The following is a 56794-nucleotide window of genomic DNA, read 5'->3' as shown; positions in this document are numbered from 1 at the left end:
AGCAGCCAGATCATCGCGCCCCAGGCGCCGATGCGGAGCGGCCAGCCCAGGCCGAGCCGCAGGATGCCGAGCAGCAGCACGGCGAGGTCGACGTCGATCACGTCGCTCCAGCCCAGCAGCCAGACCGGCCCCTGGAGCAGCACGCCGATCGCGCCCGGCAGGAGGAACAGCCAGGTGAGCCGGGTGCAGAGGTGGACGACCTGGCGGTCGCCGTGCCAGGCGGTCGGGTCGCCGGTGACGCTGCCGAGCATGAACCCGACGAACGGCCAGCCGACCAGGCAGGAGGTCGCCATCACGATCGTGTAGCCGAGGCTGATCAGGATGCCGGGCAGGAAGAACGCGAGGGCCTGGTCGGACTCGGACCCGCCGGACCCGGCCGCGATCCGCACGAACACCCAGCCGATGCCGATCGCGAAGAGGGCGTTGAAGACGTACTGGAGGGTGGTGCGCTGCACCAGCCGCGCGGCCAGCGCCAGCCCGGCCGCGACCAGGCTGACGACGAGGGCCACCTGGAGGTCCTTGGTGGTCAGCCACAGCAGCGTGAAGAGCAGGCCCGGGATCCCGGCCTCCACCATGCCGCGGCGGCCGCCGAGCGCGGTCGCCATCTGGGCCCGGACCATCGCCTCGACGGTCTCGGCGGTGACCGCCGCCGGGGTGGCCGGCCGCTCCGCGCCGCTCACGGCATCAGCTCGTAGCGCGGGTTGTAGAGCACCCGTACGCCGTCGTGGCGGCCGATCCGGCCCTGGACCTGGATCGAGCGGCCGGGTGCGATGCCGGCGATCCGGCGCCGGCCCAGCCAGACGAGGGTGAGGACGCCCGAGCCGTCGTACAGCTCCGCCTCGAGGGCCGGTACGCCGCCGCGCGGCCGCAGCGTGACCGTGCGCAGGGTGCCACGCAGCCGCACCTGCTCGCGGTCGGGCGCGCCCCCGATGGTGTTCGTGCCGGGCCCGGCGTAGGTCTTCTGGAGGTCACGCGCGTCCTGGTCGCTGCTGCTGGCCCACCGGCTGAGGCTGCGGCGCAGGCGCCCCCTGTCGGTCATCCCCGGCTCACGAGGACGGCGGACGCTCGGCCGCGGACTGCGCCTCGGCGGCGGGCTGGATGCGGCGGGCGTTCTCCGGCAGCACCACCGGCAGCGGCTCGCCGACCGGCATCGCGCCCGTGCCGCGGCGTACGGCGACGCTGCGGATCGCGTCGACCCACTCCTGGGGCAGCTCGTCCGCGAGCGCCGGGCGGCCCATCACCGAGGCGCGCAGCAGCCAGCGCTCGCCGTTGACGCCGATGACCCGGGACGGCTGGGTGGCGGTGCTCCCGTCGGGGCGGCGCACGGTCAGCTGGCAGGTCAGCTCGGGGCCGAAGACGCCCTCGCGCTCGGAGGCGACGCCGCCGCGCTGCGCCATGTCGGCGGCGATCTGGGGGCGCACCTCGGACCACAGGTCGCCGTGGCGGGGCGCGGCGAACGCGCGCAGCTCGACGGCACCGTCGGGGTTCGCGAGCAGCACCGCCTGGACGGCGCCGCTCTTCTCGTCGACCTGCAGCCGCAGCTCGAGGCCGGGCACCGGCGCGATCAGCAGCGAACCGAGGTCGACCCGGTCCACGCCGTCCTCGGGCAGCGCGTCGGCGTCGTAGGGGCCGTCCGTGGCCGCCTGCGCCGGGGCGCCGGGCTCGGTGGGGACGGCGGCCGCGGCGGTGCCGGCCGGATCGGCCTGCTCGACCGGCTGGTCGGCGTGCGGGGCGTCGGACTTGCGACGGAACTTCACGGGCTGCTGCTCCTCGGTGCGGTCTCAGGGACGGCCGAAGCCGCCGGTAGAACCGTAGCCCCCGGCGCCTCGCACCGATGCGGGGAGTTCGGTGACCTCCACGAACCGCGCCCGCTCGAACCGCTGGACGACCAGCTGCGCGATCCGGTCGCCGCGCTTGAGCTCGATCGGCTCGGCCGGGTCGTGGTTGACCAGCAGCACCTTGATCTCGCCGCGGTAGCCGGCGTCGATGGTGCCCGGGGTGTTCACGATCGACAGGCCGTGCCGGGCCGCCAGGCCGGACCGCGGGTGCACCAGCGCGACGTACCCGTCGGGCAGCGCGAGCGCGATCCCGGTCGGGACCAGCGCCCGCTCCCCCGGCTCGAGCCGCACGTCGACGGTCGTGAGCAGGTCGGCGCCGGCGTCGCCGGGATGGGCGTACGCCGGGGGCGGGAGGTCGGGGTCGAGACGGACGACCTGGACGTCGAGGGAGGGCACCCGCGGAGCGTACCGACGTCGGGTGGGACACTGGTGTCGTGTCGCAGTCCACTCCCGCGTACGACGAGCGCCTCGGCGTGCCGCTGCGCTGGTGGGTCCAGGGGTTCATGTTCACCGCCAGCCTCTGGCTCGCCGTGCTGGCCGCGCTGCCCGAGGTCGCCGCGTGGGCGGTCACCGCGGTCACCGGCGCCCTGGTGACCGCCGCCTTCCTCGCCTACGGGTCGGTGCGGATCACCGTCGCCGACGGCGTGCTGCGGGCCGGCCGCGCCCGGATCGAGGTGCGCCACCTCGGGACCGCCACGGCGCTCGACGCCGACGACACCCGCCGGACCGCGGGCCAGGAGGCCGACGCCCGCGCCTACCTGCTGCTGCGCCCCTACCTGAAGCGATCGGTGCGGGTGGAGATCACTGACCCCGCTGACCCCGCGCCATACTGGCTGCTGAGCACCCGGCACCCCGAGCGCCTCGCCGGCACCCTGGCCGCGCTGAATGAGGCCCCCACCGCTGGGTAATGTCCTGGCATGGCAAAGGACAGCTCAAAGGTCTGGACCGTGTTCTCGCTGGTGGCCGCGGTCGGTGCGGCCGCCCTCGCGAAGAAGGCGGCCGATGCGACCTGGCAGGTCACGACCGGCAAGAAGCCCCCGGAGAACCCGGCCGACCCCGACGTGGAGATCGGCGAGGCCGTGGCCTGGGCGGTGGTCAGCGGTGTGCTGGTCGGGCTCGCCCGGATGCTGGCCCAGCGCCGCGCGGCGTCGTACTACGCGCGCTCGACGGGGCACCTGCCGCCCGAGTTGCGCAAGGACGGCGAGTAGCCCCCAGCACACCGGACAGCACGCGGACATGACGAAGGCCGCGACCCCACCGGGGTCGCGGCCTTCGTGCGTCCGTGCGTTGTTCCCGCAGGTCAGGCGCAGTCGCGGCAGATCATCTTCTTGCTGTCCGCCAGCTGCGAGCGGTGGTGCACCAGGAAGCAGCTCATGCAGGTGAACTCGTCCTCCTGCTTGGGCTTCACCTCGACCGCCAGCTCCTCGTGGGACAGGTCCGCACCAGGGAGCTCAAAGGACTCAGCTGCCTCGGTCTCGTCCTCGTCGACCTTGCCGGAGTTCTTGTCGTGACGTCGCGCCTTGAGCTCTTCGATGCTCTCCTCGGACTGGTCTTCCTCGTTCTTGCGCGGTGCGTCGTAGTCCGTCGCCATAACGTCACTCACTCCCTTCGTCCGTCTTGCCCGATCCCGGCCACCCGGCGGCCAGATTGTGCACCATGTGGCCACCCGGGCGCACACCGGTCGAGCGTGCGACGCGTCAACGCCGCACGCCAGGGTCCTATTCCCCGTGCCGGTCCGCGAATCCGGCCCTCAGAACGGCCCCCCGGAACTCCTCGAACGCCGACGCCGGGGCGCACAGGAGCAGGCTCAGGCCGCCCGCCCCGGGGAGGAGCTCGGTGCGGGCTCCGGCGGCCCGGGCGATCAGTCCCCCCGCCGCGTGGTCCCAGAGGTTGACGCCCTCCTCGACGTACGCGTCCAGCGAGCCCTCGGCGACGTGGCACAGGTCCAGGGCGCACGAGCCGAGCCGGCGTACGTCGCGCACCCGCGGCAGCAGGTCGAGCAGCGCGGTGACCTGGACCCGGCGCACCTCGCGGTCGTAGGAGAACCCGGTGCCGACCAGCATCTTGTCGAGCGGCACGTCCGGGTTGGCCGCGATCCGCTCGCCGTCGCGGGTCGCGACCAGGACCCCGTCGGCCCGGCGGACGGCGAGGTACGTCGTGCCGGTCGCCGCATTGAGGACGACCCCCGTCACCACCTCGCCGTCGACCTCGGCCGCCACGGACACGGCGTACTGCGGGAGCCCGTAGAGGAAGTTCACGGTGCCGTCGATGGGGTCGATGATCCAGCGGACCCCGGAGGTGCCGGCCTCGTCGTCGCCCTCCTCCCCCAGGAACGCGTCGTCGGGACGCCGCTCGCGGATCGTCCGCCGGATCAGCTCCTCGCTGGCGCGGTCCGCCTCGGTCACCACGTCGACGTCGCTGGACTTGGTCGCCGCGACCGTGACGCCGCGGGTACGCCGGTCGCGCACCAGCTCGGCGGCCGCGCGGGCGGCGTGCAGCGCGAGGCCGGCGAGCTCCTCGGCGTCGGGCCGGCCGTCCGCGGTGCTCATCCGCCGCACAGGGCGGGGCGGTCGGCGCGCGGGTTGGGGCAGCACCCGACCGGGCACGCGTCCCACATCGGGCCGATCCTCCCGAGGGACGCCCGGGCCACCGGCTCGCCGCGCTCGACGGCGGCGCGCTCGAGGAGCAGGTCGCGCACCGCGACGACGAACCGCGGGTCGGTGCCGGCGGTCGCGGAGCGCCGGGCCGGCAGCCCGAGCTCCGCGGCGGTCTCCATCGCCTCGGTGTCGAGGTCGTAGACCACCTCCATGTGGTCGGAGACGAACCCGACCGGCACCATCACGACGGCGGGGACCCCGGCCGCGTGCAGGTCGGCGAGGTGGTCGTTGACGTCCGGCTCGAGCCACGGGACGTGCGGGGCGCCGGAGCGCGAGCAGTAGACCAGTGCGTGGGGGTGCCGGCGCCCGGTCTCCTCGGCGACCCGGCCGGCGACCACCTCGGCGACGTCGAGGTGCTGCGCGACGTACGCGCCGCCCTCGGGCCCGGAGGTGTCGGCCATCGCGGTCGGGATGGAGTGGGTGACGAACGCGAGGTGCGCGCCGTCGCGGACCTCCTCGGGGAGGTCGGCCAGGGCCGCCAGCACGCCGTCGACGACGGGCTCCACGAAGCCGGGGTGGTTGAAGTAGTGCCGCAGCTTGTCCAGCCGGGGCGCCGCGTCCGGGCCGCCCGGCACGGCCGCGACGGCGTCGTAGAGGTTCTCGCGGTACTGCCGGCAGCTGGACCACGAGGAGTAGGCGCTGGTCACGAAGCACGCCGCGCGGGTAATCCCGTCCGCGGTCATCTGCGCGATCGTCTCGGTCAGGTAGGGGTCCCAGTTGCGGTTGCCCCAGTAGACCGGGAGGTCGATGCCGGCCTCCGCGAGGTCCGCCCGCAGCGCGGCGAGGAAGTCGCGGTTCTGGTCGTTGATCGGCGACCGGCCGCCGAAGAGGTGGTAGTGCTTGCCGACCTCCTCGAGCCGCTCGCGGGGGATCCCGCGGCCGCGCGTGACGTTCTCGAGGAACGGCACGACGTCCTCGGGGGCCTCGGGGCCACCGAAGGAGACCAGCAGCAGGGCGTCGTACGGCGAAGCGTCGGGGACCATGTCGCCACTGTAGGGAGGGGTGTGAATTGGGTGCCGGGCCCTCCCGGGCTCTACCTTTCCGGTGCCATGTCCGTGCTCACCTCCTACCGCCGGGTGCTCGCCCATCCCGGGGCGGCCCGGTTCAGCGTGACCGGGCTCTTCGCGCGGCTGCCGATCTCGATGGTGGGTCTCGGCATCGTCCTGCTGGTCGAGGCGTCCACGGGCTCCTACGGCACGGCCGGCGCGGTCTCCGCGGCGTACATGGTCTCCAACGCGGTGCTCGCGATCGTCCAGGGACGGCTCCTGGACCGCCTGGGCCAGGGCCCGGTGCTGGCCGCCTGCACCGCGGTGTTCGGCGTCGCGCTCGCGCTGCTGGTCACCTCCGTGCAGGCCGACTGGCCGATCCTCTCGACGTACGCCCTGGCGGCGGCCGCCGGCGGCACGCTCCCCCAGGTCGGCTCCGCCGTGCGCGCCCGCTGGTCCCACGTGCTGTCGGTGCCCGACGAGCTGCAGACGGCGTTCGCGCTCGAGGCGGTCGTCGACGAGGCCGTCTTCATCCTGGGGCCGATCCTGGTCACGCTGCTGGCGACCGCCGTGCACCCGGTCGCCGGGCTCGGCGTCGCCCTGGTCGCCGGCGTGCTCGGGGGTCTCGGGTTCGCCGCCCAGCGGTCCACGCAGCCGCCCGTGCACCGGCACGACGGGGAGTCCGGTCCGCGTCCGGGCCTGCCGTGGCGCACCATCGTCCCGCTCGCGGTGGTGTCGGCCGCGCTCGGCACGCTGTTCGGCGGCGCCGAGGTCGCCACCGTGGCGTTCGCCGAGGAGCAGGGCCACCAGGCCTGGGCGGGGGGCCTGCTCGCGCTCTGGGCGTGCGGCAGCCTGGTGGCCGGCGTCGTCGTCGGCGCCATCGCCTGGCGGCGCGGACCGACGGTCCGGGTGCGCTGGGGCGCCCTCGCGATGGCGTGCGCGATGGTGCCGCTGCCGTTCATCGGCACGCTGCCGGTGATGGGGCTGACGCTCCTGGTCGCCGGTCTCGCGATCGCCCCCACCCTGGTCGCCACCATGTCGCTCACCGAGCGGACCGCGCCCCGCGGCCGGCTCACCGAGGCGATGTCGATCATGCAGACCGGGCTGGTCGCGGGCGTCGCCCCGGGCGCCACCTTCGCCGGCATGGTGGTCGACGCCGAGGGCGCGTCGGCGGCGTACCTCGTCTCGCTCGGCGCCGGCGTGGTCGCCGCGCTGGCCGCGCAGCTGCTCCCCCGCCGCGACTAGGGTCGCCGGCGTGGAGTGGAGCAACTGGTCGGGCCTCGCGAGCGCCCGTCCCGCCCGGACCGTCGTCCCGAGCTCGACCGAGCAGGTCGTGGCCGAGGTGCAGCGCGCCCGGGAGGACGGCACGACCGTGAAGATGGTCGGCACCGGCCACAGCTTCACCGCCATCTCCGCGCCGGAGCACACGATGCTGCGCCCCCAGGGGCTGAGCGGAGTGGTCGGGGTCGACCGCGCCGCGATGACCGTCACCGCGCTGGCCGGCACCCGCCTGGCCGACCTCAACACGGCGCTGGAGCGGCTCGGCCTGTCGCTGCACAACATGGGCGACATCGCCGAGCAGACCCTCGCGGGCGCGGTCTCGACGGGCACGCACGGCAGCGGCGGCGTCGCGGCCGGGCTCGCGGCGCAGCTGGCCGGGCTCGAGCTCGTCACCGGCACCGGCGAGGTGCTGCGGGCGAGCGAGACCGAGAACCCCGACGTCTTCGCCGTCGCCCGGGTCGGCCTCGGCGCGCTGGGCGTGCTCACCACCCTGACCTTCCGGGTCGAGCCGCTGTTCGTGCTCGAGGCGCACGAGCAGCCGATGTCCTGGGACGCGGCGCTGGCCTCCTTCGACGAGATGGTCGCGACCAGCCACCACGTCGACATGTACTGGTTCCCGCACACCGACCGGATGTCGGTGAAGCGCAACGACCGGCTCGACGTCCCGCTCGCCGAGGCCGAGCCGCTCTCCCGCGCCCGGGCCTGGTTCGACGACGACTTCCTGCAGAACACCGCGTTCGGCGCGGTCACCGCCGTGCTGAACCGGGTGCCGTCGGCCATCCCCCGGGTCAACCGCCTGAACGCCCGGCTGCTCGGGTCCCGGACCTACAGCGACGTCCCGCACCGGGTCTTCACCGCCCGGCGCGACGTGGTCTTCCGCGAGATGGAGTACGCCGTCCCGCGCGCGGCCGGCCTGCCCGCGCTGCGCGAGGCGCGCGCCGCCCTGGACGCCAGCGGGCTGCGGGTCAGCTTCCCCGTCGAGATCCGCACCGCCCCCGCCGACGACGTCGCGCTGTCGACGGCGTCCGGGCGCGACTCGTGCTACCTGGCGTTCCACACCCACCGCGACGCCGACCACCGGGCGTACTTCGACCTGCTCGAGCCGATCCTCCGCGCGCACGAGGGTCGGCCGCACTGGGGCAAGCTGCACACCCGCAGCGCGGCCGACCTCGCCCCGGCGTACCCCCGCTTCGGGGAATTCCTCGCGGTCCGCGACCGGCTGGACCCCGACCGGGTGTTCGCCAACGACTACCTGCGCCGGGTCCTCGGGGACTGACCCTCATCGGTCTCGTAGCGAGCGCCTGGCCCCGCTCGTTGGTCGAGTAGCGAGCGCCAGCGAGCGTATCGAGACCTGGTCAGGGTCTCGACACGTCGGTCGCTAGCTCTTGGTGTTGTAGAGCCGCAGCGCGATCGGCGCGAACACGGCGGTGATCGCCGCGGAGAGCACCAGCACGACCAGGATGTCTCCGCTGTCGGGGACGTCGTCCATCAGCCCGCGCGCCGCCTCGCAGAGCAGCGTGACCGGGTTGATGTCGACGAAGACCTGCAGCCAGCCGGGCATGGTGTCCGGCGGGGCGAAGACCGAGCTGATGAAGGTCAGCGGGAAGAGCACCATCATCGAGGTGCCCATCACGGCGTTGGGACTGCGGACCTTGAGGCCCACGATCAGCCACAGCCAGCTCAGCGAGAAGCAGAAGACCAGCAGCAGGAGCACGGCCAGCAGCACGCCGACGATCCCGCCCGGCGCGCGGTAGCCGATCAGCACGCCGACGACGAGCACCATGAACGACGCGAGGCCGTAGCGCAGCGTGTCGCCGAGCAGCGCGCCGACGAGCAGCGACGCCCGCCACACCGGCAGCGACCGGAACCGGTCGAAGACGCCCTTGTCGATGTCGGTGTTGATGGTCAGCCCGGTGTACATCGTGATGAAGACGACCGTCTGGGTGAGGATGCCGGGCAGGGCGTACTGGAGGTAGTCCTGGGTCGAGCCCGAGATCGCCCCGCCGAAGACGAACGTGAACATCAGCGTGAACAGGATCGGGAACATCGTCACGTCGAAGAGCTGCTCGGGGACGTGCTTGATCTTCAGCAGCGCCCGCCACCCGAAGGTGACCGAGGAGCTCACCGCGCCGGCGCGCGGCGGACGCTCGGCGGACCCGAGGGCCGCGATCACGCTGGCGTCGAGCGCCGGCGCCGCAGCGCGGGGTGTCGTGTCGGTGCTCATGCCGGGACCTCCTGGGCCTGGTCGTCGTGCTGGCGGGGCGCGGACTCCTCGGCCGGCTTGCCGGTGAGCGCGAGGAAGACCTCGTCGAGGCTGGGCTGGCCCAGGCTGTACTCGCTGATCCGCAGGCCGTGCTCGCCCACCCGGTGCAGCGCGGCGGCCACGATCGTCGGGTTCTCGACCCGCAGGCTGAGCGCGGCGACGTCGGACTCCAGGACCGGCTCGGTGCCGAGCGACTCCGCGAGCAGCCGGGCGACCTCGGCACGGTCGGCCGGGCGGAGCACCCGGACGTGCACGGCGCCGGAGCCGACCGACGCCTTCAGCTCGCCGCTGGTGCCCTCGGCGATCACCCGGCCGTGGTCGATGACCGCGATCCGGTCGGCGAGCTGGTCGGCCTCCTCGAGGTACTGCGTGGTCAGGAGGATGGTGGTGCCGGCGCCGACGAGACCGCGCACGATCTCCCACACCTGGTTGCGGCTGCGCGGGTCCAGGCCAGTGGTGGGCTCGTCGAGGAACATCAGGTCGGGGCGCACCACGATCGAGCCGGCGATGTCGAGGCGCCGGCGCATGCCGCCGGAGTAGGCCTTGACCTGCTTGCGCGCCGAGGCGGCCAGGTCGAAGGCCTCGAGCAGCTCGGTCGCCCGGCTCCTCGCCGCGGACCGCGGGTAGCCGTACAGCCGCGCGAGGAGCGTGAGGTTCTCCAGGCCGGTGAGGTCCTCGTCGAGCGAGGCGAACTGACCGGTCATCGCGACCCGCGCCCGCACGTCGGCCGCCTCCCGCACCACGTCGTGGCCGAGCACCGTGGCCGTGCCGCCGTCGGGCACCAGCAGGGTCGCCAGCATCTTGATGACGGTGGTCTTGCCGGCCCCGTTGGGCCCCAGCACGCCGTACACCCCGCCGGCGCGGATCGCCAGGTCGACGCCGTCGACGGCGCGGTTGTCGCCGAAGACCTTCACCAGGCCGTGGGTCTCGATCGCCAGGTCGTGCCGGTCGTCGCTCATGCCCCCCATGCTGGCACCGCCCGCCGACAGTTCGCACCACAGTTCTTGCGCATCTGGTCCATGCGGGGGCAGACCACCACCGATCCCCGGAATCATCGGGCTCCGCGCCCGCCGCCCGGGGGACCTCAGACGCTGGCCGGACCCCGGGGCATCGGCGCCTGCCAGTCGCGCCACACCGCGAGCAGCCGCCAGACCAGGCAGACCGCGGCGCCGGCGACGGCGACCAGGGAGCCGGGCAGGTCGGCGCGGGTGCCGACCACCGCGACGGCCGCGCCGGCGAGCGCGGGCGTCGCGTACAGCTCGCCGCGGAAGACCACCGGCACCCGCCCCGCGAGCAGGTCGCGGGCGATGCCGCCCCCGATGCCGGTGACCATGCCCATCAACGCCGCGGGCAGCGGGCCGAGCCCGTAGTCGAGCGCCTTGAGCGCGCCGGCGACGCAGAAGAGGCTGAGGCCGAAGGCGTCGAAGATGTTGATGGTGGGCTCCATCCGGCCCAGGGCGGGGTGGAAGACGAACGCGACCAGCCCGGCGGCGACCGGCACCAGGAGGTAGCGCCAGTCCGCGAGCGCGGCCGGCGGCACGGCACCGATCAGCACGTCGCGCAGGAAGCCGCCGCCGAGGCCCGTCGTACCGCCCAGCACGACGAGGCCGAAGACGTCGTACCCCTTGCGGACCCCGACCAGCGCGCCGGAGATGGCGAAGACGAAGATGCCGAGGAGGTCCAGGACGACGAGGGTCGTGCTGGGCTCCCTGAACGGGTCGGTCGGCACGCTCCGAGGTTACCGACCCACGCTCACCCGCTGGCGTAGGCTCGGCCCACCGAAGACGGCGTCGACCGACGTCGGCAGGACCCAGGCAGGAGCAGACCCAGCAATGGCGCACCTCACCCTCGCGGGAGTCAGCGAGGACGGGAAGCGCCTGCTGCTGGTCGACGAGACCGGGGTCCGTCACACCGTCGACATCGATGCCCGGCTCCGGGCGGCCCTCCGGGGCGACACCGCACGACTCGGCCAGTTGGAGATACAGATGGACAGCACCCTTCGTCCCCGTGACATCCAGGCCCGGATCCGTGCCGGGGAGTCGCCCGAGTCGGTGGCCCAGGCGGCCACGACAACGGTCGAGAAGATCATGCCGTTCGCCGGCCCGGTCCTCGCCGAGCGCCAGCACGTCGCCGACCGCGCGCAGCGCTCGTCGGTACGCCGGCGGTCCGGTGGCGACGCCGCCGGCGCCCGCACCCTCGGTGACGCGGTCGCGGCCCGGCTCCGGCCGGCGCACGTCGACCCCTCCTCGGTCGAGTGGGACGCCTGGCGCCTCGAGCCCGGCCGCTGGGCCCTGATCGGGACCTTCGAGACCCCGACCCGCGCCGGCACCGGCCACTTCACCTTCGACCTCCCCGGCAACTACGTCGTCCTCGACGACGAGGACGCCCGCTGGCTGGTCGGCGACCTCGCCGACGCGCCGCCGGAGGCCCCGGCCGAGCCGCACGACGACCTCGAGCGCGCCCGTCGCAGGCGCCAGACCGGCGGGACGCCGGCCGACGAGCTGCCGCTCGGCGACGACGCCATCGAGCTGGTGACGGGCGAGGCGCCCGCCGCGCCGGTGGAGGCGTTCCTCGAGGAGCGGCCGGGCCTCGACGAGAGCGACCTGGCGGCGGAGGCCGCCGACGCCGCCGCGCTGGACACCGACCCCCGTGCGACCACGGAGCCCGCCACGGAGCCCGCCACGGAGCCCGCCACGGAGCCGGAGGCGGAGCCCGAGCCCGCTCCCGAGCCCGCGACGGCCGAGGCCGCCCGCGCCGACGCCGACGAACCGCCGTCGCGCCGCTCGGTCCGCAAGCGCGGCGGACGCGCGTCGGTGCCGAGCTGGGACGAGATCATGTTCGGCGGCGGCAAGCAGGAGTGATCAGGCCGGGGTAGGTCCGGTCTCGACCGGCCGGGACGGGTCGGCGACCCACTCGCTCCAGCTGCCGGGGTAGAGCGCCGCGCGGATGCCGGCGACCTCCAGCCCCAGGACGTCGTGGGTGGCGGTCACGCCGGACCCGCAGTAGACGGCGGTCTCCTGCTCGCCGGTGACCCCCTCCGCGGCGTACAGCGCCCGCAGCTGGTCGGGGCTGCGGAACCGGCCGTCCGCGCCCAGGTTGGTCGTCGTCGGCACGTTGACCGCCCCCGGGACGTGGCCGGCCACCGGGTCGACCGGCTCGGTCTCCCCGCGGAAGCGCTCCGGCGCCCGCGCGTCCACCAGGACCGGGACGTCGAGCACCTGCTCGGGGCCCACCACGGGCAGCACGCCCGGTCCCGGGCGGAAGTCGCCCTCCCCGGTCGAGTCGGTCGGCGCGGCGGGCTCGCCGGTCTCGACCGCTCCCCCGTCGGCCACCCACGCCGGCCACCCGCCGTCCAGCACGCGTACGTCGGGATGCCCGTGGTGGCGCAGCAGCCACCAGGCCCGTCCCGCGGCGCGGCCGCCCCAGGCGTCGTACACCACGACCGGGCGGTCGGCCCGGACGCCGGCCCCGCGCATCGCGGCGCCGAACGCCTCGGGGTCCGGCAGCGGGTGCCGCCCGCGCTCCCCCGGCTCGCCGGCCAGGTCGGTCTCGAGGTCGACGTACGCCGCGCCGGGCACGTGCCCCGCGGCGTACGACGCCCGGCCGGGCGGTCCGCCCATCTCGTAGCGCACGTCCAGGACGGTGACCGAGCCGAGCCGGTCGCGCAGCTCCGCGGTCGAGACGAGGGGTCGGTTCATGGGGCCCATCCTGCCCCCGGCCGCCGGACCCGGCGTGGGAGGATCCCCGGGTGGCGGAACTGCACTTCTTCACGGGCACCATGGACTCCGGCAAGAGCACCCTGGCGCTCCAGACCAACCACAACCACGCCGCCCGCGGCCGCGTGGGGCGGATCTTCGTGACCCAGGACCGCGCGGGGACCGCCGTGCTCTCCAGCCGCCTCGGGCTGACCCACGAGGCGCTGGAGGTCGACGGGACCTTCGACTTCTGGCAGTACGTCGTGCGCACGCTGACCCAGGGCGGGCGGATCGACTACCTGATCTGCGACGAGGCGCAGTTCTACACCCGCGACCAGGTCGACCAGCTCGCCAAGGTCGTCGACGAGCTGCAGATCGACGTCTTCGCCTTCGGCATCCTCACCGACTTCCGCACCGCCCTCTTCGAGGGCAGCCAGCGGCTGGTCGAGATCGCCGACCGGATGAACGTGCTCCAGGTCGAGGCGCTGTGCTGGTGCGGCAAGCGGGCCACCCACAACGCCCGCACCGAGGACGGCGTGATGGTCGTCGAGGGCGAGGTCATCGTCGTCGGCGACGTCGAGGCGGACGGCGGACCGCCCGCCGAGGTGGCCTACGAGGTCCTCTGCCGCCAGCACCACCGCCGGCGGCTCACCGCCGCGCGCGCCAAGGCCGTCTCCCTGGCCCCCGAGCCGCTGCCGTTCGGCTGACCGCGGCGTCGCTCCGCGCGGCAGACCCGGCAGGCTCGATGGGCTCGGACGAGGCGGGAGCCTCCGCAGGCTCGGCCGGCAGCACCACCGTCGCCGGAGCGACATGAGGCTCCATGCCCGCCGCGATACGCCGGCGGATCTCGGCGCAGGCGGCGCGCGGGTCGGGGAACGGCACCCCGGCCAGCTGGTTCGGGGAGAAGCGCCACCACTGCAGCTCCAGGAGCTCGGCGATCAGGTCGTCGTCGAAGCGAGGCCTCAGGACCCGCGCGGGGACCCCGCCCACGAGCGTGTACGGGGCCACGTCGCGGGTCACGACCGCTCCGGCCGCGACGACCGCGCCGTCGCCGATCGTCACGCCCCGCATGATCGTCACGCCGGCGCCGATCCACACGTCGTTGCCGATCCGGGCCGGGCCGCGCACGAAGGAGCCCTGGGACGCGTCGGCGGGAGCCACCGCCTGCGCCGACTCAGCCGAGGGGTGCCAGGCGAACTTCGCGTGGTCGTACTGGAAGGCCGACGTGCTCAGCCAGTCGACCGGGTGGTCGGCCTCCCCGATCCGCACGTCGCGCGCGATCGAGCAGTAGCGTCCGATCGAGGAACAGGAGTCGATCAGCCCTCCGACGAGATAGGTCCAGGCGCCGATCCGCAGCGGTCCGGCGCTGACCGTCTCCCCCATGAACCAGACCGGCGGCTCGACCTCCACCCGGGAGACGCGCTTGTGACGCAGCTGCCGTCGGCCGCGGATCTGCCGGGACTCGCCGCTCATGGGCGTGATGCTCGCACAGGAGCGCTGAGGCTCAGTCCACCAGCACCGGGATGAGCATCTCGTCGGGCGTCAGCGACCCGTGCAGGCCGACGAGCGTGGTCTCGTAGCCGAAGTCGACGCTGGAGAAGACGCCGTGGTCGCCGCGGCTCGCGACGAGCACGTCGCCGAGGCGCGGCAGCACCGAGGGCCGCACGGCGCCGAACCAGCCGCGGGCGATCGCGGCGTCGCGCGTCATCACCTCGGCGCGCTCGCCCAGCACCTGGGCCCAGGTGGCGGCGACGTCGTCGACGGCGCCGCGCTGGCAGTACAGGTGGCGGAACCGGGCCTCGCCGCCGAGCAGCATCACCCCGTCGCGCAGCTCGAGCTGCTCGTCGACATCGACGCGGTGCTCCGGCGGGGAGTCGACCATGCCGTGGTCGGCGACCACGACGAGCCGGGTCTCGGGCGGCAGCGCCTCGCGCAGCTGCTCGGCCTCGGCGTCGATGATCGCGAGCTGCTGGAGCCACTGGCTGGAGGAGACGCCGTAGCGGTGCCCGGTCCAGTCGAGGTCGCCCTCGTAGAGGTAGGTGAGGGATGGCCGCCCCGCCGAGGCGGCCAGCGCCGCCGCGATCCGCTCGCCGACCCGGTCGGCGTCGACGTACTCGCCGCCGCGGTGCGCCGCGACGGTGAGCCCGCTGCCGCGGAACTCCCGCTTGTTCACCACGGTCACCGAGACCCCGGCCTGCTGCAGGCGCGCGAACGCCGTGGGGTGCGGCTGCCACTCCAGCGGGTCGACGTCCTTGCTCCAGAAGAGCGCGTTGAGCAGCTTCTCGGTGCCGGGGATCCGCGAGGTGAAGCCGACCAGGCCGTGCGCCCCCGGGACCAGGCCGGTGCCGAGCGAGGTCAGGCTGGTCGCGGTCGTCGACGGCACGCCGGCGGTGCCGGGCACCGAACCCTCCAGCAGCCCGGAGAGGTACGGCGCGGCGTGCGCGTAGCGGCGCAGCAGGTTGGCCCCCAGGCCGTCGACGAGGAACACGACGTACGACGGGCCGGGCGGGAGCGTCAGGTCGGTGGGCGGCTCCGGGTCCAGGGGTACGCCGAGGGCCGCCGCGACCGCGGGGACCACGTCGCCGAGCGACCGCGCGCCGTACGCCGGCTGCAGGAAGTCGTCCACCGGCGGGACGTCAGCCCGCGTGGGTGCGGGAGGAGAGCGACTCGGCGAAGGCGAGCAGCCCGGTGACCGCGTCGGCGCCGTCGGCCGCCGCCGAGACGCGCAGCGAGAAGTCGTCGGAGGCGAGCACGCCGGTGTAGCCGTGGTCGGCGTCGCACTCGGGGTCGCTGCAGCCCGCGGGCTCGAGGTCGACGCGGCTCACGCCGCCCCAGCCGATCGTCATGACCGCCTCGGCGGGCGAGGACGGTCCGGACGTCGGGTTGGCGATCATCCGGGTGACGACCACGGACTTCACCGCGTCCAGCCGGACCGCCTCGGTCGAGGTCGAGGTGTAGGGCTCGGGCAGCAGGTCGTCGCCGGCGTGCTCGTCGGTGTGCGCGAGGATCAGCCGGGTCGGGGTCAGCACCACGACGCTGAGGTGGCGGCGCACCTCGTCGCGCTCGAAGGTCGGTTCGTGGTGGACGTAGTAGGAGACAACCTGCTCCCCTGCGACTGCCGCCTCGACGCCGTCGGCGACCACCTCGGGGTAGTAACCAGAGCGGTCGATGGCCTCCCGGAGCTCCCGGGTGCGGTCTCGGTCGTCGGTCCTGCTGCGCATGGCGTCAGTCTGTCACGGCCCTCCGACCGTCCCGGGGGCGGTGACGTCGGACTCAGCTGGGCAGGGTGTCGCCCGGCAGCGACGGGAGCCGGCGCACGAACCAGTCCGAGCGCGGGTCGGCCACCGGCTCGATGCGCGCACCGGCGGTGAGCACGGTCGCCCCGTGCGCGCCGGCGAGCACGAGCGAGAGCTCCAGGCTGCGGATCTGCGGCAGGTCGTTCTGCAGCTGTGCGACGCGGCGGATCAGCCGCTCGACCTCTTCGACGTCGACGACCTCGCTGCCGCGGTAGCCGAAGAGCATCGGCGAGGACTTGATCTCGCGGACCATCGACGCCGCGTCGCGGGCGGCCAGCGGCGGGATCCGGTAGGACTTGTCGGCGAGCAGCTCGATGAGCGGGCCGGAGATCCCGAACGACACCACCGGCCCGAACAACGGGTCCTCGATGCTGCGGATGGAGATCGGGACGCCGGGCCGGGCGTTCTTCTGCACGACGAAGCCGGCCCGCTCGGGGTCGCCGATCACGTCGCGCAGGGTGCTCCACGCGTGCCGCATGGCGACGGCGTCCTCGATGTTGCGCCACACGTGCGCGAGGTCCGGGCGCTCGCGGACGTGGTCGACGGTGGCCTTGAGCACGACGTCCCACCCGAGCGCCTCGCCCGCCGCCACCGCCTCGTCCGCCGTCGAGACGGGGTGCGCGCGCCACAGCTCCACGCCGTACGCGCGCAGCAGCTCCTCGAGCCGGTCGTCGTCGAGGTCGGTGCCCTCGGGGTGCGCCGAGAGGGTCTCGTTCACGATCCGCTTCGCGGTGCGCTGGTCGACCTCGCCCGGGTCGTCGACCCCGCCGTCAGGGGTGCGCAGCCACACCGCGTAGTCGACGACGTGCGCGAGCGCGCGGACGGCGGCCTCCACCGCGGGGTACGACGGCACCGAGCCGCGGCCCGCCGTGGAGCCCGCGACGTCGGGGACGCGCAGCAGCTCGGGCACACCCTCGGCGCCGAGGAAGGAGGAGACCAGCGGCTTGTCGGACTGCTCGCCGACCGCGGCCAGCACGTTGGCGACGTCCTCGCCGGAGACGTTGAGGGGTGGGATGTAGACCGCGACCACGGCGTCGACCTCGGGGTCGTCGATCGCGGCGTCCAGCGCGTCCTCGAAGTCCTCGGCGCTGGGCTCGGCGCTCAGCGCGACGGACTTGTTGACCACCAGCCCGACCGCGGCGGCGGCGTCGGCGGCCAGCAGGCCGAGCGCGTCGGAGTTGCCGACGATCGCGACCCGGCGTCCCCGCGGCAGCGGCTGGTGGGCGAGCAGCTGGGCGACGTCGAACATCTCCTCCAGCGACTCGACCTGGATCACGCCGGCCTGGCGGAACATCGCGTCGACGGCCTGCGGCGGCGCCGCGATCCGGCGTACGGCGTGGCCCATCGGCACGCCCTGGGTGGTGCGGCCGGAGCGGACCGCGATGATCGGCTTGCGCAGCGAGACCCGGCGGGCGATCCGGGAGAACTTGCGCGGGTTTCCGATCGACTCCAGGTAGAGCAGCACGACCTCGGTGGCGTCGTCCTCCTCCCAGTACTGCAGCAGGTCGTTGCCGGAGACGTCGGCGCGGTTGCCGGCGCTGACGAACGTGGAGAGGCCCAGGCCGCGGTTCTGCACCTTCTCCAGGATCGCGGAGCCGAGCGCGCCGGACTGGGAGAAGAACCCGGCGCGGCCGCGGGGCGGCATCACCGAGGACAGCGAGGCGTTGATCGAGACGTTCGGGTCGGTGTTGATGACGCCGAGCGCGTTGGGCCCGATCAGCCGCAGGCCGTAGGAGCGGGAGAGCCCGACGAGCCGCCGCTGGCGCTGGCGGCCCTCCTCGCCGGTCTCGGCGAAGCCGGAGGAGATCACGACCAGGCCGTGCACACCCTTGGCGGCGCAGTCCAGGACGACGTCCTGCACGGCGTCGGCGGGCACCGCCACGATCGCGACGTCGACCTGGTCGGGGATGTCGTTGACCGACTTGTACGCCGGCAGCCCGGACACCGCGGCGGCGCTGGGGTTCACGGCGTACACCCGGCCGGTGAAGTCGCCGGTCACCAGGTTGCGCACCAGCGCCTGGCCGATGGTGTCCTGGCGCCGGCTCGCGCCGATCACCGCGACCGAGCGCGGGTTGAAGAACTTGTGGATCGAGGCGGCCTCGGCCTGGTGCTCGCGGTTGAGCATCACCCCGATCGCGGTCTCGGTGGGGTCGATCGGGAACTCCAGCATGAGCACGCCGTCCTCGTACTCGCTGGCGACGCGGTAGCCGGCCTCGCGGAAGATCTGGATCATCCGCACGTTGTCGGGCAGCACCTCGGCCACGAACTTCTCGACGCCGCGCTCCCGTCCGGCCTGGGCGAGGTGCTCGAGCAGGATCTGCGCGATCCCGCGGCCCTGGTGCTGGTCCTCGACGAGGAACGCGACCTCCGCCTCGCCCGGGCGCACCACGTCGTACCGCCCGACCGCGATCATCCGGCCCTGCAGGACCAGCACGAACGCCACCCGGTCGACGTGGTCGACCTGGGTGAAGCGCGCGACGTCGCGGTCCGAGAGCCGGGGCATCGGCGAGAAGAACCGGTAGTACTTCGACTCGTCGGAGACCCGCGCGTAGAAGTCGACCAGGAGCTCGGCGTCGGCGGGCCCGATGGGCCGGATGTGGGCGGTCCGGCCGTCGCGCAGAAGGACATCGGCCTCCCAGTGCGCGGGGGCAGCGGGCACGTCCTGCTGGGTCACGACGGGGAATCTACCGGTCCCGCGGAGGGTCCGGACCCGGCGACCGGCGTGGCCCCGGCAGAACCGTCGGTGCTACCCGCGAGAATGGCGCCATGGCACGGCGGACCACGACCCCAGATCTCCCCGATGACTTCGAGGAGCACATCCTCGACACCGACATCAAGCAGGAGATGGAGTCCTCGTTCCTCGAGTACGCCTACTCGGTCATCTACTCCCGGGCACTGCCCGACGCGCGCGACGGCCTCAAGCCCGTCCAACGGCGGATCCTGTACACGATGAACGACATGGGACTGCGCCCCGACCGCGGCCACGTCAAGAGCGCCCGCGTCGTCGGCGAGGTCATGGGCCGGCTGCACCCCCACGGCGACGGCGCGATCTACGACGCGATGGTGCGCCTGGCCCAGTCGTGGTCGATGCGGGTCCCGTTCATCGACGGCCACGGAAACTTCGGTAGCCCCGACGACTCCCCGGCGGCCATGCGGTACTGCCTGACCGGCGACACCCGGGTGCGCCTGCCCGACGGGGGCTCGGTGCGCATCGACGACCTCGTCGGGCTGTCGGCGGACGGTGAGGCGGACGTCGACTTCGAGGTCCTCGACAAGGACGGCAAGGCGGTCCGCGTCAGCCGGGTCTTCCACTCCGGCGTCCACCCCGTGAAACGACTCGTCACCACGAGCGGGCACGCCGTCCGCGGGAGCCACAACCACCCGGTGCTGTGCCTGGTGCCGGTCGCCGGTGTCCCGGTCTTCCAGTGGCTCCGGCTCGACGAGATCACCCCGGGCACGGTCGTCTGCCTCGCCCGCAACGCGTGGACCACGGCGATCCCCATGGCCCAGGAGATGATGCTCGGCACCCTGCTCGGAGGCTGGGTCTCCGAGGGCTTCACCTCCGAGGGCCGGGCTGGGTTCAACAACACCGACCAGGAGTACTTCCAGTACGTCCTCGACGCCTACGACGCGCTCGTCGGTGGCCGGCGCTACGTCTACGAGCGCACGCTGAAGCGCTCCGGCCGCACCATCCACGAGCTCGACGTCCACAACCTCGACCACCTGCGCGAGAGCCCCCTCGCCCCGATGATCGGCGCCAAGGCGCGCGAGAAGCGGGTGCCCGAGATCGTCTGGCAGGGCGGTCCGGGCCTGAAGCGGGCATTCCTCATGGCGCTCTTCGAGGGCGACGGCGGTGTCCACAGCGTCGGGTCCAACTCCATCACCATCCAGTACTCCACCTACAGCGAGCAGCTCGCCGACGACCTCCAGGAGATGCTGCTGGAGTTCGGCATCCACAGTGCCCGGTGCCACTACCGCAAGGGCGAGCACCGGCTGGTGATCTCCGGTCTCCACCAGATGCACGCCTTCGCCGAGCGGGTCGGCTTCCTCACCGAGAAGCAGCAGAAGCTCCAGTCGCTGCTCCGCGGCCAGCCCCGCTACCGGCACCGTCTCTCGGGCGACCGCGCGCCGTACGTCGCCGACTACGTCCGCTCGACGATGGGACCGGGCCGAGGCACGGGGAAGTCCTGGCTGCTGAAGCACAACTTCGACCGGATGGAGCGCTGGCAGGCAGATCGGAGCCTGCTCGTCACCAAGTTCAAGGACCCCGAGACGCTCGCCGTGGTCTCCGAGGTCATGGACTCCGGCTACCGGTTCGTCGAGGTCGCCGCGGTCGAGGACCAGGCGCCGGAGCCGGTGTACTCCGTGAAGGTGGACACCGAGGACCACTCGTTCCTGGCCGGCGGGTTCGTCAACCACAACACCGAGGCCCGGATGGCCCCCGCGGCGGTGTCGATGACGGCCTCGATCGACGAGGACACCGTCGACTTCAAGCCCAACTACGACAGTCGCGAGTACGAGCCCACCGTGCTGCCGGCGGCGATCCCCAACCTCGTCGTCAACGGCACGACCGGCATCGCGGTCGGCATGGCCACCAACATGGCCCCGCACAACCTCGTCGAGGTCGTCCAGGCGCTGCGTCACCTGATCAAGCACCCGAAGGCGACCATCGACGACCTGATGCGGTTCGTCCCGGGCCCCGACCTGCCCACCGGCGGCAAGATCGTCGGGCTCGACGGCATCCGCGACGCCTACGAGACCGGCCGCGGGTCCTTCCGGATGCGCGCCACGGTGCGGATCGAGCCGGTCGGGCGCCGCAAGGGCATCGTCGTCACGGAGCTCCCGTACGGCGTCGGCACCGAGAAGGTGATCGAGCGGATCAAGACCCTCGTGCAGGGCAAGAAGCTGCAGGGCATCGCCGACATGAAGGACCTCACCGACCGCGCGCACGGGCTGCGCCTGGTGATCGAGGTCAAGAACGGCTTCCACCCCGAGGCGATCCTCGAGCAGCTCTACCGGCAGACGCCGATGGAGGACTCCTTCGGCATCAACAACGTCGCGCTCGTCGACGGCCAGCCGCGCACGCTCGGGCTCAAGGAGCTGCTGCGGGTCTTCCTCGACCACCGCTTCGAGGTCGTACGCCGGCGCTCGGCGTTCCGGCGCGCCAAGAAGGCCGACCGGCTGCACCTCGTCGACGGCCTGCTGGTCGCCCTGCTCGACATCGACGAGGTCATCGAGCTGATCCGCACCAGCGACGACGCCGGCGCCGCCCGCGGGCGGCTGATGTCGGTCTTCGACCTCTCGACCCTGCAGGCCGACTACATCCTCGAGATGCAGCTGCGCCGGCTCACCCGGTTCAGCAAGATCGAGCTGGAGAAGGAGCAGGACGCGCTGCGTCGCGAGATCGAGGAGCTCGACGCGATCCTCAACGACGAGGCGCTGCGCTGGCGGGTCGTCTCCGACGAGCTGGCCGAGGTCGCGAAGACCTACGGCACCCCCCGGCGCACCGTCCTGCTCGAGTCGGCCGGCACCTCGGTCACCGCCGCCGCCGTGCCGCTGGAGGTCGCCGACGACCCCTGCTACGCCTTCCTGTCCTCCAGCGGGCTGCTCGCCCGCTCGGGCACCGACGAGCCGGTGGGCTCCGGCGGCGGGCGCACCAACCACGACGTGGTCGTCTCGGTGGTCGCCACGACCGCCCGGAGCGAGATCGGCGTGCTCACCTCGCGGGGACGCCTGGTCAAGCTCGGGGTCCTCGACCTGCCCGTCATCCCGGCCTCCGCCAACGACCCCAACCTGCAGGGCGGGCTCCCCGTCAGCGAGGTGCTCTCCCTCGAGACCGGGGAGCGTGCGCTGGCGCTCTGCACGCTGGCGACCGACGGTCCCGGGCTCGCGCTCGGCACCGCTCAGGGCATCGTCAAGCGGGTCAACCCCGAGGTGCTCGGGCGCGACGAGTGGGAGGTCGTCCGGCTCGCCGACGGCGACGAGGTCGTCGGGGCCGTCGAGCTCGCCACCGGGTCGGAGACGCTCTGCTTCATCACCTCCGACGCCCAGCTGCTGCACTTCGGCGCCGACGCGGTCCGACCGCAGGGACGCACCGGCGGCGGCATCGCCGGCGTGCGCCTGGCCGCCTCGCAGCGGGCGGTGTTCTTCGGGGCCTTCGACCCGACCGACGCGGTCGTGGTCACGGCGTCCGGGTCCTCGACCGCCCTGCCCGGCACCGAGCCCGGCCTGGTCAAGGTGGCGCCGTTCACGGAGTACCCCGCCAAGGGCCGGGCCACCGGCGGCGTCCGGTGCCACCGGTTCCTCAAGGGCGAGGACACCCTGGTGCTGGCCTGGGCGGGTCCGGGACCCGCCCGGGCGGCCGCCGCCAGCGGCGCCCCGGTCGAGCTGCCGGAGCCCACCGGGCGGCGCGACGGCTCCGGCACCCCCGCCAGCCAGCCGATCGCCGCCTGCGCCGGCCCGGTCGCGGTGCGTCTCCCGGGCGTGCGAGGCTGACCGCCATGACCCGCGCCCTGCCTCCCGGCCTGTCCCGACGCCTGCGCCGCGGCGCCTCCGTGGCGGCCGCCGGCGTGGCCGTCCTGACCCTCGCCGGCTGCAGCGACGACGACGGCTCCGTGGCGGAGGGCGCCTCCCCCGAGGAGGTGCTGACGCTCGCCAAGGAGACCCTCGACGAGACCACCGGCGTGCAGATCACCCTCGAGGCCGACGACCTGTCCTCCGACGTCGCCGCCGGCATCCGCAAGGCCACCGGCGTCGGCGTGCACCCGCCCGCCTTCGAGGGTGAGTTCGACCTCAGCGTCAACGGCATCCCGGCCACCGCCGAGGTGATCGCGGTCGGCGGCACCGTCTACGCCCGCAACTCGCTGCTGATCCCCGACTGGACCGCGATCGACCCGGGCCAGTACGGCGCGCCCGACCCCGGCGAGCTGATGAGCGACGACGCCGGGTTCTCCACCCTGCTCACCGACACCACCGAGGTCGAGGAGCGCGGCGAGGTCCGCGGCGGCGAGGCCAACGACGAGATCTACACCCAGTACACCGGCACGGTCCCGGGCGAGACGGTCGCCAACATCGTCCCGTCCGCCTCGGGCGACTTCGCCGCGTCGTACACCATCAGCGAGGACGGTGAGCTGCGCGAGGCCCAGCTCACCGGCGTCTTCTACAAGAACGACGGCGAGATGACCTACACGATCAGGTTCTCCGAGTACGGCACCGAGCAGGACATCACCGCCCCGTGACCGCGGCGTCCGCCGCCCGCTCGCCGCGGGTCCTCCTCGGCGTCGCGGCCGGTGCGGTGGCGTTCGCGGCCGCCGACACCTACGTCGTCGTCCTCGCGCTGCCGGACCTGATGGCCAGCGTCGGCGTCCCGATCGACCAGCTCCAGCGGGCCGCGCCGATCATCTCCGGGTTCCTGCTCGGGTACGTCGCGATGCTGCCGCTCATCGGCCGGATCGCCGACCTGCGCGGGCGGGTGCCGGTGCTGGTGGCGGCGCTGGTCGTCTTCGCGCTCGGCTCGCTGGTCACCGCGCTCGCCTACGACATGCCCAGCATGGTCGCCGGCCGGTTCCTGCAGGGCGTCGGCGGCGGCGGCCTGGTGCCGGCGACCCTCGCCCTGGTCGCCGACCTCTACCCGCGCGAGCGCCGCGGGGTGCCCCTCGGCGTGGTCTCCGCGGTCCAGGAGATCGGCAGCGTCCTGGGTCCGCTCTTCGGCGCGGTGGTCCTCGCCTTCGCCGACTGGCGCGCCATCTTCGCGATCAACCTGGCGGTCGGGCTGGTGCTCGCGGTCGCCGTGCAGGCCCTGACCCGCCGCGACACCGCTCCCCGGGCCGGTCCGGCGCGGCTGCCCGACCCGCTCGGGCTGCTGCTGCTCGCCGTGGGGCTGGTGGCGGGCGCCCTGGTCTTCGTCCGGCCTCCCGACCTGATGGCCAGCATCACCTGGGGCGGTCTGCTCACGCCGCTCGCCGGCACCGGCCGGTGGCTGACGCCGCTGGGCCTGACCACGGTCGCGGCGTTCGTGCTGCTCGGCGTCCGGTGCGCGACCGCCGCCCGGCCGCTCGTCGACCTGCGCTCGTGGGTGCGCAGCACGCGCGAGGCCGACGTCGTCGGCGCCGTGCTCCTCGCCGCCACGCTCGGCGGCGTGATCCTCGCCTTCGCGACCGCCGACCCCGAGGTGCAGGTCTTCTCCGAGCAGGGCGTCTGGTACCTCCTCGGCGCCGCGCTGGCCGGCGTCGCCTTCGTCGTCCACCTGCGCCGCGCCGAGGCGCCGCTGGTGCCGCGGGGCGCGCTGCGCGCCGTCCCCGCCTGGGGCGCGGTGCTGGTCAGCTTCTTCGTCGGCGCCGCGCTGATCGCCGCGCTCGTGGCGGTCCCCCTCTTCGCCCGCACCACCACCTACCGCGACAGCCAGCTGATGGCCGCGCTGGTGCTGGTCCGCTTCCTCGTCGCGCTCCCGGTCGGCGCGGTCGTCGGCGGCTACCTCACCCGGCGGTTCTCGGCCGGCGCGGTCACCGCGGTGGGCATGGCGCTCGCGGCGGCCGGCTTCGCGCTGATGTCGCAGTGGCCCTCGGACGCGCTGGAGGGCTGGTTCGCCAACGTCGCCCTCGTCCTGGGCGGCCTGGGGTTCGGCCTGGCGCTCGCGCCGGTCAACGCCGCCGTGCTGGCCAGCACCTCCGACGACGTCCACGGGCTGGCCAGCGCGCTGGTCGTCGTGGCCCGGATGGTCGGCATGCTCGTCGGCATCTCCGCCCTGACCGCGATCGGCCTGAGCCGCTACTACGCCGCCCAGGACGGGCTGCGCACGATCGCCGAGGTGTGCGGGGTCGATGCCGACAAGGTGTGCCCGGCGTACCGCACCCAGCAGCTCGACGCGGCGATCACCCAGGAGCAGACCGTGTTCGCGGGGGCCGCCGTCTCGGCGGTCGTCGCCGCGGTCCTGGCGCTGCTGCTGTTCCGCGGCGCGGCGACCCGGGCCCTCTCGGCAGGCGACCTGCTGCGCTCGGCGGGCTGATCCTCCGCTAACGTCCGGACGTGCCCTCCAGCGACTTCGACGACCTGCTCGCCGCCAACCGCGCCTTCGCCGACTCCTTCACCCTCGGGGGGTTCGACGGCATCGCCCACGCGGGCGTCGCCATCGTCACCTGCATGGACTCCCGGATCGACCCCCTGGGCATCCTGGGGCTGAGCCCCGGTGACGCCAAGATCTTCCGCAACCCGGGCGGCCGGGTCACCCCGCAGGCGCTCGAGGCGCTCGTCCTCGGCGTGCACCTGCTCAACGTCGACCGGGTCCTCGTGGTCCCCCACACCCGCTGCGCCGTCGCCAGCAACACCGAGGCCGAGCTGCGCGCCGCCGTCGAGGCCTCGGCGGGGGGTGACGCCTCCTGGCAGCCCTTCAGCGTGGTCGAGGACCAGCTGGCCGCCCTCGAGGAGGACGTCGCCAAGGTCCGGTCACACCCGCTCGTCCCCGAGACCGTCCGGGTCGGCGGTTTCGTGTACGACGTCGACACCGGGCTGCTCGAGCAGCACATCTGACCGACCCCGCCCCGGCGGTCAGGCGTCGAGCGTCTCGACGTCGACCTCGTAGGCGCCCTGCACGATGAACTCCTTGCGCGGCGCGACGTCGGAGCCCATCAGCAGCTCGAAGACCTTCCCGGCGGCCTCCGCGTCGTCGACGGTGATCCGGCGCAGGGTACGACGGCGCGGGTCCATCGTGGTCTCGGCCAGCTGGTCGGCGTCCATCTCGCCGAGGCCCTTGTAGCGCTGCACCGGGTCCTTCCAGCGCACGTTCTTCTTCTTCAGCTCCGCCAGCTTCCGCTGCAGCTCGTCGTCGGAGTAGGTGTAGATGTACTTGTCCATGCCCTTCTTCGGGTTGGACAGCTCGATGCGGTGCAGCGGCGGCACCGCGGTGTAGACGCGGCCCTCGGCGACGAGCTCGGGCATGTACTTGAAGAACAGCGTCGCCAGCAGGCACCGGATGTGCGCGCCGTCGGAGTCGGCGTCGGCCATGAAGATGATCCGGCCGTACCGCCGCGCCTCGAGGTCGAAGGTGCGTCCCGAGCCGGCGCCCACGACCTGGATGATCGAGGCGCACTCGGCGTTCTTGAGCATGTCGCCGACGGAGGCCTTCTGGACGTTGAGGATCTTGCCGCGGATGGGCAGCAGCGCCTGGAACTCCGAGTTGCGCGCGAGCTTCGCGGTGCCGAGCGCCGAGTCGCCCTCGACGATGAACAGCTCGGTGCGGTCGTTGTCGTTGGCGCGGCAGTCGGCGAGCTTGGAGGGCAGCGCCGAGGACTCCAGGGCGTTCTTGCGCCGCTGGGTCTCCTTGTGGGTGCGGGCCGCGATGCGCGTCTTCGACGCCCCGACGACCTTCTCCATCACCAGCTTGGCCTGGACCTTCTCGTGGCGCTTGGCGGAGGTCAGGAACTTCTTCAGCTCCGTCGAGACCACCTTGCGCACCACCGAGCGCGCGGCCGGCGTCCCGAGGATCTCCTTGGTCTGGCCCTCGAACTGCGGCTCGGCGAGGCGCACCGTGACCACCCCGGTCAGCCCCTCGAGGACGTCGTCCTTGATCACGTCGGCGTCGTTGACCTTGAGCGCCTTGGCGGAGCGCATCACGTCGTTGAACGTCTTGGTGACCGCCTGCTCGAAGCCGCTCAGGTGGGTGCCGCCCTTGGGGGTCGCGATCACGTTGACGAACGAGCGCAGCTCGGTGTCGTAGCCGGTGCCCCAGCGCACGGCGACGTCGACGTGCAGCTCCCGCTCCACCTCCTGCGGGGTCATGTGCCCCTTGTCGTCGAGCAGCGGGACGGTCTCGGTGAAGGTGTCCATGCCCTGCAGCCGGAGGACGTCGGTGACCGGCTCGTCGTGGGCGAGGAACTCGGCGAACTCCGCGATGCCACCGTCGTGGCGGAACTTCTCCTCCACCAGCTCAGGGCCCCGCTGGTCGCGGATGACCAGCTCGAGGCCCGGGACGATGAACGACGTCTGCCGGGCGCGGGTGACCAGCTCGTCGTAGACGAACGCGGCCTCCTTGGTGAAGATCTGCCGGTCCGGCCAGAACCGGATGCGCGTGCCGCTGCGGCCCTTCGCGACCCGGCCGCCCTTGCGGCTCAGCCCGGAACGGGCCTCGAACGGGGCCTCGGGGCCCTCCCCCTCGAAGACACCCGGCGTGCCGCGGCGGAACGACATGCCCTGCACCGCCGGCGAGCGCTCGACGTCGACGTCCAGGCGGGTGGAGAGCGCGTTGACCACGGACAGGCCGACGCCGTGCAGGCCGCCGGTGGCGACGTACGAGCCGCCGCCGAACTTGCCGCCGGCGTGCAGCTTGGTCGCCACCACCTCGACACCCGGGAGCCCGGTCTTGGGCTCCTTGTCGGTCGGGATGCCGCGTCCGTCGTCGTGGACCTCCGCGGAGCCGTCGGGGTGCAGCGTCACCTCGACCCGCTTCGCCGCCCCCGCGAGCGCCTCGTCGACGCCGTTGTCGATGATCTCCCACAGGCAGTGCATCAGGCCGCGGGTGTCGGTCGAGCCGATGTACATGCCCGGGCGCTTGCGCACCGCCTCCAACCCCTCCAGGACCAGGAGGTGCGCGGCGTTGTAGGTGTTGTCGGCGATCGGGGGGCTCCTCGGAGGGCAGCGGGAAACACGGGGGGTCGAACTGCTCCGAATCTACCCGCGACACGCCGATGAGGAGTGCAGGCACGCCTGCTCCGGCCCGGAGCGTGGCGGGTCTACGGTGACGGCGTGCGAGTCACGTCACGATGTGGACAAGATCGGGCAGCTGCCCGGGAAACTGCTTCGGTACGGTCCTCCACCGCGTCACACTGCACCACAGGCAGCACGTCCACGTCCCAGGGTGACTTCCCGCCCCGGCCATCGTTGTCCGGGGCATGGAATCCCGACGGGCGGGGACTGAGAGACCAAGACGGGACTCACGTGTCGGGCACCACGCAACTCCGGGAATCTTGTGTCCCGGCGGTACGTTGAGCAAGACACGATGATCAGAAATGAGGCCGATGTGACCACTGCAGTAGCCACCAGCGCGCCGCTGACCGCAGCGGACCGCTGCGACCGATGCGGCGCCCAGGCCTACCTCCGTGTGGAGCTCCAGACGGGCGGAGAGCTCCTGTTCTGCGCCCACCACGCACGTGAGCACGGCGACAAGCTCAAGGAGATCGCGGCCCACGTGGTCGACGAGACCCACAAGCTCGGCTCCTCCCCCGTGATCGCCGCGGACGACGATCGCTGAGGCGTCCCGAACACCACGACTTCGCACGGCCCCGGACGAGAGTCCGGGGCCGTCGTCGTCCCCGGGGGCTCCGGGTGTGACAGGGTGACGCCGTGAGCGTCGGGGAGGTCCTGGTCGCCCTCGTCATCGCCGTCGGGCTCGCCGGGATCCTGGTGCCGGTCCTGCCCGGCCCCGTCCTGGTCCTGGCCGCCGTCCTCGTCTGGGCGGCCGACGTCGGCGGGACGACCGCCTGGCTGGTCGCCGCGGTCGCCACCACGTTCCTCGCCCTCGGCGCCGTCGTGAAGTACGTCGTCCCCGGCCGCCGCCTCCAGAGCGCGGGCATCCCCGGCTCGACCCAGTGGGTGGGCGCGGGCCTGGCCGTCGTCGGCTTCTTCGTGGTGCCCGTGGTCGGCCTGTTCCTCGGGTTCGTGCTCGGGGTCTACCTGGCCGAGCACCGGCGGGTCGGCGCAGCGGCTGCCTGGCCCTCGACGCGGCGCGCCCTGGGCGCGGTGGGGCTCAGCATCCTCATCGAGCTCGCCGCCGGCCTCCTCGCCGCGCTCACCTGGGTCGTGGGCGTGGCCCTGACGTGAGCGAGGCGCGGCCGGGTGCGCCTAGGACGTCGCGACGACCGTCGGCTGGTAGCCCTGCCCCGGGTCGACCTCGACGCTGAGCCGCTCGGTGTCGGGCACCCAGTAGCCCACGAAGAACGTGACCGTCTCCCCCGCGGGCACCCGCTCCTCCGGCCTCGCGACCACCCCCTGGTCGTAGTCGAAGATCTGCTCGGCCGGGACGAAGCCGCTGCCCAGCCGCACGTGCAGCTGACTGGGGTTCCAGGGCTCCTCGGCGCCGTTGCGCACCGTCACCCGCAGGCGCACCGGCAGGCCCGGGCGCGGCTCGATCCACGACGAGGGCGTGAACCGCTGCGGTGGCCCGACCTGCATCCTCAACCCGCTCTCATAACGAAAGAACTCGCCGAATCCGGGCGACTGAATTCGCTTTTCCGCTCCCATTGTTTCGGTCGGGTTAACCGATTGTCCAGCTGCCCCCGGGGTGCCGTTAACGGCACGGGCCCCCGCCTCCCCCGGCGCACCGAAGTCGGCCTCGTCCCCGGAGCCCACGACGCCACACCCGCTCAACACAAGGGGAAACGCGACCGCAGCAGCGGCCCACCTCACGAGTCTCATGGCGTCGACGCTAGGTGATCGGTGAGCCGGGAAAAGCGGTTCCGGCGATTATCCCCAGCCCCGGACGCGCAGGTACTCGGTATTAGGTATACGAGCCGGAATCGTATTCCTCGTCGGCGGATTCCACGCCTACGGTCGTGGCAACGCAGACGCCGGGGGTCGCCGGGCGCTGCGCTTCTCACGGTCTCGGCGGGCGCGATCGCGCCGTCGGGCCTCCACGCCACACCAGGGGGTTCCATCATCGTGCCCGACTTCGCCGACTTCACCCTGCCCGCCTTCGACCTGGCCGAGTGGCGGGCGGCCTTCCCGCTCGCCGTCGCCGGCATCATCGTCTGGTCCCTGTGGATCTACCGGTGCGTGCTGTCCGCCCGGGCCCGGCCGATCGAGAACGACTTCACGACGACCACCTCCGTCGTCGTCCCCAGCTACCACGAGGACCCCGACATCCTGATGCGGTGCGTGGCCAACTGGCGCGCGCAGAGCCCGACCGAGATCATCATCGTCCTCGACGTCGCCGACACCGAGGCGTTCGCCCGCCTCGAGGCGATCGGCGACCCGAGCATCCGGCCCGTGCTGTTCCAGCACGCCGGCAAGCGGTCCGCCCTCGGCGTCGGCATCCGGATGGCGACCTCCGAGGTCCTGGTGCTGGTGGACTCCGACACCCAGTGGGAGCCCGGGCTGCTGCTCGCCGTGCAGCGCCCGTTCCTCGACCCCGAGGTGGGCGGGGTGAGCACGCAGCAGAACGTCTACGAGGCGCGCAGCAGCGTGTGGCGGCGGATCGCCAACTGGATGGTCAACCTGCGCTACCACAACTACGTGCCCGCGATGGGCCGCGCCGGGGCGGTCGCCTGCGTCTCGGGCCGGACCGCGGCGTACCGCCGCTCGGCCGTGCTGCCGGTGCTCGAGAACCTCGAGAACGAGTTCTTCCTCGGCCGCCGCTGCATCGCCGGCGACGACGGCCGGCTGACCTGGCTGGTCCTGGCCTCGGGCTTCACCACCGTGCACCAGTCCTCGGCCAAGGCGCTCTCGATGTTCCCGGACTCCTTCCGCGCCTTCGTCAAGCAGCGGGTGCGCTGGAGCCGCAACTCCTACCGCTGCTACCTCACCGCCGTCTACAAGGGCTGGCTGTGGCGGACGCCGTTCGTCACCAAGGTCACCGTCCTGCAGATCCTGTTCACGCCGGTCACCATGGGCGTCACCATCGGCTACCTGGTGTTCAGCCGGCTCGAGCTCACCACCCACGGTGCGCTGCTGGCGGGGGCCTGGCTGCTCGCCGGCCGCGGGATCCGTGGGTTCTCCCACCTCTACCGGAACCCGCAGGACATCGTGCTGCTCCCGCTGCTGACCCTGGTCGTCATCCTGGTGGCACTGCCGATCAAGCTCTACGCGTTCCTCACGATGAACAAGCAGGGCTGGCTGACCCGCTCGGAGACGACCGTCGGCGGCGAGGGCCAGGACCAGGCCTCCCTGGAGCGCCGGCGCGCCCGGAGCACGCCGTCCCCGGCCGCCGAGCCGACCATGTCGGCGGCGGGAGCGACCCGATGACGCGGCGGACCACGGCCGGCCGGCTGGGTGTCGGGGCCGCCCTCACCGCCCTCCTCGTCGGGGCGACGGCCCCGGCCGCGTCCTCCGACGCCGAGATCGAGGCCGGCGCGGACGCGGCGAGCGCGGGCCACCCCTACCCCGGCGACCCCGAGACGGAGGCCGCCCTGGTCGCCGGCGAGGACGACCGGCTCACCGAGGTGCGGACGGTCAGCTCGCTGGCCAGCTGGAGCGACACCCCCACGAAGAGCCCGTACCGGCTGGCGACCGGGTCCGCCTACACGTTGGTGCTGACCGCCCGGTCCCAGCCGTACACGGTCGCCGACCTGCTGCTGCTCGCCCCGCAGACCTTCGTACGCCGGCCCGACGGCTCCTACCTCCTCAGCGAGCACCTCGTCGTGGAGTCCGGGGCGACCCTGAACCTCGCCAGCCCCGGCGGCCTGCGCCTGCACCTGGCCAGCGACTCCGAGGGCTTCGTCTCGATCGTCAGCTACGGCGGCCGCCTCAACATCGCCGGCGCGGACGGCTCCCCGGCGGTGATCTCGAGCTTCGACCGCGACACCGAGCGCCGCGACTCCCTCACCGACGACGGACGGGCCTACCTGCGGGTGATCGGCGGCCAGGTCTCCGTCTCGCACGCCCGGCTCGAGGGGCTGGGGTTCTGGAGCGGCCGCACGGGCGGGCTCTCCCTCACCGGCACCGACCGCCCCGACAGCGGCTCGCTCCACGACCTGGCCGACTCGCTCAAGGTCGGCCCGGTCACCGACAAGGGGCCGGAGGTCGACGGCAACAAGAACTCCGCGCTCGGCGACGTCCTCCCGGCGGGCGACCTGCCGGTGCCGACGGTCGACGTCGACCACCCGCAGTACAGCTACGTCTCGGCCGCGGTCGCGGACACGACGGTGACCGACAGCGCGTTCGGCCTCTTCGTCTCCGGCGCCAACGGGCTCGACGTGCGCGACAGCGCCTTCGACGACAACATCGTCTCCGGGCTGGTGCTGCACCGCTACGTGATGAACGCCGTGGTCGAGACGACCAGCGCGTCCCGCAACGGCCTCGACGGCCTCCAGCTGGCGCGGGCGACGACCGGGATCGTGCTCTCGGAGATCGTCGCCGACGAGAACGAGCGCAACGGGGTCACGATCTCCGGCCTGCCGCTGGCCACCGGGCCGAGCGCGACCGGGACCAATGTCGGCAGCTACGGCAACAACTCGATCGCCAACAGCCAGCTGCGGCGCAACGGCCGGTACGGCGCGGAGGTGATCGGCGGGCAGAACGTCAGCGTGCTGGCCAACGACGTCGCCGACAACGCGGTCGGCGTGGTCGTCCGCGGTGACGCGACCGAGATCAGCGTGGTCGGCAACCAGGTCAGCGGCTCGCACGACCAGGGGATCGCGCTGCGCGACGGCGTGGACGGGGCGGTCGTCACCGGCAACGTGGTCAGCGGAGGCGAGACCAGCGTCTACGTCCGTGACTCCAGCGCCGAGATCGACCAGAACACCCTGGAGGGCGCCTCCATGCACGCGGCGAGCTTCGTGGGCGAGGTCGGCAGCTCGTCGCTGCGCCACAACATGATCAGCGGCCGCGGCCCGAGCGCCGTCGAGATCGGCCGGGCGCACGACCTGGACACCGACGCCTGGATCAACGACAGCGACGGCTGGGACGACACCACGCCGTTCCTCGTGACCCTGAAGCGGTTCGCACAGCCGCTGACGGTGCTGTGGAGCCTGCTCGGGGGTCTGCTCCTCTTCACGGCCCTGCGCGGCGCGCGCAGCCGCCGGGCGCGCCGGCACCCGTACCTGGACAAGGCCCCTGCCTGGGACCCGACCCCGGTGCAGGTCGGCGGCGTCGGCGTCGTCGGCGGCGGCGTCGGCGAGAGGAGCCGGCCATGAGGCTCCCCGAGTCCCCCCGCGCGCGGCTGCTCGCCGCCGCCGGGGGCGGCGTGGTCCTGGGCATGCTGGCGATGCTCGGCATCGTCGCCGTCTGGCCGGAGGACGAGGCCGGGGCGCCGGGGGCCCGGGACGTGGTGGCCACGCCGAGCGTGCCGCCCGCTCCGGCCATCCCGGAGATCCCCGAGGTCCCCCAGCCCTCGGAGTCCTCGCTGGTGACGGAGTCGGAGACCTCCACCCCCGACGACGAGGGCGAGGAGGACGAGGGCGACGACGAGGACGACGACGAGGGCGAGCAGCCCGACTCCGCCCCGCTCCTGCCGGACGCCGCCCCGGCCGGCGAGGGGCCGCTCCCGGACAGCAGCCCCGTCCGGTGCCCCGCCCCGACCACCACCGTCACCTCGGCGGAGGACCTGGAGCAGGCCCTGGCCGAGGCGGCCCCCGGGGACAGCATCGAGCTGGGCGACGGGACCTACTCCGGCAGCTTCGCGACCACCGCCTCGGGCACCGAGGCGGCGCCGATCTTCCTGTGCGGCACCGCGGCGGCGGTGATCGACGGCGGCGACATCGAGGGCGACTACGCGCTCCACCTGGACGGCGCGAGCCACTGGCGGCTGGTCGGCTTCACGGTGTCGGGCGGCCAGAAGGGCGTCGTGGCCGACGGGACCGAGTGGTCGGTGATCCAGGGACTCACGGTCTCCGGCACCGGCGACGAGGCCATCCACCTGCGCAGCCACAGCACCGACAACGTGGTGCGCGACAACACGATCAGCGACACCGGCCGGCGCCGCGACACCTACGGCGAGGGCGTCTACCTGGGCTCCGCCGTCAGCAACTGGTGCACCTACACCGACTGCGAGGCCGACCGCAGCGACCGCAACGTCGTGATCGCCAACACGATCGAGGCCACGACCGCCGAGGCGGTCGACGTCAAGGAGGGCACCACCGGGGGCGCCGTCCTCGACAACACCTTCGACGGGTCCGCGCTGTCCGGGGCCGACTCCTGGGTCGACCTGAAGGGCAACAACTACCTGGTCCGGGGCAACACCGGGACGCAGGCGACCGAGGACGGCTTCCAGACCCACCAGATCCTCGACGGCTGGGGCGACTTCAACGTCTTCACCGAGAACCACGCCGACGTGCAGGGACCGGGCGCCGCGATCTCGTCCTGGCCGCCCGAGTCGAACGTCGTGCGCTGCGACAACACCTTCACCGACGCCGGCGAGGGCCTCAGCAACATCACGTGCTCATGACCACCGACCAGAGGGGCTCCACCATGTCCAGCACACCCAGCACGTCCAGCACCCCCCGCCTCACCGTCCTCGGCACCGGCTACCTCGGCGCGACGCACGCCATCTGCATGGCCGTGCTCGGGTACGACGTCCTCGGCGTCGACACCGACCGGGCCAAGGTCGCGGCGCTCAACGACGGCCGGGTGCCGTTCTTCGAGCCCGGGCTCCCCGCGCTGCTCCGCAAGGCCCTGGACTCGGGCCGGCTCTCGTTCACCACCGACCTGTCCGCGGCCGGCGAGTTCGGCGACGTCCACTTCATCTGCGTCGGCACCCCGCAGCAGGCCGGCTCGCACGCGGCCGACCTGCGCTACGTCGAGGGCGTGACCCGCGACCTCGCGCCGTACCTGCGCCGCCGGTGCCTGGTGGTCGGCAAGTCCACCGTGCCGGTCGGGACGGCCGCGCGCCTCACCCGCCTCCTGCAGGACAACGCCCCCGCCGGCACCGAGGTCGAGCTGGCCTGGAACCCGGAGTTCCTCCGCGAGGGGTACGCCGTGGAGGACACCATGCGCCCGGACCGGCTGGTGTTCGGCATCGGGTCCGCGTGGGCCGAGCAGACCCTGCGCGCGGCGTTCGCCCCGGTGATCCGCAACGGGGTCCCGGTGGTGATCACCGACATCCCGACCGCCGAGCTGGTCAAGGTCGCCGCGAACTCCTTCCTGGCCACCAAGATCTCCTACATCAACGCGATGGCCGAGGTCTGCGAGGCCACCGGCGCCGACGTCCAGGACCTCGCCAGCGCGCTCTCCTACGACACCCGCATCGGCGGTCGGTTCCTGCACCCCGGCCTCGGCTTCGGGGGCGGCTGCCTGCCCAAGGACATCCGGGCCTTCGTGCACCGCGCCGAGGAGGTCGGGGTCGGCAGGTCCGTGGCGTTCCTGCGCCAGGTGGACGCGATCAACCAGCGCCGCCGGGCCCGCACCGTCGACCTGGTGCGCGAGCAGGCCGGCGGCTCGCTGGAGGGCGTCCGGGTCTGCTGCCTCGGAGCCGCCTTCAAGCCCGACTCCGACGACGTGCGCGACGCCCCGGCCCTCGACGTGGCCAGGATGCTCCAGGAGGAGGGCGCGATCGTGTCGGTCTACGACCCCGAGGCCATGGACAACGCCCGCCGGGTCCAGCCGACCCTGCACTACGCGGAGGGCGTCTTCGACGCGGCGGCGGACGCGCAGGTCGTCGTGCTGCTCACCGAGTGGGACCAGTTCCGCTCGCTGGACCCCCGGCGGCTGGCCGAGGTCGTGGCGACCCGCTCGATCGTCGACGGCCGGCACGCGCTCGACCCGGCCGAGTGGACGGCCGCCGCCTGGACCTACCGCGCCCTGGGGCGGGCGGGCTGAGCGGCGCACCCCTCGACGGCCGAGGGCGTCCCGGGCCACACTGGCGGCTCGGAACGGGACCGCGACCGGGTGGAGGCGCGATGAGGACGTGGGCCGGGCTGACGGTGCTGGCGGGGGTGCTCGTGCTGGGCGGCACGGTCTCCTGCTCCGGCGACACCGGACCGGCCGCGCCCGGCTCCGCGCCGGAGGCGTCGCCCTCCGGCCCGTCCCCGGGGACCGAGCCGGCCGCCCCCGCGGCGGACCCCCGGTGCGAGCCGGGGCCCGGACGAACCGTCGAGGAGCTGCCGGACCTGACCGTGCGCGCCGTCGAGCTGCCCGCGGTGACCGATCCCGAGACCGGCACGGAGCTCGCGCCGGCCGCCGAGGTGCCGGCCCAGGTGGTCGACGCCGGCTGCGTGATCCGGTACGACGCACCCGGAGGCTGCCTCGGTGCGGTCGAGGTCACGGCCGCCACCATCCCACCGACCGTGATCCCCTCGACCCGGGTCGAGGACCGGGAGTACGCCGCCGTGCCCGTGCCGGGCGACACCCGTCCCGGCGCCCGCGCCGAGCAGGTGTGCCGGGTCCGGCGCGACGGCGACGTCATGGCCACGACCCGCGACGGCGTGGTCCGGGAGGGATTCTCGCGCGACGGGGCCGCCCGGCCGGGTGACGACCTGGTGCCCACCGTCCGGATCCCACCGGTGCGGCTGCCCGACGTGGACGTGGACCCCGAGCGCCTGGAGCGCACCGAGATCGGCGGCGGCGTCGGGCGGATGGAGGGGAACGGCACCACCTCCTGGGTCGCCCCGGCGGCGGTGCTGTTCGACACCGACGAGGCCACCCTGCGCCCCGAGGCGGTCGCGGCGCTGCGCACGATCCTGGCCCAGGTCCGGGCCGCCTCCCGCGGGGGCACGCTGCTGGTGGAGGGGCACACCGACGACCGCGGCGACGCGGCGTACGGGCAGCGGCTCTCGGAGCGGCGCGCCCGCGCGGTCGCGGCGTGGCTGGTCGGGGAGGGCGTCGACCGGCAGCGCCTGCGCACCCGCGGGTGGGGCGAGCGGCGCCCGGCGTACCCCAACGACAGCGACGCGCACCGGCAGGGAAACCGGAGAGTGGTGCTGACCCTGCGACCGTGACCAGGAACGCCGCAGACCGCCTCCCGCCCGGCACACCGGGGAGAGGCGGTCGCGCGGGTCAGTCCAGGTAGTCGCGCAGGACCTGCGAGCGCGACGGGTGGCGCAGCTTCGACATCGTCTTGGACTCGATCTGGCGGATCCGCTCGCGGGTCACGCCGTAGACCTTGCCGATCTCGTCGAGGGTCTTCGGCTGGCCGTCGGTGAGGCCGAACCGCATGCTGACCACGCCGGCCTCGCGCTCGGAGAGCGTGTCGAGGACCGCGTGCAGCTGCTCCTGGAGCAGCGTGAACGAGACCGCGTCGGCCGGGACGATCGCCTCGGAGTCCTCGATCAGGTCGCCGAACTCGGAGTCGCCGTCCTCACCGAGCGGGGTGTGCAGCGAGATGGGCTCGCGGCCGTACTTCTGGACCTCGATGACCTTCTCGGGGGTCATGTCGAGCTCCTTGGCGAGCTCCTCCGGGGTGGGCTCGCGCCCGAGGTCCTGGAGCATCTGCCGCTGCACGCGGGCGAGCTTGTTGATGACCTCGACCATGTGCACCGGGATCCGGATGGTGCGGGCCTGGTCGGCCATCGCGCGGGTGATCGCCTGCCGGATCCACCAGGTGGCGTACGTCGAGAACTTGTAGCCCTTGGTGTAGTCGAACTTCTCGACCGCACGGATCAGGCCGAGGTTGCCCTCCTGGATCAGGTCGAGGAAGAGCATGCCGCGACCGGTGTAGCGCTTGGCCAGCGACACCACCAGGCGCAGGTTGGCCTCGAGGAGGTGGTTCTTGGCGCGGCGGCCGTCCTCGGAGATCCACTCGAGCTCCTCGCGGAGCTTCTCGCTGATCTTGCCGCCCTTGGCGAGCTTCTCCTCGGAGAAGAGGCCGGCCTCGATCCGCTTGGCGAGCTCGACCTCCATCTCCGCGTTGAGCAGCGGGACCTTGCCGATCTGCTTGAGGTAGTCCTTGACCGGGTCGGCGGTCGCGCCGGCGACCATGACCTGCTGCTCGGGCTCGTCGGTCTCGTCGGCCGCGGAGACCACGAAGGTCGCCGACTTCTCGTCCTCGACGATCGTCGGGTCGGTGGCGACGTCCTTCTCGAACTGCTCGTCGGGCACGTCCGGCAGGATCTTCTTGCCGTCGGCGCCGAGGACCGCCTCGACGGGGAGCGCGGGCACGACGGCGTCCGTCGCAGCGGCCTTCTTCGCCGGGGCCTTCTTCGCCGCCGACTTCTTGGCGGCGGCCTTCTTCGCCGGGGCGGCCGACCCGTCCGCGTCGACGGCCGTCTTCGCGGCGGCCTTCTTGGCGGTGCTCGCGGACGTCTTCGCGCGGGCGGGCGCTCCGGCCGCGACGGCGCGGCCGGCACCCACGCCGACGTCGACGGAGATGCCGAGGTCGCTCAGGTGACCGAGCAGGGCCTTGAGGTGCTTGGGCTCGACCGCCGCGTCCTCACTGGCCTGTCGTACATCCTCGGGCGAGATGCTTCCGGACGGCTTCCCTCGGTCGATGAGGGCCACGACGGCCGGGTGGGCGAGCACCTCAGCAGGGATCTTGCGCGTGGTCGAGGACACGAATACCTCTCGTAGCAGTACGTCTGGATGTCTCGTGGGCGCAGCCAGGCCCGGTCACGTCAAGAGCCGCATGACTTATTCTGCCACGGGGGTCGTGACCGGGACCTACCGCCCCGGGCCCGGAGCCGTGGATCACCCGGCCGGCGCAGCGCCCTTGGCCGCCGCCTTGGCCGCCGCCTTCTGCTGCTTCTTGTGGTCCCGCACCTTCTGCAGGCTGGTCGGGTCCACGACGTCCGCGACCGAGCGGTACCCCTCCACAGCGTAGTCACCGACGGCCGCTTCCCAACCCTCCGGACGCACCCCGAGCTGCTTGGCGAGCAGGGCGACGAAGATCTGCGCCTTCTGCTTGCCGAAGCCCGGCAGCGCCATCACCCGGCGCAGCAGGTCGCGACCCGAGGACGCCTCGGTCCAGAGGCGCTCGGCGTGGCCGTCGTACTCCTGCTCGACCAGGCGGGCGAGGTCCTGCAGCCGCGCCGCCATCGAGCCCGGGAACCGGTGCACGGCGGGCGGTTCGGCGCACAGCGCCGCGAACTCCTCCGGGTCCGCGGCGGCGATCCGCGCCGGCTCGAGCGTGCCGAAGCGGTCGAGCACCTTCGCGGGACCCCGGAACGCGTGCTCCATGGGGTACTGCTGGTCGAGCATCATCCCGACGAGCAGCGCGAACGGGTCCTCGCTCAGCACCCGGTCGGCGGCGTCGTCGCCGGTGATGTGGAGGGCCGGTCGGGTCGCCATCGGCTCAGTCCGCCTTGACCGCCAGCACCGGGCAGTGGGCGTCGAGCAGGATCCGCTGCGCGTTGCTGCCGAGGATGAGCTTGCCGACCGGCGAGCGGCGCCGCAGCCCGATCACGATCAGCTCGGCGTCGTTGGCCTCGGCGATGGAGATCAGGTCCTCGGCCGGCTCGAAGCCCCGGACGAGCTGCCGCAGGTCGTGGTCGACGCCGGAGTCGGCGAGGCGCTGCTTGACCGACTCCATCTCGGCGTCGGCACGGCGTGCGGCCACGGAGTCGAACTCCGAGCCCCCGCGGTGGGAGTTGACGACGACGAGCTTGGCGCCGCGCAGGCGGGTCTCCTCGATCGCCTTCGCCAGAGCGGCCTCGCCCTCCGGCTTCGGCACGTAGCCGACCACGACGGTCCCCATCGACATCCATCCTCTCCTCGGCGGCCCCGGAGGCCGCTCGGCTGCACGCTACCGAAATCCGGTCCCCTCCGGGAGCCTGTGGACACGCGGTGGGCCCCGACCCCGGGACGGGGCAGGCTGGGCGGATGGACAGCGGCCTGGTCGAGCCGGTCGACCCCCGTCGGGCGGCCCTGCTGCGCCGGGCGGTCCGGGACCACGCGCTCGCCGAGCCCCGCCGGGTCTTCCCGGCCCGTCTGCACGTCGGCACGCCCGGCGGCGGACAGCGGGTGCTGTCGCTCGACGAGCCGACCGACCACGCGCTGCGCACCGACGTGGTGGCCGCGATGCTCCGCCGCGCCGCGTCGGAGGCGGCCCCCGGGGACGTGGTCGTCTGGCTGACCCGCCCCGGCGCGCTCGACCTGCAGGACGTCGACGCGCGGTGGCTGGCGGCGTCCCTCGCGGCGTGCGGGGAGGCCGGGCGTCCGCTGACCATGGTCGTGGTCAACCGGCACGGCTGGCGCGACCCGCGCACCGGGACCGCGCGCCACTGGAAGCGGCTGCGCCGGCGGTAGCCGGCTCAGTCCCAGGCGTGCACCGGCTCGTTGGTGTGCATCCGCTCGCGGTACTCCAGCAGGGTGGCGCGCAGGGCGTCGTACCGATGCTCGCCGGACCGGTCCGCCATCCGCCGCGCGAACCACTCCGCGCCGTTCGTCCCGGTCAGGCAGCGCTGCTCGATGATGCCGAGCAGCCGGTCGGACTCCTCCCCCGGCACCCCCCAGGCGTCGAGGCCGTGGCGCGCCAGCGGGAGCAGCCGGCGCAGCACCAGCTCGGTCGCGCCGACCTGACCCACCCCCGGCCAGTAGAGCTGGGCGTCGATGCCCTCCCGGGCGGCGACGTGGAAGTTCTCCTCGGCGGCGGAGAAGGACATCTGGGACCACAGCGGGCGGGGGCTCTCGGCCAGCGCCCGCACCAACCCGAAGTAGAAGGCGGCGTTGGCGATGGTGTCGGCGACGGTCGGACCCGCGGCGAGCACGCGGTTCTCGACCCGCAGGTGCGGGACGCCGTCGTTGATGTCGTAGACCGGCCGGTTCCAGCGGTAGATGGTGCCGTTGTGGAGCCGCAGCTCGGCGAGGTTCGGGGTGCCGCCCGCCTCGAGCACGCCGAGCGGGTCCTCGTCGTCGGAGATCGGCAGCAGCGCCGGGAAGTAGCGGACGTTCTCCTCGAACAGGTCGAAGACCGAGGTCACCCAGCGCTCGCCGAACCACACGCGCGGGCGCACCCCCTGCGACTTCAGCTCCTCGCTGCGGGTGTCGGTCGCCTGCTCGAACAGCGGGATCCGGGTCTCGCGCCACAGCTCCTTGCCCAGCAGGTACGGCGAGTTGGCGCCGACGGCCAGCTGGACCGCCGAGATCGCCTGGGAGGCGTTCCAGTACGCCGCGAACTGGTCGGGCGAGGTCTGCACGTGCAGCTGGGTGCTGGTGCACGCCGCCTCCGGCACGATCGAGTCCGCCGTCGTCGCGAGCCGCTCCCGGTCGCCGGCGATCGAGATCGCGATGTCCTCGCCGCGCGCGTCGAGGATCTGCTCGCTCAGCAGCCGGTAGCGCGGGTTGCCGCTGAGGCTGTGGGTGCTCATGTGGCCGTCGGCGAGCGTGGGCAGGATCCCGATCATCACCAGGTGGGCGCCGACGTCGGCGGAGCTGGCCTCCGCGTCGTTGAGGCTGCGCCGCAGGTTCTCCTCGAAGATGGCGAGCCCGCCCTCGCGCAGCCGGGCGGGCGGGACGTTGATCTCGATGTTGAACTGCCCGAGCTCGGTCTGGAAGTCGGGGTCGGCGATCGCGCCCAGCGCCTCGGCGTTCTTCAGCGCCGGGTCGCCGAGCTCGTCGACGAGGTTCAGCTCGACCTCGAGCCCGGTCATCGGGTCGTCGGTGTCGAAGCGGGCCTCGCGCAGCATCCGGGCGAACACGTCCAGGCAGCGCCGGACCTTCTCCCGGTGCCGGGTGCGGTCGGCCCGCGTGAACTCCTGTGCCTCGACCTCTTCGCCCATGGTGGTGGTGTACCCCGTCCCGGCGGAGTACTCGCCTCCGGGGTCCGGTCAGGCTCCGCGGCTCTCGAAGGTGGTCGGCGGGACCGCCTGCTCGAGGGCCACCGCGACCAGCCGGGCGAGGGTGTTGCCCGGCTCGAGCGCGCGGCACCGGTCGACCGCGCACCAGGCGAGCGCACCGTGGCCCGAGACCCACGCGGCCAGCGCCAGCACCGCCGCGGCGCCGGCGCGCACCTCCGCCGGCGCGCGGCGCACGGCGTCGGTCCACAGCCGCACGTGCACCTCGGCGTCCGCGCGCCGCAGCGCCGCGCACGCCGCGGTGCGCACGTCCGGGTCGTCGAGGCCGAGCAGCACCGACGCGAGGACGTCGTCGGGGAGCCGCCCGGACGCCAGGTGCCGGGCGACGGCGCCCTCGGCGTCCGCCGGGCCGGCCGGGACGCTGCGGGGCAGCAGCCCGGCCACGGCGGCGACCTCGGCGGGATCGGGGTCCAGCAGTGCCTCGAGCTCGGCCCGCGAGCCGAGCAGGGCGCGCCCCTCGAGGACCGCCTGGGCCGTGAACGGGTGCGAGGAGACGTCGTAGGGCACCGCCGGCCCGGTGTCGCCGTCGGGCAGCAGCACGCGCCAGCACCGGGCGTCGGCGCGCAGCACCTGGACCACCTGCACCCCCGAGGCGAGGAACCGCCGGCGCAGGGTGCGGGCCACCCGGTCGGCGCCGGGCACGCGCGACCCCTCGGCGTACACCACGACCACCACGGCGTGGACGGCGTGCCGCAGCGCCGGCTCGAGGAGCGCGCGCACGACGTGCGGCACCTCGGCACGGGTGCGCGGCAGGTCCAGGCGCGCGTGGAACGGGTCCGGCCCCCCGAAGGTCATCAGCACCACCGAGTCGTGCGGCCGGAAGCCGAGCACGAGCGGCACGGCGGCCAGCAGGTCCTCGGGGGTGCGGGCGGTGAGGCGGGTCGCGGAGGTCGTCATGCCCAGGACGCTCCCCCGGACCTCCGACCGGCGGGCCGGTCCCGCCGGGGGCTGTGGACGACGGCGTCCCGGGTGCGGGCTGTGGACGGTCGGCGGCGCGTCGGCGACCCGCGGGGACGCGGGATAGGTTGCGCCCGTGCGTGCCCACGCCTCCGTGCTCCACCTCGACCTCGACGCGTTCTTCGCCTCGGTCGAGCAGCGCGACAAACCGTCGCTGCGCGGGAAGCCGGTGGTGGTCGGCGGGGTCGGCGGTCGCGGGGTGGTGGCGACGGCGTCGTACGAGGCGCGCCGGTACGGCGTCCGCTCGGCGATGTCGACGCGGGAGGCGCGCTCGCGCTGCCCGCACGCGGCGTTCCTCGGCGGCCGGTTCCACGCCTACCGGGAGGCGAGCACCGCGGTGATGACGCTGCTGCGGTCGGTGAGCCCGCTGGTCGAGCCGCTCTCGCTCGACGAGGCGTTCGTGGACCTCGCCCGCGCCGACCTGCCCGACCTCGAGGTGCCCACGGTGACGGCGTACGCCGAGGGCCTGCGCGCGCGGGTCACGGAGGTCACCGACGGCCTGACCGCGTCGGTCGGCATCGGGACCTCGAAGTTCATCGCCAAGATCGCCAGCGACCTCGACAAGCCGGACGGGCTCGTGGTGGTGCCCCCCGGCACCGAGCAGGAGCTGCTCCGGCCGATGCACGTGAGCGTCATCCCCGGGGTCGGCCCGGCCACCGCGGAGCGGCTGCGCCGGGCGGGCATCCACACGGTGGCCGACCTGGAGGCGGTCAGCCTCGAGGAGCTGGTGCGCCTGGTGGGCAAGGCGCAGGGCAGCGGCCTGCACCAGCTGGCACGGGCCCTCGACGACCGGCCGGTGGTCGCCGAGCGGGAGGCGAAGTCGGTGAGCGCGGAGGGCACCTACGACACCGACCTCACCGACCGGCGGTTGATGGAGGGGCTGCTCTCCCGCCAGGCCGGCGAGGTCGCCGCGCGGCTGCGCAAGAGCGGGCTGTCGGGGCGCACCGTCACCATCAAGGTGCGCCTGCACGACTTCACCACGTTGAGCCGCTCCTCGACGCTCGGCTCCCCCACCGACTCCTCCGCCACCGTCGCCCGGGTGGCCCGCTCGCTGCTCGCCGACCTCGACACCTCCGGCGGCGTGCGGCTGCTGGGCGTCGGCGTCTCCGGCCTCGCCGACTGGGTCCAGGAGGACCTCTTCGGCGAGACCACCGAGGAGGAGCCGGAGCTGCCCGAGGTCGAGGTTCCCCACCACTCGCGGCGCACCTGGGCGCCCGGCATGGACATCGTGCACACCGAGCTGGGGCGCGGCTGGGTGTGGGGGTCGGGACGCGGCGTGGTCACCGTCCGGTTCGAGACCCGGCAGACCCCCGCGGGCCCGGTGCGCTCCTACGCCGAGGACGACCCCGCGCTCAGCCCGTGGCTGCCGGAGCCCCCGGAGAGCCCGGCGATCCCGGAGACCCCGGAGACCCCGCCGGCACCGTGAGCCGCACGGACTCCCCCGGCCGCAGCTGGGCGCACTGCCACAGGTCGCGCGGGTCCACGACCGCGACCACGGGGTAGCCCCCGGTGGGCGGGTGGTCGGCGAGGAAGACCACCGGCCGGCCGTCGGGCGGCACCTGCACCGCGCCGAGCACCATCCCCTCGCTGGCCAGCTCGCCCTCCCGGACGCGCGCCAGCGGCGGCCCGTCGAGGCGCAGCCCGATCCGGTTCGACTCCGCCAGCACCGTGTACGCCGTGCGCCCGAGCCGGTCGAGCACGTCCGGCGCGAACCAGTCGGCCCGCGGACCGGGCCAGACCCGCAGCGGGCCGGGTGCCGGCGGCCGCGGGGTGTCCACCGGGGACGGCGGGCGGAACGGCGTCCCGACCGGCAGCTCGACCCCGTCCTCGACGCGCGGCGGGCCGACCCCGGCGAGGGTGTCGGTGGAGCGCGAGCCGAGCACCGGGGCGACGTCGATCCCGCCGGCGACGGCGAGGTAGCTGCGGACGCCCGTCCTCGGCGTACCCACCCGCAGCAGGGCGCCGCTCGGCACCCACTCGGGACGCCCGTGCCCGCGCCGCGCGCCGTCGACCTCCAGCGGGGCCGGCGCCCCGGTGAGCGCGACCCAGCACCCGTCGGACGCGACCACGGCCAGCCCGCCGAGGGTGGTCTCGAGCACGGCGGCGTCCGGTCCGTTGCCGACCAGCCGGTTGGCCAGGGCGGCGGCGGGCGCGTCCAGGGCGCCGGCGCGGGCGACGCCCAGGTGCGCGAGCCCGACGCGGCCGCGGTCCTGCACGGTGGTGAGCGGCCCGGAGCTGCGGACGAGCAGCGTGGTCATGCCGGCACGAACCGGACGCGCGTCCCGGGCGCGAGCAGCGCCGGGCTGGGCCGCTCGGCGTCCCAGAGCCTCAGGTCGGTGCGCCCGAGCAGCCGCCAGCCGCCCGGCGAGGCGGTCGGGTAGACCCCGCACCAGGTGCCCGCCAGCGCGACGGCGCCGGCGGGCACCGCGGTCCGGGGCGAGTCCAGCCGGGACACCGCGAGCCGCTCCGGGAGGCCCGCGAGGTAGGCGAACCCGGGCGCGAAGCCGCAGAACGCGGACACGAACTCGATCGCCGAGTGCCGGGCGACCACGTCGTCCTCGCTGGTCCCCCACGCGTCGGCCAGCCAGCCCAGGTCGGGCCCGTCGTAGCGGACCGGCACCTCGACCAGGTCGCCCGCCGGGACCGGGGCGCCGGGGCGCCAGCCGGCGAGCGCGGCCGCGGCGGCGGCGGGGTCCTCGACGCCGTCGAGGAGGACGGTGCGCGCGGCCGGCACGACCTCGTCGGCGCCCACCCCCACCGCGCGGGCGTGGGCGGCCAGCGCCAGCGCCTCCGCGGGCCCGGCGACCTCGACGAGCAGGGCACGGGGGCCCACCGGACGGATCTGCATGCGCCCAGTCTCGCGCGGGGACCGGGAAATGGCTGAGGGCCTCGTGACGGTATGAGCGTCACGAGGCCCTCGTGGTGAGGCAGAGGGTGACGTCCACCTCGATCCGACGACCCCTCGGACCCCGCCGCCCCCGTCACCGGGCCGACGCCGCGAGTCGCCTCGCGGTGCGGATCCTCGTTCCCGTCCGATCCCCGGTCCGTCGCGGCCTCTCGGCTCTGTCGTCCCGATGAGGACATGTCTACGCGGCCGGTGACCCGGACCACAAGACGTTCCCGCGGTCCCACAGGCGGATCCACAGAAGTCGGTCGGCGCTCCACAGGAAACCGCCCGTGTTCCACAGGAGCGGTCCAGACCTGTGCACGAGCCTGTGCAGAACCGAGGGCGGCTCAGAGCCCGCGCAGCTCGTAGCCCGCCGCCTCCAGCGCCCGGCGTACGGCGTGGGCGTGCGCGACCGCCCCGGGGCTGTCGCCGTGCACGCACACCGAGGCCACCGCCGCCGCGAGCCGGACCGCCTGGGCGGCGACCGCGTCGGCGCCCTCGACCAGGGCGCCCTCCCGGCCGCGCGGCAGCAGCCGCCCGTCCGGGCCGTAGCCGCGGTCCGGGAACCCCTCGAGCAGCACCACGCGGCCGGCCGCGGCGGCCGCGTCGAGCAGCACTCCCGGCATGCCGAGCACGGGCAGGTCGCCGGACCCGGCGAGGACGGCGTCCGCCTGCTCCGCGTCGTCGAGCACCCGGTGGTAGAGCGCGCCGTGCGGCTTGAGGTAGCGCACCGTGGTCCCGGCCGCCGCCGCGATCTCCGTCAGCGTGCCGACCTGGTCGGCGACCTGTTCGCGGAGCACCCCGTGCGCCACGTCGTGGGCGACCCGCCCGAAGCCCTCCCGGTCGGCGTAGGAGACCTGGGCGCCCACGGAGACGCCGCGGGCCGCGGCCTCCGCGCACACCGCGCGCATGATCGCCGGCGAGCCCGCGTGGTAGCCGCACGCCACGTTGGCGCTGGTGACCACCGTCAGCAGCGCGGCGTCGTCGGTGACCTCCTCCCCCAGGTCGGCGTTGAGGTCCAGGGTCCGGCGCATGCGGACGACCGTAGCGAGCCGGATAGGTTCGGGGCATGCAGCCGCCCGTCGCCGACCGACGCCCCACCACCACCGAGATCCACGGCCGCACCCGCGTCGACGACTACGAGTGGCTCCGGGCCAAGGAGGAGCCGGAGGTCACGGCGTACCTCGAGGCCGAGAACGCCTACACCGAGGAGCGCACCGCCCACCTCGCCGACCTGCGCACGACGATCTTCGAGGAGATCAAGGCGCGCACGCTCGAGACCGACCTGTCGGTGCCGACCCGCAACCGCGGCCACTGGTACTACTCGCGCTCCTTCGAGGGCCGGGAGTACGGCGCGAGCTGCCGGGTGCCGATCAGCGGACCCGACGACTGGACGCCGCCCCGCCCCGAGGCCGACTGCGCCCCCGACCAGCCTGCGCTGCCCGGCGAGGAGGTGCTGCTGGACCTCAACGTGCTGGCGGAGGGCCACGACTTCTTCTCCCTCGGCGGGTCCGCGATCACCCTCGACGACACCGTGCTGGCGTACGCCGTCGACGTCGTCGGCGACGAGCGCTACACGGTGCGGTTCAAGGACCTGCACACCGGCGAGCTGCTCCCCGACGAGCTGACCGGGGTGCTCGGCGGCGTGGTGTGGCACCCGAACGGCCAGGACTGCTTCTACTCGACCGTCGACGACTCCTGGCGGCCCGACAAGGTGTGGCGGCACCGCCTCGGCAGCACCCAGGCCGACGACGAGCTGGTGCTGCACGAGCCCGACGGCCGGTTCTGGACCGGCATCGGCCGCAGCCGCAGCAACCGGTTCCTGATGACCGCGACCGGCTCGAAGACCACCACCGAGTACCGCTACCTCGACACCGAGGCCCCGGACGCCGGGTGGGTGCTGTTCGCCCCGCGGCGCGAGGACCTCGAGTACAGCCTCGAGCACGCCGTCCTCGCCGGCGAGGACCGCTTCCTGGTCCACCACAACGGCACCGGGGCGGACTTCGAGATCGGCGTCGCCCCGGTCGCGCCGACGTCCCCCGAGGAGTGGCGGGCGCTGGTCCCGCACCGATCCGACGTACGCCTGGAGGGGGTCGACGCGTTCGCCGGCCACCTCGTCGTCCACCAGCGCAGCGAGGGCCTGACCCAGCTGCGGATCATCGAGCTGGACGCGCAGGCGGGGCACGAGCACGGGCTGGGCGAGGACTACCTCGTCGAGTTCGACCACCCGGTCTACACCGTCGGCGCCGGCGGCAACCCGGTCTTCGACCAGCCGACCGTCCGGCTGGGCTACACGACGATGGCGGTGCCCTCCTCGGTCTACGACTACGACGTCCGCACCCGGGAGCTGGCGCTGCTGCGCCGCGCCCCGGTGCTCGGCGGCTACGACCCCGCCGACTACGAGGAGCACCGGCTCTGGGCGACCGCGGACGACGGCGAGCGGGTGCCGATCTCGATCGTGTGCCGCCGCGGGTCCCGCGAGGGCGTCGGCGGCGGGACCCAGCCGGTGCCGGCCCTGCTCTACGGCTACGGCGCCTACGAGATGTCCACCGACCCGTACTTCTCCGTCGCCCGGCTCTCCGTGCTCGACCGCGGGGCGGCGTTCGCGATCGCGCACGTGCGCGGCGGGGGCGAGATGGGCCGCCGCTGGTACGACGAGGGCAAGCTCTTCCACAAGCAGAACTCGTTCAGCGACTTCGCGGCGTGCGCCCGCCACCTCGTCGCGACCGGGTGGACCACGCCGGACACCCTGGTCGCCGAGGGCGGCAGCGCCGGCGGCCTGCTCGTCGGGGCGGTCGCCAACCAGGCACCCGAGCTGTTCGGCGGCATCGTCGCGGCCGTGCCGTTCGTGGACGCGCTGACCACGATGCTCGACGCCACGCTGCCGCTGACGGTGACCGAGTACGACGAGTGGGGCAACCCGGAGGCCGACCCGGAGGTCTACGACTACATGGCCTCCTACGCGCCGTACGACAACGTGGTCGCCCAGGACTACCCGCCGATCCTCGCCGAGACCTCGCTCCACGACACCCGGGTGCTCTACGTGGAGCCCGCCAAGTGGGTGGCCCGGCTGCGGGCCGTCGGCGACGGGGCGCCCGAGGTGCTGCTGCGCACGGAGATGTCGGCCGGCCACGGCGGCGTCTCCGGGCGCTACCAGTCCTGGCACGACCGAGCGTTCACCCTCGCCTGGATCCTCGACCGGATGGCTCTCGCCGACGCCTGAGCCGGCCCTGAGAAGTCCCTGAGAGTTCCGGGGCTGCGCAACTCCCGGCGACCCTCGGGCGTCGTTCCCTGTGAAGGCACGCGGGTTTGCCGGAGGAATCCTCCGGTCACCGGCAGCGTTAGGAGAGTGGATCGGCAGCGCGCCGAGGCCACGAGAGCAGGGAGGCCGCCCCATGGCAACACGAACCGCACCAGCGGGGGCACGCGAGATCGAGGGCCGCGACAGCGTCGGGCTCTACCTCGACGAGATCGCGCGCAACGCCCTCCTCGACGCGGCCTCCGAGGTCGAGCTCTCCAAGACCATCGAGGCCGGCCTGATGGCCGAGCACCTGCTCGCCGAGGGCCGGGTCGGACGCCGCAAGGGCGGCGCCCCGATGAGCGCCACCCGCGAGGAGCTCGAGTGGATCGCGGAGGAGGGCCGCAAGGCCGTCGACACCTTCATCACCGCGAACCTCCGCCTCGTCGTCTCGATCGCGCGCAAGTACGGCCGGGCGCAGATGCCGATGCTCGACCTGATCCAGGAGGGCAACACCGGCCTGATCCGCGCGGTCGAGAAGTTCGACTACACCAAGGGCTACAAGTTCTCGACGTACGCCACCTGGTGGGTGCGCCAGGCGATCACCCGCGGCATCGCCCAGCAGGCCCGGGTGGTCCGGCTGCCCGTGCACGTCGTCGAGGAGCTCAACCAGGTCGGCGGCGCCCGCCGTACCCTCGAGCGCCAGCTCGGCCGGGACCCCGACCCGCAGGAGATCGCCGCCGAGCTCGGCATGGAGGTTGACCGCGTGCTCGACCTGATGGCGTGGGGCCGCGAGCACGTCAGCCTCGACTCCCCCGTCGACGAGGACGGCGACACCTCGCTCGGCGACCTGATGGCGCAGGAGACCTCCCCCGGTCCCGACCTGACCGTCCTGGACACCGAGTCGCGCGACCGGCTCAACAGCCTGGTCGGCCACCTCGACGACCGCGCCGCCGACATCATCCGGTCCCGGTACGGGCTCGTCGACGGTCGCCAGCACAAGCTCGCCGACATCGGCGCCAAGCACGGCATCTCCGCCGAGCGGGTGCGCCAGCTCGAGCGCGAGGCGCTGCAGAAGCTGCGCCGGATCGCCGACCCGGACCTCGCGGCCTGACGACCGCCCCCGTCCGACCACCCCGTTCGACCGACCGAGAGCCCTCGCCCGCAGGCGGGGGCTCTCGTCGTTTCCTACGATGCGCACGTGCAGATCGCGCCCGACCCGCTAACCTCGCCGGAGGTGGCCGCCTTCCTGCAGGCGCACCTGGACCAGATGCGGGCCACCTCCCCGCCGGGGAGCGTGCACGCGCTGGACCTGGACGGGCTGCGAGCCCCGGGCACCCGCTTCTGGTCGGCGTACGACGGCGGCGAGCTCGTGGGGTGCGCGGCCCTCGCGCTCGTGGACCCCGAGCGCGAGCCGGGGCACGGCGAGCTGAAGTCGATGCGGACCGCCCCGCACCGGGTGCGCGAGGGGATCGCCGGGAGGCTGCTGGTCCACGTGCTCGCGGAGGCCCGCGCCGCGGGGCTCACGCGGGTCAGCCTGGAGACCGGGTCCCAGGACTTCTTCGCTCCGGCCCGTGCGCTCTACGCGCGCCACGGCTTCGTGGCGTGCCCGCCGTTCGGTGACTACCGCCCGGACCCGCACAGCACCTTCCTCACCCGGCCCCTCTGAGCGTCCCGTCCTCCAGGTGCCCCGCGAGCCAGCCGAAGGCGTCCAGGGTGTGCGTGTTCCAGAACGCGCGGGTGTGCCCGCCGGGGGCGAAGGTGGCGACCTCGGGCGGCGTGGGCAGCGCCGCGGCCAGGGCCCGTGCGCTGTCGACGAACTGGTCCTCCTCGCCGCACCAGATCCCGACCGGCACCCGGACTCCGTCGAGCCCGCCGAGGACCGGGTCGTCGTCTCCGAGCGCCGGGCTGAACAGCGCCAGCGCCCGCACCCACCCCGGGTCCTCCACGACCAGGCGGAGTCCGCCGTACGCGCCCCGGGACCAGCCCCAGAGGGCCTGGGGCGAGCCGAAGCCGCGCTCGCCCAGCCAGGCCGGCAGCTCCTCGCGGAACAGGGCCGGCGGGTCCGAGCCGGCCGTCGCGGTCCACCCGGTCGGGCCGTCGTCGGTGCCGACCAGGACGAACGGCGCCGCCCCGGCCTCCACGGCGGCGCTGACGAAGCGGCCCAGGCCGAAGCCCGGGAGCTCGGCCGCCGAGGCGCTCGCCCCGTGCAGCACGACCACGACCGGCAGGCCGGCCCCGTCGCCGTACCCGGCCGGGACGGCGGTGACCACGTCGATGTCGCCGCCCATCGCCGTCGAGCGCAGCGACCAGGTCCGGACCTCGCCCTCGGGGGCGTCCGGCACCCACGGCTCCGGCACCAGTCCCAGCCGCGCCCGCACGGCGTACGGCGTGGCCCGCCAGCCGACCGCGCCGGCCGCCGTGGCGCCGGCCATGCCGGCGGAGGTCAGCAGCAGCCCACGGCGCGTCAGCACGCGTGGAGGATCCCTCTCCCCCGGGCGGTCCGGCCGCGCCGCGCCGCCGGCGTACCCGAAATTCAGGAGGCGGTGAGCTCGGCGTGCACCGCCAGGACCCGGTCGCGCAGGTCCTCCAGGGTCCCGGTGTTGTCCAGGACGTACGTCGCGATCGCGAGCCGCTGCTCGCGGGTGGCCTGGGCCGCCACGCGCGCCTCGGCGTCCGCGCGGTCCATGCCGCGGTCGCGGACCATCCGCTCGACCTGCGTCTCGACCGGCACGTCGACGACGAGGACGGCGTCGAAGGTGTCCGCGCGGCCCGACTCAGCCAGCAGCGGGATGTCGTGGACGACGAGGGCGCCCTCGGGCGCGGACGCCTCCAGCGCGGCGTACCGCTCGAAGACCAGCGGGTGCACGATCGCCTCCAGCGCGCGCCGGCGCCCCTCGTCGGCGAAGACCACCTTGCCCAGGGCGGCCCGGTCCAGGTCGCCCTCGGGGGTGAGCAGCTCCTCGCCGAACTCCGCGACCACGGCCGCGAGGCCGGGGGTGCCGCGCTCGACGACCTCGCGCGCCAGCTTGTCGCCGTCGATGACGACCGCGCCGAGCTCCTCGAGGATCGCCGAGACCGTGCTCTTGCCCGAGGCGATGCCGCCGGTGAGTCCCACTCGCGTCACCCGGGGAGTATCGCAGGCGGGCCGCGCCGCCGCCGCGGCACCGAGCCTCAGCCGGGACCGCCGCCCACGGTGCCGATGAGCACGTGGGTCACGCAGAGGACGCCTTCCTCGGCCGTCGACTCGATCCGGATCTCGTCGTCCGTGTCGCTCAGGACCATCGCACGTGGCGAGTTCAGACCCGGCCGGATCGCGAACGGGAGGGCGTGCTCGCCCAGCTCCACGACGACGCCGCCTTCCATCGAGCTGAACGCGTTGACCTGCACCATCCACGAGGACTGGTAGAGGGAGGCCGTCATCGGGACCACCAGACGCTCGCCCGGACCGAGGGCGTACCCGCAGTCGGGGACCGGTCCCGGCTTCGAGCGGATCGCCGGGAGGATGGTCGCCTCCCTGAGTCGGCCATCGGCGTCGACGGTGAACAGCCGGTCGGCGGGGCCGTCGAAGCGCACCCGGTCGCCGAGCGGCTCCAGCATCCGCGAGAGCCGGGCGTACTCGCCGAAGAATGGGGCGAAGAGCACCGGGTCGGGGGCGTACGCGTCGACGATCGTCACCGGGCCCCGCTGCTCGACCTCTGCCGTCACGTTCTCCAGCCACGCCTGAGCGGGCGAGACACCGATCCGGTGCACGCCGACGAGGTTCGCCACCGCCAGGGAGACCATGACCGCGCCGACGATCCCCACCGCCAGAGCGCGCGGCGGCCGACGCGACAGCAGACGGGCGCGCCAATGCTCCCGGTCCGCGACCGGACGGACGGCCTCCGGCGTCATCCAGAGCGCGACCGCCAGGCAGAGCACCGCGAAGATGTCCGCTGCGTAGCGCTCGTAGCCGAGCTTGGTCAGGCCGAGGACCTCCAGGCGGCCGCTGAGCGCGAGCAGGCCCCAGGAGATCGACCCGAAGAGGGCCACCATCCCCAGCGGCACCCACGCCGAGCGACGCAGGATCGACGCGAGCGCCAGGCCCAGCACGACCACCGCGCAGGTCAGGACGACCTGCCACCCGGCGGGATGCGCCTGCAGCTCTGCCTCGGTCGGCAGCGTGCCCCACGGCCCGCCGAGCAGACCGGGACTGAGCAGGTGACCGCCCAGCTCCCCGAAGGAGCCTGCCACGGCGCCGGCCGGCTGCAGCTTGAACTCGACGGGGAAGGGCCCCGTCGAGTCGCGCCGTGTCGCCACCAGGTAGATCGCCGCGTAACCGGTGGCGACGCCGCCCAGCAGGCAACCCTCGCGGATCAGACCGCGCCACCGGCCGGGTCGGCGGGGCGCGAGGTAGATGATCACGGCCGCGATGGGGATCGCCACCAGGAGGGCCTTCTCCCACATCGCCAGGCCGGCGACGTAGACGAGCAGGAGACCGATCCGGTCCGCGCGGCGACCGTGCCGCGCGAGCCGGGCAGCGAAGTAGACGCACCCCGCGAGCGTCGCCTGAAGCGGGATCGTCTGCAGCGCGGCCGCCCACCAGATCGTGCCCTGGAGGTGGAGGGGCGTGAGCGCGATCAGGGCGAGCGGGACCAGGGTGCGCAGGCGCTCCCCGCACAGCTCGCGTAGCGCCACCGCCCAGACGGCGGTCGCGGCGGTCGCGGCGAGCGCCGTCAGGATCACCACCGCGATGTGTGACAGCGGCGCGACCCGGGTGGTGACCCACACCACGAGAAACTCGCCGGGCATCAGGTGGCCGTTGTAGTTCTGGAACAGGAAGTCGACGAAGCCCATCGAGCGGGCCTCTTGCATGTAGACCCAGTCGTCGTACATCCACGACCAGCGGGAGACCGACCACAGGCGCAGCGCCAGCACCACGGTCAGGATGGCGACCACCGCGACGCGGAACGGGATCGATCTCGAACCGGCCCGGGGAAGGGTCGCGGGTGCTCCCTCGGCAGTCGTCACGATGGGCGTCACGGTCGGCGGCACGCCGGCCAGTATGGGCGGGGAGCCCGCGGCCGTTCGCTAGTCAGGGTAAGTGGCGGGAATCCGGCGACCGCTCGTTCCTGCCAGGGGGCGGGCGTGCGAGGCCTCCGGCGACCTCAGACCCGGACCCACACCGTGCGGGTCCGCCACGGTCCCGGCGTCCGGTCGTTGAGCGCCCGCACGGAGACCCGGTACTCCCGACGGGGCACGAGCCGCCGCCCGACCAGCCCGGGCGTCGTGGTCCGCCGCCGCGGACGGACCCCCGGGTGGGCCGCGACGGACGGACCCCCGGGTGGCGGCCGCCGGGCCGCCACGGCATGCTCGGGCCGTGGACCCGCTGCCCCTCCTGGACCGGCACAGCACGGCCGTCGCCGCCGACTCCGGTCGTCCACGAGGTGGCCCGGCGCTACGCCGGGCGGCTGGCGCGCACCGACCACGTGCTCCTCGGTCGGCTGCTCGGCACGGACCCGCCGTCGGGGTTCGCGCTCGACGAGGCGGTCCGCGACGGCGAGGTCGCCCTCGTGGGCCGGCACCGGTTCTCGCAGTACCGCCTCGTGTTCGCCATCGCCGACCAGGCCGGTGGACCCGGCAGCACGCTCTCGGTGCTGTCGTACGCCGCGTTCCCGGGAGTCCAGGGACGCGCCTACCGGGCGCTCCTCCTCGGGACCGGCGGACACGTCCTCGCGGTCCGGCAGATGCTCCGCGCGATCCGCGCCGAGGCGGAGCGGGACCAGCCGGGGGCCGCCTCGTGACCGCGCTCGCGGAGGGCTCGCGGGTCGCGCTGCTGGCGCCGGCCGGCCCGGCGTACCTCGACGCCGTCCTGTCGCTGCTCGCCGCCGGCGTCTTCCCCATCCCGCTCGACCCGCGGCTCACGGCGTACGAGCGCGCGCGGGTGCTCGGTCCGCTCCGGCCCGACCTGGTCGTCGAGGACGACGCGGCGCTGGCCGCGCTCGTGGACCCGGTCCTGCGCCGGGCGCTGCCGCGCGGCCGGCCGATGCACTGCACGAGCGGCACGACCGGCACGCCCAAGGGCGTCTTCAGCGGCGTGCTGCCCGAGGACCGGGCGCGGGCGCTCGTGGCCGAGGAGCGCGACCTGTGGGGGTTCGCCGCCGACGACGTGAACCTCGTGGTGAGCCCGCTGTACCACTCGGCGCCGCTGCGCTTCGCCATGGGCACGGCGCTGGCCGGCGGCCGGGTCGTGGTCCCCGGGCCGTTCGACGCCGCGCTGCTGACCGAGACGATCCGGCGGGAGCGGCCGACCAGCATGTTCGTGGTGCCGACCCACCTGCAGCGGCTCTTCGACCACTGGGACGAGGTCGGCGTCCCGGACCTCTCCTCGTTCCGTCTGGTCGCGCACGCCGGCGCGCCGTGTCCCGCCGCCGTGAAGCGCCGGCTCGTCGACCTCTTCCCCGACCGCACCACCTGGGAGTTCTACGGCTCCACCGAGGGCCAGTTCACCGCCTGCCGCAGCGAGGAGCAGCTGGACCGGCCCGGAACCGTCGGGCGGGCCCGCCCGGGACGGCGGCTGGAGGTCGACGACGACGGCACCATCTGGTGCGCGGTGCCGGAGCACGCGCGGTTCACCTACTACGGGGACCCCGAGAAGACCGCGGCTGCCTGGCGGGGCGACCGGTTCACGGTCGGCGACCTGGGCCGCCTCGACGACGACGGCTACCTCTACCTCGACGGGCGGCGCGAGGACCTGGTGATCAGCGGCGGCGTCAACGTCTACCCGCTCGAGGTGGAGCAGACGCTGCTCGAGCACCCCGGCGTCGCCGACGTCGCGGTGTACGGCGTGCCCGACCCGCAGTGGGGGCAGCGGGTCTGCGCCGCCGTCGTCGGGACCGCCGCCGAGGCCGAGCTGCGGGCGTTCGTGCGCGAGCGGCTCGCCCCGCCGAAGCGGCCCAAGGCCTGGTCCTTCCTCGAGGAGCTGCCGCGCACCCTCACCGGCAAGGTGCTGCGCGGCGACCTGCCGCGCTGAGCCGGCCGCTCAGCGCACCCGCACCCGCACGGTCCTCGACCACGGCCCGGCGACCCGGTCGTGCCAGGCGCGCACCCGCCACCGGTGGACGCCCCGGCCGGGCCGGGGCAGCGTGACCGCGTGGCGACCGGTGCCGGCCACCCGCCGCCACCCTGCGCGCTCCCGGTGCCACACGGCGTACGACGTGGCGTGCCGCGCCGGGCCCCACGACAGCCGGACCGACCGCTTGCCCAGCGCCGCGCGCAGCCGCGCTGGCGCCTCCGGCACGGGCGGCACCGGGGCCATCCGCACGGTGTTCGAGTAGCGGTCCGCCGCGATGGATCCCTTCAGCCCCTGGAGCCGGAACGCGTAGGTGTGCCCGTCGACCAGTCCCCCGGCGGTCCACGCCGGTCCCGGCACCGGCGCCGACAGCCGGGTCCACTCCCGCCGGGCGGTGAGGTCGCGGACCCAGACCCACTCGCGCGCGACCCCCGGCCCGGAGGTCCACCGGAGCCGCGCGACCCCGTCGCCCGCGGTCGCGCTCAGGCTGGCGGGGGTCCAGTGCCCGTTGCGGACCACCGGGAGCGGGCGGGGGTACGGCGCCCCCACCTCCACGGCCGCGAGGGCGTCGGCCACCGCGGCGGCCATCGTGACCTCGCCCTGCGCCGAGAGGTGTGCCGGGTCCCAGGTGTCCTCACCCTGCACGAAGCCGCTCCCCGTCGCCGTGGCCACCACCCGCGACTGCGGCGTGTCCAGGTCGGCCGCGAGGTCGCCGAGCCCGGCGTTGTAGGCGGTGATCGCCCCGCCGGCGCTCTCGTCGTACCAGGTCTGCGGCAGCCGGGTCAGGACCACGTCGACGTCGGGGTCGACGGCCCGCGCCTCCGCGACCTCGTCCTCGACCAGGTCCAGCGTCTCCGGCGCCGACGCACCGACCCAGACGAAGTCGTTGAGGCCGCGCGCCTCGACCACCACGTCGGGGCGGTAGGTCTCCACCAGCTCGCCCAGGGGGACGTCCGGCTCGCGCAGCAGCATCCCCCACCGGGCCGCGTGGTCACGGTCGAAGCCGGGGTCGGCGTAGGCGGTCGACCCGTGCTGGTCCGCGACGTTGTCGTAGAGGTCCGTCCGGGGTCCGACCAGGTCGACGCCGGCCCCGACGCTCTCGAGGTGCTGCCAGAGCCGGTAGCGCCAGGTCCAGTCCCCCGCGGAGCCCTGGGTCACCGAGTCGCCGACGAGGAGCACCCGCACCGGCTCGGGCGGCGGCTGCGAGGTGGCGGCCGAGGCGAGGGGCGGCGCGACGTACGCCAGCCCGGTGGCGGCGAGCACCGTGGCGGCCAGCGCGTG

The 56794-nt window shown here is 73.9% G+C and carries 50 protein-coding genes and 3 pseudogenes (2 of these 53 cut by a window edge); 24 read left to right on the top strand and 29 right to left on the bottom strand.

Translation table 11 applies throughout. The features are described from left to right. The 4 genes in view from H4O22_RS07910 to dut are tightly spaced (at most 24 nt apart) and all read right to left on the bottom strand, a layout consistent with a single transcriptional unit that may run on beyond the window. Positions 1-680, bottom strand: the 5' portion of a protein-coding gene (locus tag H4O22_RS07910) for a DUF3159 domain-containing protein (protein WP_244963154.1). It extends 58 nt beyond the left edge of the window; the window shows 680 of its 738 coding nt (coding positions 1-680); its start codon is at positions 678-680; its stop codon lies off the left edge, out of view. After that, positions 677-1039, bottom strand: a complete 363-nt coding sequence (locus H4O22_RS07905) for an OB-fold nucleic acid binding domain-containing protein (RefSeq protein ID WP_182526457.1) — start codon at positions 1037-1039, stop codon at positions 677-679. The genes H4O22_RS07910 and H4O22_RS07905 overlap by 4 nt, the downstream gene beginning before the upstream one ends. A 7-nt stretch (positions 1040-1046) precedes the next feature. Next, complete coding sequence (locus H4O22_RS07900; RefSeq protein ID WP_182526456.1) at positions 1047-1757, bottom strand: DUF3710 domain-containing protein; 711 nt, start codon at positions 1755-1757, stop codon at positions 1047-1049. 24 nt (positions 1758-1781) lie between these two features. Further along, positions 1782-2234, bottom strand: coding sequence for a dUTP diphosphatase (gene dut / locus H4O22_RS07895; RefSeq protein ID WP_182526455.1), 453 nt, complete (start codon positions 2232-2234; stop codon positions 1782-1784). Between the two features lie 38 nt (positions 2235-2272). On the opposite strand from dut, the gene H4O22_RS07890 reads away from it, so the two are divergent. Together H4O22_RS07890 and H4O22_RS07885 are read left to right on the top strand one after the other, a co-directional pair. Further along, complete coding sequence (locus tag H4O22_RS07890) at positions 2273-2746, top strand: DUF3093 domain-containing protein (protein ID WP_182526454.1); 474 nt, start codon at positions 2273-2275, stop codon at positions 2744-2746. A 9-nt stretch (positions 2747-2755) separates the two neighbouring features. Further along, a complete protein-coding gene (locus H4O22_RS07885) occupies positions 2756-3046 on the top strand; it encodes a DUF4235 domain-containing protein (protein WP_182526453.1) in 291 nt (96 codons plus the stop codon). Positions 3047-3138: 92 nt separating this feature from the next. On the opposite strand, the gene H4O22_RS07880 is transcribed toward H4O22_RS07885, so the two are convergent. The 3 genes from H4O22_RS07880 to H4O22_RS07870 form a co-directional block, all read right to left on the bottom strand. Continuing rightward, on the bottom strand, positions 3139-3429 hold the full coding sequence (locus tag H4O22_RS07880) for a DUF4193 domain-containing protein (protein WP_182526452.1): 291 nt from the start codon (positions 3427-3429) through the stop codon (positions 3139-3141). A 127-nt stretch (positions 3430-3556) separates the two neighbouring features. Then, positions 3557-4387, bottom strand: a complete 831-nt coding sequence (locus H4O22_RS07875) for an inositol monophosphatase family protein (RefSeq protein WP_182526451.1) — start codon at positions 4385-4387, stop codon at positions 3557-3559. Beyond that, the gene (locus H4O22_RS07870; protein WP_182526450.1) at positions 4384-5478 is read right to left on the bottom strand and encodes a ferrochelatase; all 1095 of its coding nucleotides are present in this window, start codon (positions 5476-5478) and stop codon (positions 4384-4386) included. The genes H4O22_RS07875 and H4O22_RS07870 overlap by 4 nt, the downstream gene beginning before the upstream one ends. A gap of 66 nt (positions 5479-5544) precedes the next feature. On the opposite strand from H4O22_RS07870, the gene H4O22_RS07865 reads away from it, so the two are divergent. Continuing rightward, positions 5545-6726 carry an MFS transporter gene (locus tag H4O22_RS07865; protein ID WP_182526449.1) on the top strand — a complete coding sequence of 394 codons (1182 nt, stop codon included), beginning with the start codon at positions 5545-5547 and terminating at the stop codon, positions 6724-6726. A gap of 10 nt (positions 6727-6736) precedes the next feature. Beyond that, the gene (locus H4O22_RS07860; RefSeq protein ID WP_182526448.1) at positions 6737-8038 is read left to right on the top strand and encodes a D-arabinono-1,4-lactone oxidase; all 1302 of its coding nucleotides are present in this window, start codon (positions 6737-6739) and stop codon (positions 8036-8038) included. A 102-nt stretch (positions 8039-8140) separates the two neighbouring features. Here the strand turns inward: H4O22_RS07860 and H4O22_RS07855 are convergent, their stop codons facing one another. From H4O22_RS07855 to H4O22_RS07845, 3 genes are all read right to left on the bottom strand, one after another. Continuing rightward, on the bottom strand, positions 8141-8986 hold the full coding sequence (locus H4O22_RS07855) for an ABC transporter permease (RefSeq protein WP_182526447.1): 846 nt from the start codon (positions 8984-8986) through the stop codon (positions 8141-8143). Next, positions 8983-9984, bottom strand: coding sequence for an ATP-binding cassette domain-containing protein (locus tag H4O22_RS07850; protein ID WP_182526446.1), 1002 nt, complete (start codon positions 9982-9984; stop codon positions 8983-8985). The genes H4O22_RS07855 and H4O22_RS07850 overlap by 4 nt, the downstream gene beginning before the upstream one ends. 125 nt (positions 9985-10109) lie before the next feature. After that, positions 10110-10754, bottom strand: coding sequence for a trimeric intracellular cation channel family protein (locus tag H4O22_RS07845; protein ID WP_182526445.1), 645 nt, complete (start codon positions 10752-10754; stop codon positions 10110-10112). A 103-nt stretch (positions 10755-10857) separates the two neighbouring features. Here H4O22_RS07845 and sepH point away from each other — a divergent pair, with 103 nt between their 5' ends. Next, positions 10858-11886, top strand: coding sequence for a septation protein SepH (gene sepH / locus H4O22_RS07840; RefSeq protein WP_182526444.1), 1029 nt, complete (start codon positions 10858-10860; stop codon positions 11884-11886). Here sepH and H4O22_RS07835 read toward each other — a convergent pair whose 3' ends face one another. Next, a complete protein-coding gene (locus H4O22_RS07835) occupies positions 11887-12723 on the bottom strand; it encodes a sulfurtransferase (RefSeq protein ID WP_182526443.1) in 837 nt (278 codons plus the stop codon). It abuts the gene before it with no gap. A gap of 50 nt (positions 12724-12773) precedes the next feature. On the opposite strand from H4O22_RS07835, the gene H4O22_RS07830 reads away from it, so the two are divergent. Beyond that, positions 12774-13427, top strand: a complete 654-nt coding sequence (locus tag H4O22_RS07830) for a thymidine kinase (protein ID WP_182526442.1) — start codon at positions 12774-12776, stop codon at positions 13425-13427. Between the two features lie 202 nt (positions 13428-13629). Here H4O22_RS07830 and H4O22_RS20875 read toward each other — a convergent pair. From H4O22_RS20875 to H4O22_RS07810, 4 genes and pseudogenes are all read right to left on the bottom strand, one after another. After that, positions 13630-13836: pseudogene (locus H4O22_RS20875) on the bottom strand (DapH/DapD/GlmU-related protein); the annotation flags it as partial. Between the two features lie 388 nt (positions 13837-14224). Continuing rightward, positions 14225-15346, bottom strand: a complete 1122-nt coding sequence (locus H4O22_RS07820; RefSeq protein WP_182526440.1) for an alkaline phosphatase family protein — start codon at positions 15344-15346, stop codon at positions 14225-14227. 10 nt (positions 15347-15356) lie between these two features. Beyond that, positions 15357-15941 carry a DUF5998 family protein gene (locus H4O22_RS07815; protein ID WP_182526439.1) on the bottom strand — a complete coding sequence of 195 codons (585 nt, stop codon included), beginning with the start codon at positions 15939-15941 and terminating at the stop codon, positions 15357-15359. 52 nt (positions 15942-15993) lie between these two features. Beyond that, complete coding sequence (locus H4O22_RS07810) at positions 15994-18690, bottom strand: bifunctional acetate--CoA ligase family protein/GNAT family N-acetyltransferase (RefSeq protein ID WP_182526438.1); 2697 nt, start codon at positions 18688-18690, stop codon at positions 15994-15996. Between the two features lie 92 nt (positions 18691-18782). Here H4O22_RS07810 and H4O22_RS20870 point away from each other — a divergent pair. The 4 genes and pseudogenes from H4O22_RS20870 to H4O22_RS07790 form a co-directional block, all read left to right on the top strand. Further along, a pseudogene (locus H4O22_RS20870) lies at positions 18783-22466 on the top strand (DNA gyrase subunit A); the annotation flags it as partial. 50 nt (positions 22467-22516) lie between these two features. After that, a complete protein-coding gene (locus H4O22_RS07800; RefSeq protein WP_182526437.1) occupies positions 22517-23254 on the top strand; it encodes an LppX_LprAFG lipoprotein in 738 nt (245 codons plus the stop codon). Next, positions 23251-25020, top strand: a complete 1770-nt coding sequence (locus tag H4O22_RS07795) for an MFS transporter (protein WP_182526436.1) — start codon at positions 23251-23253, stop codon at positions 25018-25020. Before H4O22_RS07800 ends, H4O22_RS07795 begins: the two co-directional genes overlap by 4 nt. A gap of 20 nt (positions 25021-25040) precedes the next feature. Next, entirely contained in the window at positions 25041-25541 is a 501-nt protein-coding gene (locus tag H4O22_RS07790) for a beta-class carbonic anhydrase (RefSeq protein WP_182526435.1), read from the top strand. An 18-nt stretch (positions 25542-25559) separates the two neighbouring features. Here H4O22_RS07790 and H4O22_RS07785 read toward each other — a convergent pair whose 3' ends face one another. Continuing rightward, positions 25560-27623 (bottom strand): DNA gyrase/topoisomerase IV subunit B, encoded by a 2064-nt coding sequence (locus H4O22_RS07785; RefSeq protein ID WP_244963198.1) that lies wholly within the window; start codon positions 27621-27623, stop codon positions 25560-25562. A gap of 382 nt (positions 27624-28005) precedes the next feature. On the opposite strand from H4O22_RS07785, the gene H4O22_RS07780 reads away from it, so the two are divergent. Further along, positions 28006-28257, top strand: a complete 252-nt coding sequence (locus H4O22_RS07780; RefSeq protein ID WP_220451319.1) for a DUF7455 domain-containing protein — start codon at positions 28006-28008, stop codon at positions 28255-28257. 92 nt (positions 28258-28349) lie between these two features. Beyond that, entirely contained in the window at positions 28350-28826 is a 477-nt protein-coding gene (locus tag H4O22_RS07775) for a DUF456 domain-containing protein (protein WP_182526433.1), read from the top strand. Between the two features lie 21 nt (positions 28827-28847). Here H4O22_RS07775 and H4O22_RS07770 read toward each other — a convergent pair whose 3' ends face one another. Continuing rightward, on the bottom strand, positions 28848-29183 hold the full coding sequence (locus H4O22_RS07770; RefSeq protein ID WP_182526432.1) for a hypothetical protein: 336 nt from the start codon (positions 29181-29183) through the stop codon (positions 28848-28850). Between the two features lie 480 nt (positions 29184-29663). Between H4O22_RS07770 and H4O22_RS07765 the strand changes: the two genes are divergently transcribed. The 5 genes from H4O22_RS07765 to H4O22_RS07745 all read left to right on the top strand — a co-directional run bounded on the left by H4O22_RS07765 (position 29664) and on the right by H4O22_RS07745 (position 36592). Continuing rightward, complete coding sequence (locus H4O22_RS07765; protein WP_244963153.1) at positions 29664-30965, top strand: glycosyltransferase; 1302 nt, start codon at positions 29664-29666, stop codon at positions 30963-30965. Further along, positions 30962-32854, top strand: a complete 1893-nt coding sequence (locus H4O22_RS07760) for a right-handed parallel beta-helix repeat-containing protein (protein WP_182526431.1) — start codon at positions 30962-30964, stop codon at positions 32852-32854. The genes H4O22_RS07765 and H4O22_RS07760 overlap by 4 nt, the downstream gene beginning before the upstream one ends. Beyond that, positions 32851-34104, top strand: coding sequence for a right-handed parallel beta-helix repeat-containing protein (locus H4O22_RS07755; protein WP_220451318.1), 1254 nt, complete (start codon positions 32851-32853; stop codon positions 34102-34104). The genes H4O22_RS07760 and H4O22_RS07755 overlap by 4 nt, the downstream gene beginning before the upstream one ends. 23 nt (positions 34105-34127) lie before the next feature. Beyond that, positions 34128-35474 carry a UDP-glucose dehydrogenase family protein gene (locus tag H4O22_RS07750; protein ID WP_182526430.1) on the top strand — a complete coding sequence of 449 codons (1347 nt, stop codon included), beginning with the start codon at positions 34128-34130 and terminating at the stop codon, positions 35472-35474. 80 nt (positions 35475-35554) lie between these two features. Then, positions 35555-36592, top strand: coding sequence for an OmpA family protein (locus tag H4O22_RS07745; RefSeq protein WP_182526429.1), 1038 nt, complete (start codon positions 35555-35557; stop codon positions 36590-36592). A gap of 58 nt (positions 36593-36650) precedes the next feature. Here the strand turns inward: H4O22_RS07745 and H4O22_RS07740 are convergent. The 3 genes and pseudogenes from H4O22_RS07740 to H4O22_RS07730 form a co-directional block, all read right to left on the bottom strand. Continuing rightward, a pseudogene (locus H4O22_RS07740) lies at positions 36651-37730 on the bottom strand (RNA polymerase sigma factor); the annotation flags it as partial. A 546-nt stretch (positions 37731-38276) separates the two neighbouring features. After that, a complete protein-coding gene (locus tag H4O22_RS07735) occupies positions 38277-38876 on the bottom strand; it encodes an HhH-GPD-type base excision DNA repair protein (RefSeq protein WP_182526428.1) in 600 nt (199 codons plus the stop codon). Positions 38877-38880: 4 nt separating this feature from the next. Further along, the gene (locus H4O22_RS07730) at positions 38881-39282 is read right to left on the bottom strand and encodes a universal stress protein (protein WP_182527020.1); all 402 of its coding nucleotides are present in this window, start codon (positions 39280-39282) and stop codon (positions 38881-38883) included. Between the two features lie 125 nt (positions 39283-39407). On the opposite strand from H4O22_RS07730, the gene H4O22_RS07725 reads away from it, so the two are divergent. Beyond that, the gene (locus tag H4O22_RS07725) at positions 39408-39833 is read left to right on the top strand and encodes a hypothetical protein (RefSeq protein ID WP_182526427.1); all 426 of its coding nucleotides are present in this window, start codon (positions 39408-39410) and stop codon (positions 39831-39833) included. 5 nt (positions 39834-39838) lie between these two features. Here H4O22_RS07725 and H4O22_RS07720 read toward each other — a convergent pair whose 3' ends face one another. Together H4O22_RS07720 and H4O22_RS07715 are read right to left on the bottom strand one after the other, a co-directional pair. Continuing rightward, positions 39839-41305 carry a glutamate-cysteine ligase family protein gene (locus tag H4O22_RS07720; protein ID WP_182526426.1) on the bottom strand — a complete coding sequence of 489 codons (1467 nt, stop codon included), beginning with the start codon at positions 41303-41305 and terminating at the stop codon, positions 39839-39841. Between the two features lie 48 nt (positions 41306-41353). Beyond that, complete coding sequence (locus H4O22_RS07715) at positions 41354-42277, bottom strand: DUF4192 domain-containing protein (RefSeq protein WP_182526425.1); 924 nt, start codon at positions 42275-42277, stop codon at positions 41354-41356. Positions 42278-42413: 136 nt separating this feature from the next. Between H4O22_RS07715 and H4O22_RS07710 the strand changes: the two genes are divergently transcribed. Next, entirely contained in the window at positions 42414-43763 is a 1350-nt protein-coding gene (locus tag H4O22_RS07710) for a DNA polymerase IV (protein ID WP_182526424.1), read from the top strand. On the opposite strand, the gene H4O22_RS07705 is transcribed toward H4O22_RS07710, so the two are convergent. The 3 genes from H4O22_RS07705 to H4O22_RS07695 form a co-directional block, all read right to left on the bottom strand. Then, positions 43690-44595 (bottom strand): 5-oxoprolinase subunit C family protein, encoded by a 906-nt coding sequence (locus H4O22_RS07705; protein WP_182526423.1) that lies wholly within the window; start codon positions 44593-44595, stop codon positions 43690-43692. The two genes, H4O22_RS07710 and H4O22_RS07705, sit on opposite strands and share 74 nt — an antisense overlap. Continuing rightward, positions 44592-45185, bottom strand: a complete 594-nt coding sequence (locus H4O22_RS07700; RefSeq protein ID WP_182526422.1) for a 5-oxoprolinase subunit B family protein — start codon at positions 45183-45185, stop codon at positions 44592-44594. Before H4O22_RS07700 ends, H4O22_RS07705 begins: the two co-directional genes overlap by 4 nt. Positions 45186-45571: 386 nt before the next feature. After that, entirely contained in the window at positions 45572-46258 is a 687-nt protein-coding gene (locus H4O22_RS07695) for a 5-oxoprolinase subunit PxpA (protein WP_182526421.1), read from the bottom strand. A gap of 35 nt (positions 46259-46293) precedes the next feature. Here H4O22_RS07695 and H4O22_RS07690 point away from each other — a divergent pair, with 35 nt between their 5' ends. From H4O22_RS07690 to H4O22_RS07680, 3 genes are all read left to right on the top strand, one after another. Beyond that, positions 46294-48447 (top strand): S9 family peptidase, encoded by a 2154-nt coding sequence (locus H4O22_RS07690; protein WP_182526420.1) that lies wholly within the window; start codon positions 46294-46296, stop codon positions 48445-48447. 172 nt (positions 48448-48619) lie between these two features. Beyond that, on the top strand, positions 48620-49576 hold the full coding sequence (locus H4O22_RS07685) for a sigma-70 family RNA polymerase sigma factor (protein ID WP_182526419.1): 957 nt from the start codon (positions 48620-48622) through the stop codon (positions 49574-49576). Between the two features lie 123 nt (positions 49577-49699). Further along, positions 49700-50131, top strand: coding sequence for a GNAT family N-acetyltransferase (locus tag H4O22_RS07680; protein ID WP_244963152.1), 432 nt, complete (start codon positions 49700-49702; stop codon positions 50129-50131). Here H4O22_RS07680 and H4O22_RS07675 read toward each other — a convergent pair. From H4O22_RS07675 to H4O22_RS07665, 3 genes are all read right to left on the bottom strand, one after another. Then, positions 50115-50936, bottom strand: a complete 822-nt coding sequence (locus H4O22_RS07675) for an alpha/beta hydrolase-fold protein (protein WP_182526418.1) — start codon at positions 50934-50936, stop codon at positions 50115-50117. The two genes, H4O22_RS07680 and H4O22_RS07675, sit on opposite strands and share 17 nt — an antisense overlap. A 62-nt stretch (positions 50937-50998) precedes the next feature. Continuing rightward, positions 50999-51589: a dephospho-CoA kinase gene (gene coaE / locus H4O22_RS07670; protein ID WP_182526417.1), complete on the bottom strand. Its 591-nt coding sequence runs from the start codon at positions 51587-51589 to the stop codon at positions 50999-51001. A gap of 47 nt (positions 51590-51636) precedes the next feature. Then, complete coding sequence (locus H4O22_RS07665; RefSeq protein ID WP_182526416.1) at positions 51637-53400, bottom strand: hypothetical protein; 1764 nt, start codon at positions 53398-53400, stop codon at positions 51637-51639. 359 nt (positions 53401-53759) lie between these two features. On the opposite strand from H4O22_RS07665, the gene H4O22_RS07660 reads away from it, so the two are divergent. Both H4O22_RS07660 and H4O22_RS07655 read left to right on the top strand, forming a co-directional pair. Then, positions 53760-54245 (top strand): hypothetical protein, encoded by a 486-nt coding sequence (locus tag H4O22_RS07660; RefSeq protein ID WP_182526415.1) that lies wholly within the window; start codon positions 53760-53762, stop codon positions 54243-54245. After that, complete coding sequence (locus H4O22_RS07655) at positions 54242-55474, top strand: class I adenylate-forming enzyme family protein (protein WP_182526414.1); 1233 nt, start codon at positions 54242-54244, stop codon at positions 55472-55474. The genes H4O22_RS07660 and H4O22_RS07655 overlap by 4 nt, the downstream gene beginning before the upstream one ends. 9 nt (positions 55475-55483) lie before the next feature. Here H4O22_RS07655 and H4O22_RS07650 read toward each other — a convergent pair whose 3' ends face one another. Further along, positions 55484-56794, bottom strand: partial view of an SGNH/GDSL hydrolase family protein gene (locus H4O22_RS07650; RefSeq protein ID WP_182526413.1) — the 3' portion only. It continues 33 nt past the right edge of the window; the window shows 1311 of its 1344 coding nt (coding positions 34-1344); its start codon lies off the right edge, out of view; its stop codon occupies positions 55484-55486.

Source organism: Nocardioides dongkuii, from assembly GCF_014127485.1.
GTDB lineage: Bacteria > Actinomycetota > Actinomycetes > Propionibacteriales > Nocardioidaceae > Nocardioides > Nocardioides dongkuii.
The sequence above is the reverse complement of the archived record's forward strand: the minus strand, read 5'-3'. Positions and strand labels throughout refer to the sequence as shown.

Coding starts and splice junctions, on each gene's coding strand:
- H4O22_RS07715 (WP_182526425.1), bottom strand. CDS start 42,277: ATGACGACCTCCGCGACCCGCCTCACCGCCCGCACCCCCGAGGACCTG.
- H4O22_RS07720 (WP_182526426.1), bottom strand. CDS start 41,305: ATGGGCGAAGAGGTCGAGGCACAGGAGTTCACGCGGGCCGACCGCACC.
- H4O22_RS07735 (WP_182526428.1), bottom strand. CDS start 38,876: ATGGCGACCCGACCGGCCCTCCACATCACCGGCGACGACGCCGCCGAC.
- H4O22_RS07850 (WP_182526446.1), bottom strand. CDS start 9,984: ATGAGCGACGACCGGCACGACCTGGCGATCGAGACCCACGGCCTGGTG.
- H4O22_RS07815 (WP_182526439.1), bottom strand. CDS start 15,941: ATGCGCAGCAGGACCGACGACCGAGACCGCACCCGGGAGCTCCGGGAG.
- H4O22_RS07885 (WP_182526453.1), top strand. CDS start 2,756: ATGGCAAAGGACAGCTCAAAGGTCTGGACCGTGTTCTCGCTGGTGGCC.
- H4O22_RS07700 (WP_182526422.1), bottom strand. CDS start 45,185: ATGCAGATCCGTCCGGTGGGCCCCCGTGCCCTGCTCGTCGAGGTCGCC.
- H4O22_RS07750 (WP_182526430.1), top strand. CDS start 34,128: ATGTCCAGCACACCCAGCACGTCCAGCACCCCCCGCCTCACCGTCCTC.
- H4O22_RS07725 (WP_182526427.1), top strand. CDS start 39,408: ATGGACAGCGGCCTGGTCGAGCCGGTCGACCCCCGTCGGGCGGCCCTG.
- H4O22_RS07685 (WP_182526419.1), top strand. CDS start 48,620: ATGGCAACACGAACCGCACCAGCGGGGGCACGCGAGATCGAGGGCCGC.
- H4O22_RS07690 (WP_182526420.1), top strand. CDS start 46,294: ATGCAGCCGCCCGTCGCCGACCGACGCCCCACCACCACCGAGATCCAC.
- H4O22_RS07855 (WP_182526447.1), bottom strand. CDS start 8,986: ATGAGCACCGACACGACACCCCGCGCTGCGGCGCCGGCGCTCGACGCC.
- H4O22_RS07800 (WP_182526437.1), top strand. CDS start 22,517: ATGACCCGCGCCCTGCCTCCCGGCCTGTCCCGACGCCTGCGCCGCGGC.
- H4O22_RS07730 (WP_182527020.1), bottom strand. CDS start 39,282: ATGGGGACCGTCGTGGTCGGCTACGTGCCGAAGCCGGAGGGCGAGGCC.
- H4O22_RS07755 (WP_220451318.1), top strand. CDS start 32,851: ATGAGGCTCCCCGAGTCCCCCCGCGCGCGGCTGCTCGCCGCCGCCGGG.
- H4O22_RS07870 (WP_182526450.1), bottom strand. CDS start 5,478: ATGGTCCCCGACGCTTCGCCGTACGACGCCCTGCTGCTGGTCTCCTTC.
- H4O22_RS07695 (WP_182526421.1), bottom strand. CDS start 46,258: ATGCGCCGGACCCTGGACCTCAACGCCGACCTGGGGGAGGAGGTCACC.
- H4O22_RS07865 (WP_182526449.1), top strand. CDS start 5,545: ATGTCCGTGCTCACCTCCTACCGCCGGGTGCTCGCCCATCCCGGGGCG.
- H4O22_RS07745 (WP_182526429.1), top strand. CDS start 35,555: ATGAGGACGTGGGCCGGGCTGACGGTGCTGGCGGGGGTGCTCGTGCTG.
- H4O22_RS07875 (WP_182526451.1), bottom strand. CDS start 4,387: ATGAGCACCGCGGACGGCCGGCCCGACGCCGAGGAGCTCGCCGGCCTC.
- H4O22_RS07905 (WP_182526457.1), bottom strand. CDS start 1,039: ATGACCGACAGGGGGCGCCTGCGCCGCAGCCTCAGCCGGTGGGCCAGC.
- H4O22_RS07880 (WP_182526452.1), bottom strand. CDS start 3,429: ATGGCGACGGACTACGACGCACCGCGCAAGAACGAGGAAGACCAGTCC.
- H4O22_RS07705 (WP_182526423.1), bottom strand. CDS start 44,595: ATGACCACGCTGCTCGTCCGCAGCTCCGGGCCGCTCACCACCGTGCAG.
- H4O22_RS07760 (WP_182526431.1), top strand. CDS start 30,962: ATGACGCGGCGGACCACGGCCGGCCGGCTGGGTGTCGGGGCCGCCCTC.
- H4O22_RS07780 (WP_220451319.1), top strand. CDS start 28,006: ATGATCAGAAATGAGGCCGATGTGACCACTGCAGTAGCCACCAGCGCG.
- sepH (WP_182526444.1), top strand. CDS start 10,858: ATGGCGCACCTCACCCTCGCGGGAGTCAGCGAGGACGGGAAGCGCCTG.
- H4O22_RS07835 (WP_182526443.1), bottom strand. CDS start 12,723: ATGAACCGACCCCTCGTCTCGACCGCGGAGCTGCGCGACCGGCTCGGC.